This is a genomic window from Streptosporangium sp. NPDC020072 (assembly GCF_040631445.1).
In the GTDB taxonomy this organism is placed as follows: Bacteria; Actinomycetota; Actinomycetes; order Streptosporangiales; family Streptosporangiaceae; genus Streptosporangium.
Map to the genome: position 1 here is coordinate 109976 of NZ_JBEYAB010000008.1, position 56845 is coordinate 166820.

The window sequence follows — 56845 nt, forward strand, 5'->3', positions numbered from 1 at the left end:
TCGGCGAGGAACCCCTCCCAGGGCTCGGTGAGTTCGCACTCATCGATCTTGGTGATCATGCTTGGCAACCTATCGCAGGCAGGACGACCCAATGGGGCGAGGTTTCGCCGTTTTGGTTGCTTTGATATTTGCCGTACTGACCCGGCCAAGGGTGATGCTGTTTGTGCAGTTTTGGGCATTATCGGACAGGCCTGCTCGGGGCGAGGACCGCCGCCGTGCCGGACCGGTGCCCGGCGGTCCGGCACGGCCCGCCGGCCACCCCGGCCACCGGCCCGTCCGGCGGGCCGCGGAAAGCGCGAACGACGCCGGCGCGCCTCCCATGTCCGGCGAATATGGCAGACGGTGCCCGTCGCGCCACCCGGGATTCTTTGCCACGGATACAGGTGTGAATGCGCGTGCCGCCCACCGGATTCGGTAGGCGAAAAACGAAGATCCGCATCCTTTAATGGCCCGCCTTCTATTTGTTGCTCTCCGTGGCCGTCCCGCCCTGATGTCCGGCTACATCTGGTTCATTTTTGTGAACCGTCTGTAATGAGGAGAAAGAGAAGGCGCAAGACATGCTGGTCAGCCGGGGAACATATCGTCACCAGCGACATACGGGCCGTATGGCACCCTTGACACGATCTGCTACGCGAAGGAAGTATGTCGATGTATGACTGATCTGAATTCATACAGTTAATCAGTTCGTCAAGGTGTCGGATCTCGTTGTCCGGCATTTAGTTCGCTGGGTCTGCCGAGTCGGCCCGCGCGGGATCCGCACGCACAGCTAATGCATTTTCGATGTCTATGGCCTGTGTCGGAAGGATGAATTTTGCTCGATCACGGGGTGGAAGAATGGCCGCTGCTCTCCGCGCAGCTGCGTACATGGATGGCTCAGTCATCCGACCTGACGGACCCGACCAACTGCATCACCGACTGCCTGGAAATCCACGGGCCGGTGGACCCGGCCGTCATGCGGGCGGCGAACGAGCGGGTCGAGCACGAGGCCGAGGCGCTTCGCCTGCGCCTGGTGAGCACCGAGGACGGATACCGGCAGTACGTCGATCCCGCGGGTAACGCGCCACTCGTCTACCTCGACCTCAGCGCTGAGGCCGACCCCGTCGCGGAGGCGGACGCCTGGATGCAGGCCGACATGAGGCGGCCGATCGACCCACTCAGACTCTGCGGCGCGGCCCTGCTGAGGACCGCTGCGGACCGTTTCGTCCTCTACCGCCGGGTCCACCACGCCGTGGTGGACGGCTGGAGCCTCGCGCTCATCCACAACCGCCTCGCCGCGGTCTACACCGCCCTGGCCGAGGGACGCGCGAGCGAGGACGGAGCCTTCCCCGCCTTCCAGGAGCTTCTCAGCAGCGAGAAGCAGTACGAGGAGTCCAGGCGCTTCGAGACAGACCACGCCTACTGGCTCTCCAGGTTCGCCGACCGCCCCGATCCGGTACGGCTGGCAGGCCGGTCCTCCTCCGCCGTACGGATCGCCCACCGGCGCCGGGCCGACCTCGGCCCGGCCAGGATCGCAGGCCTGCGGGCGGCGGCCGACCGCTTCGGGGTGAGCTGGTCGGACCTGGCCACCGGGATCACAGCCGCCTACGTGGGCAGGATGACGAACGCGGACGAGGTCGTCCTCGGCATACCGGCGATGGCGCGGATGACCCCGCAGGTGCGGCGGGTACCCGGCATGACGACCAACGGCCTGCCGGTGCGCGTGCCGATGGTCCCCGGGACGAGCGTGGCCGACTTCGCCCGGCAGGTGTCGCTCGAACTGCGGCAGACGCTGAAGCACTCCCGTTACCCCTCGGCGGAGCTCGCCAGGGAGACGGGGCTGCTGGGAACGGGACGAAGGCTGTGGGGACAGGTCGTCAACGTCATGGACTTCGACTACGCGCTCGACTTCGCGGGCGCCACCGCGACCGTGCGCACCATCTCGCTCTCCGCCGCGGACGACCTGTCGGTGACCTTCTACCGGACGTCGGCGGACGACACGTTCGAGCTCATCGTCGACGCGCACCCCGAGATCCACAGCGTGGAGGAGACAGAGGCCCACCTGCGGCGTTTCCTCTTCTTCCTCGACTCTCTGGTTCTGGAGGAGCCGGGCACGCCCGTTCACGAGGTTCCGCTGGTCGACCCCGCGGAGCGGGCGCGGCTGCGCGAGTGGGGGACCGGGCCGGTCCACGAGATCCCGCCCACCGCGGTGCACGAGCTGGTCGAGGCATGGGCGGCGCGGACCGCGCGGGCCCCGGCGATCGAGTTCGAGGACACCGTGCTGAGCTTCGCCGAGGTGAACGAGCGGGCCAACCGGCTGGCACGGCATCTGCTGAGCCTGGGGGCGGGGCCCGGCCAGATCGTGGCCTTCGCGCTGCCGCGCTCGGCCGATCTCCACATCACCGCCCTGAGCGTGCTGAAGACCGGCGCCGCCTTCCTGCCGCTGGACCCGGCCTACCCCGCCGCCCGGCTCTCCTTCATGGTGGGCGACGCGAAACCGGCGCTGGTGGTGCTGAACTCCGTCACCGCGGGGCTCGCCGCGGAACTGGACGCACGATGCCTGCTCCTGGACCACGCCGAGGTCGCCGAGGCCGTACGGACTCTGCCCGGACGGAACCTCACCGACGAGGAGCGCGGTGCCGTCTTCTCCCCGGACCAGCCCGCCTACGTCATCTACACCTCCGGTTCCACGGGTGTGCCGAAGGGCGTGGTGGTCAGGCACTCGGGAGTGGTCAACCTGGTGGCGGCCATGGTGGACCGCCTGGGTTCGGGACCGGGAACCCGTACCCTGCAGTTCGCGTCGTCCAGCTTCGACGCCTTCGTCGGCGAGATGACCCAGTCCCTGCTGAACGGCGGGACCCTGGTCTCGGCCGCCGCGGAGCGCCTGACGCCGGGCCCGGACCTCACCCGGCTGGTCACCGAGAAGCGGATCAACGACCTGGTGCTGCCGCCGTCGGCCCTGGAGGTCATGTCGCCGCAGGAATGGCCGGGCGGCACGACGGTTTCGATCGTGGGCGAGGCCGGGTCGCCGGCCGTGATCGAACGGTGGAGCCCGGTCTGCACGCTGATCAACGGATACGGGCCGACCGAGGCGACGGTGTCGACGGCGATGAGCACCCGGCTGTCGCCGTCGCAGGCGGACGCCCCGCCGATCGGCAGGCCGTTGCGCAACGTGCGGGTCTACGTGCTCGACGACCGCATGGAACTCGTCCCGGCGGGCGCGGTCGGAGAACTGTACGTCGGTGGCGCCGGGGTGACCCTCGGCTATCTCGGCCGGGACGTCCTGACCGCCGAACGCTTCGGAGACGACCCGTTCGCCGGTCCCGGCGCCCGGCTGTACCGCACCGGTGACCTCGTGCGCTGGACGGCGGACGGCGAGCTGACGTTCGTCGGCCGCAACGACGACCAGGTCAAGGTGCGGGGTTTCCGGATCGAGCTCGGCGAGATCGAGGCGGCCCTGGCCCGTTCCCCGGGGGTCGCCGGCGCGGCCGCCACGGTGTGGGGGGACCAGCCGGGAGACCGCAGGCTGGTGGCATACGTCGTGGCGGATCCCGGCGCGGAGCCGGACCCCGAACGCCTGCGCGCCAGGCTGGCCGCCGGGCTGCCCGCCCACCTGGTCCCGAGCGTGATCACGCGGATCGCCGGCCTGCCCCGTACGGCCAGCGGGAAACTCGACCGGAGGGCGCTGCCACCCCCGCAGCAGGTGACGGCGGTCGCGAGCCGTCCTCCGGTCTCCGCGCACGAGAGGCTCATGGTCGAGCTGTTCGCCGCGATCCTCGGAGCCGAACCGCCCGGGATCGACGACAGTTTCTTCGACCTCGGCGGGCACTCCCTGTCCGCCGTCCGCCTGCTCGCCCGAATCCGCAAGACGGTCGGCGTGGAGCTGACCGTGCGAGAGCTCTTCGACGCGCCCACGCCCGCCGGCCTGGCAGGACTCGTCGACGACGCGTTGCGGAAACAGACCGAAACCTCCTGACGGCCGAGGGAGATGGGGGAGAGATGGAATCCCAGGCGGATGAGACGGTTGCACCGGAAAGCGCCGCGGAACTCCGGGCCTCGCTGAAGCACCTGCGAACCGAGACCCGGGGAGCGATCTTCACACTCAAGCTCCTGCTGTGCGGCGCCCTCACCACCGCCGGTCTGGTGCTCGCCCTGCAGCCCACACCGTGGGCCAGGATCGCGGGTGTCGTCCTGATCGGCTGCATGTTCGCGCACGCCGCCGAACTTCAGCACGAGACCCTGCACAACCTGGCCTTCCGCAACAAGCGGGCCAACACGATCGCGGGAACCCTGCTCGGCCTGCCGATGCTCATCTCGTTCACCGCCTACCGGGTCGCCCACCTGCGGCACCATCGGTATCTGGGCACCGCGATGAACCGTGAGTTCTTCGACTACGGAGACCAGTACGGCGACGCGGACGGCGGGTCCGGGTTCCGGCGCGCGATGGACTGGACGGCGCGGTTCACCATGTTCCACCACTACCGGTTGTTCCTGGTGAACCTGGGGCGTTCCCTGCTCGGCAGGGACTTCGACGGTGAGACCCGCACCGTCTCACGGCGTATCCGCTACGACCACCTCCTGATCCTGGCCGTGCTCGTCACGCTGACCGTCGTCTCGGTGGTGACCGGCTCGCCGTTCATGCTCTGGGCCTGGCTGGTGCCGCTGCTGACCGTCGCTGCTCCGGTGCACGCCCTGATCGAGCTGCCCGAGCACCACGGCTGCGAGACGCTCAACGTGGACGTGTTCGCCAACACGCGGAGTGTCAGGTCCAACCGGCTGATGACGTGGTTCACCAATGGCAACAACTTCCACGTCGAGCATCACGTGATGCCGAACCTGCCGATCTCGCGGCTGCCGAACCTGCACGTCGAGATCCGTGACCGGCTCCACCACTTCCACACGGGCTATTTCGACTACTTCAAGAAGTTGATCATCGGACAGTCTCGCTGACCGGACGAACCGGTTGAATGGAGCAGAAATGAGCTCTGTCACCTTCCGTGTGGCACAGTCACAGGCCGACCGGGACGCCGTGCTCCGGCTGCGTGACGCCGTGTACGTCCAGGACCAGGGACGCCTCTCCGACGCCGCCGACACCGCCGACACCTTCGACCGGTTCGACGCCCACGCGGACTACATCGTCGCCTACCAGGGGGCGGAGGCGGTCGGGACGGTCAAGATCGTGCCGGATTCGGTGGCCGGCCTGCCGTGTGAGGACGTCGTGGACGTCACGGGCCTGCGAGCCGCAGGCCGGTTGGTCGAGTTCGGCCACCTGATGACCCTGCCCCAGGTCCGCCATCGCGAGATCGGGATGTCGCTGATGCGCCGGGGGCTGGTGCACAGCGTCACGAAACACGGCGCGACCCACGTCCTCGGCGACTTCTTCGCCGAGGCCGGAGGCGGGTTGCGAAGTTTCTACACCGAGATCGGCTTCGTCGCGCTGCACGAGCCGTACCGGGATGTCAGGTTCAGGGAGGCCCCGCTCAGCCTTGTCGCCGTACTCGACCTGGCGGGCGCCGCCGCGCGGGCCAGGACCGAGGCGGGGCGCGGCAACAGGCTCCTGCAGTACTTCTTCCACGACTACGACGACTACGCCAAGGGGAGCCGTGTTGCGGACACACCGTCAGGTGCTCGCTGAGTCCAAGGCGGCGCACAACCATCCCACCTACTCGAAGATGGCGTTCGTGATGGGCTGCGGAGTCCAGGGACGGGGCTCCGGCAGCAGCGTGCTGGACGAGAACGGGCGCTCCTTTCTCGCGCTGTTCGACCAGTACGGCAACCAGTCGTTCGGCTACTCCAACGAGCGGCTCATCGCGGCGCTGCGGGACCAGCTCGACCTGGGCGTCCTGAACAGCACCAAGATCATGTTCGAGGAGGTGCAGATCCGCCTGACCGAACGCCTCTCCGAACTCACCGGCGGCCGGCTGCCGTTCGCCTACCTGGCCAACGGCGGCGGCGAGACGATCGACAACGCCCTCAAGCTCGCCCGCGCCACGACCGGGCGTCCCAAGTTCGTCAGCGCCCGCGGCTGCTTCCACGGCAAGACCTTCGCCACCCTGAGCGCCTCGGCGCGACCCGAGCACGAGTCCCTGTTCGGGCCGTTCCTTGAGCGGTTCGAACTGGTCGACTTCGGCGACGTCGGGCAACTGGCGGCGGCCGTCGACGGCGAAACCGCCGCCGTCCTGCTGGAACCGGTCCAGGCGGAGGCCGGGGTGATCGTGCCGCCTCCCGGCTACCTGCGGGAGGCGCGCCGCCTGTGCGACGAGAACGGCGCCCTGTTGATCCTCGACGAGATGCAGACCGCCTTCGGCAGATGCGGTGCCTTCTTCGCCCATCAGCGGTTCGGCGTGGTCCCGGACATCGTCTGCATCGGCAAGGCGTTCGGCGGGGGCATGCTCCCGATCTCCGCCGTGCTGGGGACCGAGGCGGTGTGGGAGACGCTTCGGGCACTTCCCTCGACCTTCGGCTCCAGCCTGGGCGGCAACCCGTTGTCCTGCCGGATCGGCCTGGAGTCGATCGCCATCGCGACGGAGGAGGAGTTCCTCACCGGTGTCGGGGAGAAGGCCCGGGTGATCGGGGACCGGCTCGCACGGATCGTGGAACGCTTCCCCGAACTGGTCGCGGCCCATCGTGGCCTGGGCATGATGCACGGCCTTGAGTTCCACGACGACTCGATCGCGGGGCTGGTGCTCGGCGGGCTGCTGGCGGCGGGCGTGACCTCCACCTACTCGCTGTACAACACCAGGGTGCTGCGGATCCAGCCACCGATGGTGATCTCGGAGGCCGACCTCGAACGCGGCCTGGAGACGCTGGAGGCCGTCCTGACCGAGGCCGCGGCCCACCGGGGACGGCGGGACCGGCCCCAGGCGGTGACGTCGCCGCTGACCCTGCGGGTCCGAAGCGCCCACCCCGCCCGGCAGGTTCTGGACCTGCTCCGCGGCAGGCCGTACCTGCTCGATCCGTTCGCGGCGGACCCGGAGGCCGAAGCGACGGCGGAGGTGGAGTTCCGGGGGACCCTGGGTGACGACCACGTCGTGTGGGCCGACCGGGCGCGGCGGCTGGAGGACGGTGTCGCGCTGCGGGCCGATCCCTGCTGGCTGTGGGCCTCGCTCGAACGGTCGGTGCGGGTCCGGCAGCCGGTCGAGGACGACGGATGCGAGCTGGAGATCCGGATCGAGTGGGACACCGGCAGCGGCGGTTACGAATCCATGATCGGCGGACGGATCGGTTTCTTCGTCACCCGGCGGCTCACCGACCTCGTCGCGAGCCTGGAACGGACGTTGGAGAAGGAGGGCAGGAATGAGGCTTCACGAACTCGCCGACCGCTACCGTGACAACGCCTCGGCGGTCGTCGTGGAGATCGACTCCACGGGCGGCCGGCGTGAGGTGACGCACCGGCGGCTCCACGACCTGGCGGTGCTGTACGCCGATCGGCTGACCGCCGCCGGGGTACGGCCGGGCCACGTGGTGGGCATCCGCGCGGGCAACGGCATCGACTGGGTGCTCTGGGACCTCGCCGCCATGATGACCGGCGCCGTGCTCAAGGCGTTCGCGGACGAGACCGTGATCGGTGACCCCGGCGAGTTCGTCACCCGTCACGGACTGGCGCTGCTCGTCACGGACGCCGAGGTGACGTCCGGCCACCCCGCCCTGGTGAGGCCGGACGGCGTGCCCGGGGTGGACGTCGTACCGGCCGACGCCCCCCGGGGCGAGCCGGGCGACCTGCACAGCCTCGTCTTCTCCTCGGGCACCTCGGGCCTGCTCAAGGGGCTCAACGTCAGCCGGAAGGGTACCGAGTACGTCATCAGCCGTTTCATCGAGTGTTTCGGCGTCGGCGCGGATGACCGGCATGTGATCTTCCTGCCGCTGTCCAACTACCAGCAGCGGTTGTCGGTCTACTGCTGCCTGTGGATCGGGGCCGACGTGGTTCTGGCGCCCTACCAGCGGATATTCGGTGTGGTCAGGGACGAACGGCCGACCTTCCTGATCGCCCCGCCCGTCTTCTACGACACCGCGCTCCAGCTCTTCCACAAGACCGGCGGGGGCTCACTCGGTGACTTCCTGGGCGGCGGAATCCGCTTCATGATCACTGGAATGGCGCCCATCCGGCGGGAGACCCTGGAGGCCTACTGGGCTCAGGGGGTGCGGCTGCTGGAGGCCTACGGCATGACCGAGTCCGGAATGATCGCCTGGAACACGCAGGAGGAGCACCGGCTGGGCAGCGTGGGCAAGCTGATCGACCCGGAGGCCGTGACCTTCCTGCCCGACGGCGAGTTGCTGGTCCACCGCCCCGCCCCGCTCAGCACCGGCTACTTCGACACGGCAGGCGCGGCCGACGAGACCTACCGTCCCGACGGGACGATCGTGACGGGCGACTACGGGACGCTGGACGACGACGGCTTCCTCACCCTGCTGGGCCGCAAGAAGGACGTGATCGTCCTCGACAGCGGCCGCAAGGTGCACCCGGCCGAGATCGAGTCCCTGTTCGCCGGCGTCGAGGGGGTCGTCGAACTGCTCGTGGTCCCGACTCCGAGAACCGGCAGGCTCGGGGCGATCGTCACCCCGGCGGACCCGAAGGACGACGCGTTGGTCTTGTCGATCCGTGAGCGGATCGACAAGACCAACCAGTCGCTTGAGTCCCATCAACGGATCACATCGCTGGTCTTCTCCGACCGGCCCCTGCGGAACGACCCCCGCTACATGACCGCCAACCTGAAGCTGAGCCGGCCCCTCGCGGCGGCGTACTTCGCCGAAGCCGCGCAGGCCAGGCGGCAGGAGCGGGCCGCGGAACACGGCCGGTGACGGTTCCGCACGGGAAACAGTCCTGCACGAAGGAACAGAGGAAGGGAACCGCGCATGGGCTTTGACATGACCGCCCTGGAGAACGACCTCGTCGGCTGGGTGGCCAGGTGGAACGAGGAGACAGACCTCGTCGTCGAGGCGGACACCAACCTTCAGGGGGCCGGGCTGCTCGACTCCATGGCCCTGGTCGCGCTCGTGGCCTACCTGGAGGACCAGACCGACACCTCCTTCGACTTCGGATCGTTCAACTCCAGCGGAGGTGTCACCATCCGCGACCTCATCAAGCACTGCGTCGGATGACGGTCCACGACGCTCGCCGTCATCCCGTGCCCCACCGCCCCGCTCCACACCGGTGCGGAGCGGGGCGCGCACGGGGTGACGGTGCCCACCCGCGTACGGCGCGACCGTCCGGATCCTCGGGGAGCGGGACGGGGACGTTCTCAGGTGGTGGCGAGCGGGTCCGCGTCACTCACGGTGATCAGGAACGTCGACAGGAACTCCTCCATGTGCGCGAAGGAGTCGGCGCAGAAGAGCACCGGCTGGTACTGCTCGACCAGATAGCCCTGACCGGCCATGGACGCCACGTCCAGCGGCCTGATGTCGGCCTCCTGGAAGCGCTCCAGCTCGGCGCAGGACGAGAGCAGACTGGCTCCGCACGCCTTGATCTCCCCGTCCTCCCTGACCAGGCCGTACTCCATGGCGAACCAGAAGACGCTGGAGACCATGCCGACGGCCTCCTTGGAGCGCAGCCGGCGAACCGCCTTCCCGAACAGCTCATAGAGGTCGGCCAGCCGTTGGGCCGACAGATGACTGCCGTGACCGACCACCTCGTGGATCATGTCGGGTTCCGGGGAGAAACGCGGCATGGAGAAGTGCCGGATGTACTGGGTCGCCTGGAAGCGGCGGTCGGCCAGCGAACCATAGAAGTCACGGACCTCCACCAGGCCGGCGGCCGGGCTGAAGCGGAATCCGGTCGCCTCGTTGATCGCGGCGGAGGCCTCGCCGAGCTGCGGCAACCGGTCGTCCGGGAGCGCCAGGCGTTCCTTGCCCGCGAGGAACTCCCGGCAGGCGTGCCGCCGGTGTTTCTCGGCGAGTTCGGCGTTCACCAGGCGCCAGGTCGCGTGCTCCTCCTCGGTGTAGACGACGTCCGGCACGGGCTGCCCGGGAACGTACCGCAGGGCGGCCTCGGCGATCCCCGCCCGGTGCCTCTGGTACTCCGGGTCGTCATATCCAGGGTGGTCCTTGGCGAACACTACGGAGACAATTCCCCGCTCATCCTTGATGACGGGGGAGTAGAGGGTCGCTTCCTTGGACATCGGAGGTTCCTCTCGTCGGTGCTCGAATTTCCGCTACGGCGTTCGGGTCACTCTCGTGGAATTATCGCGATTTCCGGTGAGCATATGCAGAAATAATAACAACTCGATCCCGAAATGGAAGACCGGTTCGCAGAAAAATCGCGACCCCCGCACCCGGGAACGCACACCCGGACGCGGAATGAATCATTGCCTTTCTTCTGGGTGGAAATGTGGATCGTGAAGAGAGAACGACGGGGTTCCCCCACCGGTGGTCACTGGGCGAATGTCGCCATCACCTGCGGATATTTAGCCGTTCACCCGTGAGTCCATGTCGTTCGGCAATGACCTGCCTTCGCTCCGTCGCGGCCCGTACAAGCGAATCAGGACCGGAACCCGGAATATCGCCGACAGAATCACCGGGCCCGCGCGCCATTTCATTGAGAATTGCCGGGACGGCATCGGCCCGGACATCGGTGTCTCCGGCACCACGCATTCGAGGCCGGAACGGCAATTCGCCGGACTTTCGCGATTCGACCGACTGACAGGGGGCGGACATGACGGAAACCAGGCCGGAGAGGCCCGGAGCGGAGGAACCCGCGGCCGTTCACCCTCGTCCGGCGGCCCTGCCTCTCTCCTACTCCCAGCGCCGCCTGTGGTTCCTGCACCGGATGGACGGGCCGAGCGCCACCTACAACCTGCCTCTGGTCGTGCGGCTACGAGGCGAACTGGACCGCGAGGCGTTCCTCGCGGCGGTACGCGACCTGGTGGCCCGGCACGAATCCCTGCGCACCCACTTCGCCGAGCAGGACGGCGAACCCGTCCAGCGGATCGTCCCGGCGGATCAGGCGCGGGTGAGGGTGGAGTTCACCGAGTGCGGGGCGGACGAGATCGACGCCGCGGTCGCCGAAGTCCTCGGCCACCGCTTCGACATCTCGGCCGAACTTCCCGTGCGATCGAAGGTGATTCGCACCGGCCCCGCGGAACAGATCCTGGTGATGGTGGTCCACCACATCGCGGGTGACGGCTGGTCGCTGGCACCGCTCAGCGCGGACCTGTCGCTGGCCTACGCCGCCCGGCGCTCGGGGCGGGAACCAGGGTGGGAACCGCTGCCGGTCCAGTACGCCGACTACGCGCTGTGGCAGCGGGAAAGGCTGGGGGACCCGCGGGATCCGGAGAGCCGGATCTCCGTCCGGCTGGCCTTCTGGCGTGACGCGCTGGCGGGGCTGCCGGAGGAGCTGTCGCTCCCGGCCGACCGCCCCCGCCCGGCCAAGGCGACCTACCGGGGCGGCGAGGTCCCGTTCCGGACGGACGCCTGGACGCACATGGACCTGCTGGAGCTGGCGCACCGCCATCGGGCGACCGTGTTCATGGTGCTACAGGCGGCGCTGGCCGTGCTGCTGACCCGTTCGGGCGGTGGAACGGACATCCCCATCGGCGTGGCGACGGCGGGCCGCGACGCGGAGGCCCTGGAGGACCTGGTCGGATTCTTCGTGAACACCCTCGTGCTGCGCACCGACACCTCGGGGCGGCCGACCTTCGACGAACTCCTGCGGCGGGTGCGCGACGCCGATCTGGCGGCGTACGAGCACCGGGACCTTCCCTTCGAGCAACTGGTCGAGCATCTGCAGCCTGCCCGGTCGCTGTCCCGGCACCCGCTGTTCCAGGTGTTCCTCTCGCCCGCCGTGGGTGAGGCGCCGAACCTCCACCTGGAGGGGCTCCAGAGCGTTCCCCATCCGACCGAGAGCGGCACGGCGAAGTTCGACCTGACCCTCTATCTGGGCGAACGGCACAGCGCGGACGGCTCCCCGCTGGGACTCACCGGGACGCTGGAGTACAGCGCCGACCTGTTCGACAGAGCGACCGCGCTCGCCCTGTCGGCGCGGCTGTCCCGCCTGCTGGAGTCGGTCGCGGCGGATCCCGGGCAGCCGATCGACCAGATCGAGCTGCTCACTCCGCCGGAGCGGCACAGGTTGCTCAGGCAGTGGAACGACACGGCCAGAGCGCTGCCGCGCGCCGACGTCGTCGAGCTGATCGAACGGCAGGTGGAACGCTCGCCCGGCCGCACCGCGGTCATCTGCGAAGGAGCCGCGACGAGCTACGCCGAGCTCAACGAACGGGCGAACAGGCTGGCCCGGTACCTGCTGGAGCGGGGCGCGGGCCCCGAGCGCTACGTGGCGCTGGCGCTGGCCCGTTCCGAGTGGACGCCGGTGGCCCTCCTCGCGGTGCTCAAGACCGGCGCCGCCTATCTGCCGATCGCCCCCGGCACCCCGGCGGACCGGGTGGCCTTCATGCTGGGCGAGACCCGGCCGCTCATCCTTCTCACCGACACCCACACCGCGCAGGAGGGGCCCGGAGCCGTCCGGCGCGTCGTCCTCGACGACCACGCCACCGTGGCCGGCATGGCCGGGCACTCGGCGGAGAACCTCACCCGTTCCGACCTGCCGGCACCGGTGACCTCCGACACCGTCGCCTACCTCGTCTACACCTCCGGCTCCACGGGGCGGCCCAAGGGCGTCGCGGCCACCAGGGGAGGACTGCTGAACTATCTCTCCGACCTGCGGGAAAGGTTTCCCCTCGGGGCCGGGGACACGGTGCTCGCGACCACCAACCTCGCCTTCGACGTCGCCGGGCAGGAGCTGTACCTTCCGTTGCTCAGCGGGGCGACGGTGGTGGTCGCCCCGGCGGAGGCCGTACGAGATCCTCACCAGGTGGGCGCGCTGATCCGCCGTCACTCGATCAGCCTCGCGTCGGGCACGCCCGGACTGTGGGAGATGGTGCGTACGGCGGACCCCGAAGCGCTCCGGGACCTGCTCATCGTGATCGGCGGAGACCGGTTGCCGCGGAAGCTGGCCGTGTGCGGGGCACGTGTCGTCAACGCCTACGGCCCCACGGAGACGACCGTCTATTCGGCCTTCGCGCCGGTCGACACGGGCCCGGACGGGCGTCCCGGGGACCCGCCGATCGGGCGGCCCATGGCCAACACCCAGATCTACGTGCTGGACGCGCGCCTGCGGCCCGTCCCCGCCGGAACCCCCGGCGAGCTGTACATCGCCGGGGCCGGAGTCGCCCGGGGCTATCTGAACCGTCCCGGCCTGACGGCCGAGCGGTTCGTCGCCGACCCCTTCGGACCGGCGGGCACCCGGATGTACCGCACGGGAGACCTGGCGCGATGGGCGTCCGACGGGCAGCTGGAGTTCCTCGGGCGGACCGACCACCAGGTGAAGATCCGTGGCTTCCGTATCGAACCGGGGGAGATCGAGGCCGCGCTGACGGACGACCCCCGGATCGACCAGGCCGTCGTGCTGGCCCGCGCGGGGGAGCGGGCGGAGGACGAGCGGAGGCTGGTCGGTTACGTCGTCCCCGTGGGCGGGAACGGCCTGGACCCCGCCGAGGTGCGGGCCCGGCTGGCCGGACGGGTGCCGGAGTACATGGTGCCGTCGGCCCTGGTGGTGCTCGACGCCCTGCCGCTGACCACGAACGGCAAGATCGACCGTACGGCGCTGCCCGCGCCCGGTCCCGCCAGCGACCTCGTCCCGTCCCGCCCGCACACCGCCCGGGAGGAGGTCCTGAGCGGGATCTTCGCGGAGGTTCTGGGGCTGCCCGCGGTCGGGGCGGACGACGGGTTCTTCGAACTGGGAGGCCACTCCATGCTGGCCGTCCGCCTGGTGAGCCGGATCGCGGAGGTGCTGGGGGTCGAACTCGGGGTGCGTGCGATCTTCGACCATCCGACCGTCGCGCTCCTGGAACGGCACCTCACCCGGGGTGGCCCGCCCGACGACCTCGGCGCCGTGCTGGCCTACCGTCCCCGGGGAGAGCGCGCGCCGATCTTCCTGGTTCCCGCGATCAACGGCCTGGGCTGGTGTTACTCGGCACTGATCAGCCATCTGCCGCCGGACCACCCGGTCTACGCCCTGCAGGACCCCCGCCTTCTCGGCGGGCGTTCGGCGCTGTCCGTCACGGACCTGGCGGAGGCGTTGCTGCGGCAGATGCGGGGGATCCACCCTGCCGGGCCCTGCGTCATCGTCGGCTGGTCGTTCGGCGGCGTGGTCGGGCAGCAGATCGCCGTGGAGCTCGAAGGCCGGGGCGAGGAGGTGGCCCTGCTCGTGCTCTTCGACTCCTTCCCCGGCGGCGCGGGAGTCGGCGTCGTACGGGACGGCGTGGCGGACGTGCTGCACCTCGCCTTCGGCGGGATCACCGCACCGGGCTGGAACGGGCCGTACCGTCCACCGGCGGCGGAGCTCGCCACGGTGCTGCGGGAGTCGGGGAGCTCCCTGGGGACGCTGGAGGAGAAGATGATCGAGGACCTTGTCTCGATCACCGAGGAGAACGTCCGGGCCATGGCCGAACACCGGTCGCGGAGCTTCCACGGCCCCGTCCTGTTCTTCGACGCCTCACCGGATCCGGGTCACGACGGCCTGGCCTCCGAGGAGTGGCGGGAGACGCTCAGGGGGCCGGTCGAGACACACCGGATCGAGGCCGGGCACATGGACGTGCTGAAGGCCGACGCGACGCGTGTCACGGGGCCGATCCTGGGGGCCAGGATCCGTGACGCCGGCCTGGCGGCTTCGTGACGGGCCGGTCGCCGCGCCCCCCTCCGGCGCGGTTCACCGCCGTATCACCTGTTCAGCCGGATACGCGAAAACAGAAGTGATAACAACGTTGACTTTGAGTCTGACCACCTTGTAATGTCAAATGCGGATTAATCGCAAATATTGCGGACGCGAACCATCAATTTCATTGATGTGGAATTGTCCGGATGCGGTGGTGCGGCATTCACCTTACCCTCCGCGTGAAACGGAATACGGTTCGCACAAGTCCCGAAACCCGCCATCCCGGCTCATGGCGTCACCGACTCTTTGCGGGAACGCCGGAGGAGACGAGTATGAGGTTCGAGGAACCGACGGACCGCCCGGCTGGGGCGCAGACCACATGACGGGGCAGCCTACGGACGAGCCCGTCGTCGACGCGCACGTCAACCTCGCCACGGACCTGGCGGTTCCGCGCCGGTTCCTCGAAGAACAGGCGGCCAACGTCCATCACCGGCTGGTCTCCCACGGGCAGCCGGTCAAGCTGGGACGCGTCACCGACCGGCTGCTCGCCCTGTACCAGGATCACGACGGGGATCGGCTCGTCGCGGAGATGGACGCCGCGGGCGTCGACCAGGCGTTCCTCGTCGCCCCCGACTTCTCCCACGTCGCGGACGGGATCCTGTCACCTCCGGAGCTCGCCGAACTGCACCACAAGGTGTCGCAGCGCCATCCAGGCCGGTTCAGGGTGTTCTGGGGGGTCGATCCGCGGTCGGGCCCCGACGGGATCGCGCTCTTCGAACGGTGCCTCGACGAGTACGGTTTCGCCGGGCTCAAGCTCTATCCCCCCGCCGGTTACTCCCCGAGCGACCGCCGCCTGTACCCGTACTACGAGGTGTGCGCGCACCGGGGCGTCCCCGTGCTCAGCCACACGGGTCCCGGCTGGGGCCCGCTGGACTTCACCCACGGCCAGCCGCTGATGATCGACGAGGCGGCGCGAGACTTCCCCGGGGTGAACTTCATCCTCGGGCACGGCGGCGTCACGCACGTCGAGGAGTCGACGTACCTGTGCCTGCACCGGCCGAACGTCTTCCTGGACATCAGCCAGTTCCCCGGCGTCCTCAGCTCCGACGGCTGGCAGGCGCACCTCAACCGGCTCTTCCACCTGGGCGTCAACCACAAGATCCTGTTCGGGACGTGCTGGCCCTCCTTCCGGATGAGCGTGTCCCTCGACTCGCTGACCAGGGAGTTCAGGGAGGGGACGACCGTCTTCGCCGGAGTCAGGCGATCGCATCGCAGGCTCATCATGGCCGGCACCATCCGGCGGCTGGCGGGCGACGACGGCGCGGTGGCCGCCACGGAGAGGTCCGCGTGAACGCCGGGGCGGGCGGAGCGCCGCCCGTGCCGGTCTACGACGGTCACTGTCACGTGGCGTCGACCGACTTCATCCCGATGAGGTTCATCGAGGACGTCGTGGCGAACGTGCACCGCCGTCTGGAGGCCGAGGGCGCCGCCCCACGGCGTGGCCGGCTCGTTGACGCCTACGTCGCCCAGCACCAGGACCATCACGCGGACCAGTTGGTGCGGGAGATGGACGACTCCGGGGTGGACCGCGCCGTACTCCTCGTGCCGGACTTCACCCTCAGGATGGCCTCGCCGCTCACGATCGAGGAGATGGCACGGCGTCACCACGAGATCCGTCTCCGCCACCCGGACCGTTTCTGGGTGTACATCGGGGCGGACCCGCGCCGGGGCCCCGAGGGGGTGGAGCTCTTCGAGAGACTGGTCGACACCTACGGGTTCGACGGGCTCAAGCTCTATCCGCCGTGCGGCTACTCGCCCTCGGACCCCGGGCTGTACCCCTACTACGAGGTGTGCGCGGCGCGGTCGCTTCCGGTCTTCGTGCACACGGGCCCGACCGCGGGGAGCCTCGACTTCGCGCCGGCGCATCCGCTGCGGGTGGACCAGGCGGTGCGGGACTTCCCCCGGGTGAACTTCGTCCTCGGGCACGGTGGCGTCACGCATGTGGACGTCGCGGCGTATCTCGCGGCCTTCCGGAGGAACGTCTATCTGGACATCGGGGGTTTCGCGGGCGCGGCGACGCCCGGCGGCTGGCCCGCCCATCTGCGTCACCTGTTCCGCCTCGGCCTCAACCACAAGATCATCTTTGGTACCGACTGGCCGCTCAACCGCATCTCCGGCGGGCTCGGACGCCTGGTCGAGGAGGTCGTCCGAGGGCCCCGGGTCCTCGCCGGGCTGCCCCGCAGGGAGCACGCGCTCATCCTCAACCGCAATCTTCTGCGCGTCCTTCCTCCGCGGAGCAGGCCCAATGACATGTCCTGAAAGGAAAAACGGAGTCCGGGTCCCGGCTTTCGACGGATCGTCTTTCCGTGCCGGAAGCGGCGCGAAATCGGACATTTGTCGGGGCCGTCCAGCGTTTCAGGTTCCGGCGTTTTCAGTGTCACAAGAATGGCGGCCAAAGAGGAATTCGGGGTAGGTTATGGGCTTATTCTCGTGTTTTGTGGGCGTTGGCCTGGCCGGCGGACCGATCGACGGGCACCGGGCGAAGCCCGGACGGGGAGAGCGCGGGCAATGAGCCGACGCAGCCCCACATGGACGGCGGGAGGAGCGGGGCTCGACATCGCGGACCCGCTCCTCTACGTCGGTGACCGGCACCTCGACGTGTGGCGGGAGGCCCGCCGTACCCATCCGATCGCCTGGTGCGAGTCCGAACGCGCGGGGGGCTTCTGGTCGGTCACCACGCACCGGCTCGGCGGCCAGGTGGTCAAACACCCGGGCAGGTTCGGCTCCGCGCTCGGCATGCGGCTCGGCGGGAACGAGGCGGCGGTGAAGGCCGCCTCCGGCCGGATGCTCGTGGTGTCCGACGGCGCGGAGCACCGGGCGCTCCGCGCCGCCCACTCCTCATGGTTCAACGGCCGGGCGGTCGCGGCACTGCAGCCGGGGCTCGAACGGATGATCGACGGTCTCGTGCGGACGCTCCTCGAACGCGGCGAGGCGTTCGACGCCGTCCGCGACCTCGCCGTCGCGATCCCGACATGGCTCCTGTTCGAGATGATGGGCGTCCCGCCGGGCGACCGTGACGAACTCGCCCGTTTCATCGCCGTCGCCTTCGACGACACCGACCCCGGCCCCGCCGCGGCCTCGGCGCGGACGGCGGCGCACGCCGGCGTCTTCGCCTACTTCGCCGATCGGCTCGAAGAGGGCAGGAACGCCCCGGGCGACGACATGGTGACCTCGCTGGCCCAGGCGACCGTGAACGGACGCCCCCTGTCCGACGAGGAGGTCATCCTCAACTGCGACGGCCTGATGAACGGCGGCCTCGAAACGACCCCGCACGCGATGTCGGGCGCGCTCCTGGCGTTCATCGAGCATCCTGGCGCGTGGCGGCGGCTGAAGGAGGATCCCGGCCTGATCGACAGCGCGGTCGAGGAGATCCTCCGGTGGACCTCCCCGGCCATGCACGCGATGCGCACCGCGATGACCGACTCGACACTGGGAGCCGCCCGTATCCGCGAGGGCGACCGCGTCGTGGTCTGGTTCCCCTCGTGCAACCGTGACGAGGAGGTGTTCCCCGAGGCCGGGCGGTTCCTGATCGACCGCAGGCCCAACCCGCACATGAGCTTCGGCGGCGGGCCGCACTACTGTGTCGGCGCCGCGCTGGCGCGGATCGAACTGCGCTGTCTTCTGCGCGTCCTGCTGCGGCGCGTCGCCGCCGTCGAGCCCGCGGGAGAGGCCGTGCGTCAGCGGTCGAACTTCCTCAACGGCCTGGAACGGTTTGAGGTCACCATGGTCCCGGAGCTGCACGGCGAGGAGATCTAGCGTGCGACAGATGAACGGCGCCCCTTCGGCGGAGACGGCGACCGAGCCGATCGCCGACATCCGCGCACTCTTCGACATCTACCAGAGCGGCGTCGCGTGGCACTGCGTGTGCGCGATCAGCAGGCTCGGCGTCCCCGATCTGCTCGCCGGCGGCGCCCGCCCGGTCGCGTGGCTTGCGGCCGAGGCCGGTGCCGACGAGGACGCGCTGCGCCGTGTGCTGCGCCTGCTGTCCGGCCACGGGATCGTCACGTTCGACCCGGTGCCGGATGAGGTGTCGCTCACCGGACGCGGACGGCTGCTGTGCGCCTCGCACCCGATGTCGTTGCAGGCGACGTTCGCGACGCTGGGGATCTCCGACGTCGCGCACGCGCTGACCGAGACCCTCACCACGGGCCACGCGGCGGCGCCCGGGGTCCTCGGCACAGGCTTCTGGGAGTATCTCGCCCCGCGGCCGCAGGAGCAGACGACCTTCGGCAGGGCGATGGTGGAGCAGGCACGGTTGCTGTCGCTGCCGTGCCTGCCGCTGCTCGACTGGCCGGAGAGCGGGGTGATCGTCGACGTCGCGGGCGGCGTCGGCGTCCTGACCGCCGGGGCGCTCCAGGAGGCGCCCGGGGCGACGGCGGTCCTCGTCGACCAGCCACAGGTCCTGACTCTGGCCGGGCCGTACCTGGAGAGTCAGGGGGTGTCCGGCCGATACGCGCTCCATCCCGGCGATCTGTTCGTCCCGCCGCCGCCGGGCGATCTGTATCTGCTCGCCCGGGTGCTGCACGACTGGGACGACGCCGCGGCGGTCCGGATCCTCCGCGCCGTCGCGAGCGGGGCGCCGAGGGAGGCCCGCCTCCTGCTGTTCGAGGACCTGCTTCCCGAACACGGCGTCCCCGCCTCCCAGCAGAGCTGGAGCGACGTCGCCATGATGGTCCTGTACGAGGGGGCCAGGGAACGCACGCTGACGGAGTATCGGCGGCTGCTGGAACACGGCGGATGGCGGTTCGAGAAAGTCGTCACCGGTCCGCCGGGAATGAGCGTGATCGAGGCCGTCAGAGGTACGGCCCCGGCCGAATCGGACATCGGAGAGGTGAAGCCTTGATCGATCCTGCCGACTACCCGCTGTGGAACAGCCCCACGATGGGCGCCTACCTTCGGACGCTCAGGCCGGAGAGCATGCTGGTCGAGGGACGGGGGGTGCGGGTACGCGACCGGGGCGGACGGTGGTTCCTCGACGCCCGCTCCGGGCTGTGGAACGTCACGCTGGGATACGGCCACCAGGCCGTCGGCGAGGCCGTCAAGAAGCAGATCGACACCCTTGCCTACGCCAACCTGATCGGCTACGGACGGCCCAGCGCGATCTCCGTCGAGGCGGCCAACGCCCTCGTGCCGCACCTTCCCCCCACGATGAACAAGATCCGATACTGCAGCAACGGCGCGCAGGCGGTCGAGACGGCGGTGCTGCTGGCCCGTTTCCTGCACCGCGCCGACGGTGCGCCCGCCCGCAGGGCGGTGTTCGGCCTGTGGAGCGGCTACCACGGCCTCGGGGCCGCCGGAGGCGCGCTCACCGGCATGCCGTACGTGCACGAACAGTCCGGCCCCCTGCTGCCCGACGTCGAACACGCTCCCGGCCCGTTCACCGCGGGGCGGCCCGGCGAGGCCGGAGACCTCGAACGGCTCATCACCTCCTATGGTCCGGAACGCGTGGCGGCGGTCGTCGTCGAACCGGTGGTGGGTGAGGGCGGCCACGTGCTCACCGACGAGTACCTGCACACGCTCGCGGCCTTCTGCCGGGAGCACGGGATCTATCTGATCGTCGACGAGGTGACGACCGGGATGGGCCGCACGGGCGAGTTCACCCGCACCGGACAGGTCGGTGTCCAGCCGGACATGCTCACCCTCGGCAAGGGCCTGAGCGCCGGATACGCGCCCCTGTCGGCCGTGGTCCTGTCGGACGCGGTCTACGAACGGATTCTGGGTCTCGACTACGACCAGAAGTTCCTCATCGGCTCGACGAACGACGGTCACCCCCTCGGGCTGGCCGCCTCCATCGCCGTGGTGGACACGCTGACCGGCGACGGAGTACTGGAGAACGTGAAGCACCGGGGCGCGGAGCTGTACGCCGGTCTCACCGCGGTGGCCGAAAGGCATCCGCATGTGAACGCGGTCCGGGGCACCGGCCTGATGTACGCCGTCGAGATGCGCGGGCCGGACGGTGAGCCCGCTCACGAGGCGGCCTCAAGCCATCTGCGGCTGGCGATGGAGGATCGGGGGGTTCTCGTCTCCGCACTCGCGATAAGCCCGGCTATCATGATCATTCCCCCGCTGGTGATCTCAGCGGACGACGTGACCCAGATCGTGACGGCGCTCGACGAGGCGCTGGAGGAACTCGGCCCGTGATCCGGTGCCGGGACGTGCGAGAAGGCGGGCAGCGAGTGGATGGGGGAGCGGCACGATGAAACTCGGTCTCAAACCGGACTCGGTGGTCCGTAACCGGTCGTTCGCGCTGCTGTGGTCGAGCCAGTCCCTGTCACTGGTCGGCACGCAGATCACCCTTGTCGCGCTGCCGCTGACCGCGGTCGTCGTCCTGAACGCGACCCCGATGCAGGCCGGTGTCCTCGGCTTCCTCGAACGCCTGCCGTACCTGCTGTTCGCACCGCTCATCGGCGTGCTCGTCGACCGGGGGAGACGCAGGCCGCTGTTGATAGGCTCCGACGCGGTCAGGGCCCTGCTGCTGGGCTCGATCCCCGTCTCGTACGGCCTCGGCTTCCTGTCGATCGGGCAACTGTTCGTGGTGGCGTTCGTCATCGGCATGATGACGGTCGTCTTCGACGTGTCCTACCAGGCCTTCCTTCCCGGCCTCGTGGGGCGTGGGCACCTCGTCGAGGCGAACGGCAGGCTGCAGATCTCCGAATCGCTGGCCCAAGTAGCGGGCCCCGGGCTCGCGGGCCTGCTGATCGGCGTGCTGAGGCCGCCGGTCGTCGTCGCCATCGACGCGATCAGCTATCTCGTGTCCGCGCTTTCGCTGCTGGGCGTCAAGAGGGACGAACGCCCGGCGCCGCCCCCGTCCGGGACGGCGCTCTCGATACGGGCCTCGCTGCGCGAGGGCCTGGACATGGTGCTACGCCATCCGGTGCTGCGCTGGGCGATGATCGCCGGCGCCGTGGGGAACTTCTTCTTCGACGCCCTGACGGCCGTGTTCTTCCTGTTCCTCATCCGTGACGTCGGCACCGGCGCCGGTGGGGTCAGCCTGATCATCTCGGTGGGGAGCGTGGGGGCGCTGTGCGGCGCGTTCTGCCTGGGACCCGTCACACGTTTCCTCGGCACGGGGCGGTCGTTGCTGGTGTCCACCGCGCTGCCCGGGGTGGGGGTGCTCGGCCTCGCGACCGTTCACGGGGGCGGCATCGGGCTGGTCACCGCGGCGGCGGCGAACTTCGTCGTACTGTTCGCGGTCCCGATCTACAACGTCACGATCATCAGTCTGCGGCAGGCCGTCACCCCCGACCACCTGCTCGGACGGGTCGTCGCGACCGTGCGCATGATCTCCTGGGGCGCGCTGGCGCTCGGCTCGCTGGCGGGCGGGGCGCTGGGCGGCCGGATCGGTCTCAGGGAGACGGTGCTCGTCGCCGGTGTCGGACTGTTCGTGCCCACCGTGATCCTGTGGTTCTCGCCGGTGCGTCACATGCGCTCCGTCCAGGAACTCTCCGACGATGATCCGACCGCCTCACCGCAGGCCGCCCGCTCCGAGTGACGAGAAGGGAACGATCTTGAGCCCCTACCACGGGTCCGGTCCCGGGGAGATCACCCCGGACGGCTGTGCCGTTGAGTTCTACGACCTCCTGCCGCCGATGGGGGAGGCCGAGATCGTGCACGCGGCTCTGCCCGCCGGGGCGTCGATCCTGGAGCTCGGCTGCGGGACCGGCCGGATCCTGCGGCCCCTGGCCGATCTCGGCCACCCGGTCATGGGGGTCGACGAGTCCCCGGCGATGCTGGAACGCCTGGGAGAGCTGCCCGCCGTACGGGACCGGATCGAGACGGTGCGTCTGGGGCGCGTCTTCGACGCCGTCCTGCTCGCCAGCACCATGATCAACACGGACCCGGCGCAACGCCGCGCCTTCCTGCGGACCTGCCGTGAACACCTCGCCCCGAACGGCACGGCCGTCTTCCAGCGGACCGCCCCGGACTGGTTCGACACGGCCCAGCCGACCGCGCACGAACACGACGGCATCCGCCGCGTGGTCAGAGAGGTCCACCGGGACGGGCCGTGCGTCGACGTCGTCATCGACTACCACGTCGGCGAACGAACCTGGACCCACGCCTTCAGCCGCCACCCCGTCGACGGAGCCGAACTCGCCGGCGACCTGGCCGAGGCGGACCTGACCCTGGGCCGGTGGCTCACCGACGACCGCACCTGGTTCACCGCGACTCCACGGACCCCACGGACTCACTGACTCGCGGGTACGCCTCAGGCCAGCAGGCCGCGCAGGCCCCTGGCGAGGAACAGCATGCCGAACACCAGGATCAGCAGCAGGGACAGGGCGCCGTTGTGCCGGATCAGCCAGCCGCGCATCCGCCGCAGTCGCTGCGGGCCGTCCTTGCTGAGCGCGGTGACGTAGGGGGCGAGCACGCCGAGGCTGCCGATGACGACGAACGCGGCCGCGAGGATCACCTGCCGCCCCACGGGCAGTGGCACCCGGCCCGCGGCGACGGCACCGCCGGCCAGGGAGGCGAGGTTGACCGGGTTGGCCACGATGAGCACGGCCGCCACTCCGGCGATCCTGGGTTTGGTCATCGTGTCCATCGCGGCGATCCAGCCGGGTACCTTCGGGTCCCTGCCCTCCTTGCGGCGTACGGCCCTGCGGACACCGAAGAAGGCCGTCAGGAGCAGGAGGACGCCGATGACCAGGCTGATCCAACCGGCCCAGGCGGGCGACTCGTGGCCGGTGGCACCGGTGGCGCCCAGCAGCGCGATGAGGGCCAGCAGCACGACCCAGCTCATGATCAGCCAGGTGATCTCGAACAGCAGGGCCTTGGCCCGCCCGTTGGCGCTGATCAGCAACGCGATGACGGCCACGACCGGGAACGGTGAGACGATCAGGCCCAGCGTGTAGGGCAGCATGTCGGCGAACGCCTCACCCATGGTCGCCCTCCCGGTAGGCGATGGCCGCGGTTTCGTTGGAGCGGCGTACGGCCCGGACCCCCAAGCTGCGATTGGCTTACCCCCTTTGACCTGGGATGATGCTTGGCGATCTCGTGAACCTGCCCCATCTCGCACCACGGATACTCGGCCGCGAAGCCGCTCTGCCGACCTTCGCGACGGGCGAACGGCCCCCAGCGGTGCTGGGGGCCGTTCGTCGCGTTCGAGGAGCGGGAGGTCAGACGCCGAACGCCGCCGGGTAGCGGATGACGCCGCTCGGGACCGGCTGTTCGGGGTTGAAGGCGAGCGCCATCATGTACTTGTCCTCGACGTCGAAGGGCGGGCGGATTCCGTACCCGGAGGCCGGGGTGAAGCCGAAGCGGGGGTAGTACTCGGCGTGGCCGAGCACGAGCACCAGGTTCTCGCCCTGCTCACGGGCGGCTCGCAGAGCGGCGCGGATGGCGGCGGACCCGGAGCCCTGCCGCTGATGGTCGGGCTTGACGGCGCACGGGCCCAAGGTGAGGGCGGGCGAGTCGCCGACGTGGCAGCGGGTGAGCAACGCGTATCCAGCGAGATCGCCGTCGGGGGCCTCGGCCAGCCAGGACAGGCCGGGCAGCCACGCCTGCGGGTCGGCTCGCAGCGCCTCGACAAGGTCGGCCTCGTGCGGGCTGGGGAAGGCGGCGAGGTTGATGTCGCGGATGGCGGCGACGTCGCCGGCGTTCTCGGGACGGGTGGTCCAGGAAGAGGTCATGGTCGGGTTCGTCTCCTTGTCCTTCTGCGGATGCAGGACATAGCCGGTGTACCGGTAGTCAGCGCCGTGCTCGCGGCGCATGGTGATCTCTTGCAGGGTGGCCGCGACCGCCTCGCGCATCCCGGGTACGGCCAGGTCGGCCGCGTGGACGCGCTGTGACAGCGGCGTGCGGTACTCCTCGAACCAGTCGAGGTACGGCTGACGCAGGTCGACCGCGGTGACCTCGGCTCCGGCCTGGGCCGGCACCAGCGAGGAGCGGCCCGGCCCGCAGCCGATGTCCAGCACGCGCGGGCGCGGCACCGGCGGCCCGGCCAGGGACAGCAGGTGGCGGGTGGTCGCGTCGGAGCCGGGGCCTTGACGTGCCAGGTCGTCGTGCAGGGCGAAGAACGCCGCCACTGTGGGGTCGCCGACCGGGTCGCGCGGACTTCCGGGCATGGTGGTGCGGCCTCCGGGTGACCGATGAGCGGTCGAGGAGGTCGGTGGGACGCGGCCGGTCATGGCTGCTGGTCCCGGAACCTGTAGGTGGCGCGCAGGTGACTGGTGATGGCCTTCTGCCGGTTGACGCGCTCGTCGCGCAACCGGGCATCGGTACGTGCGGCCGCCCAGGCGTTCTCCCGTTGCAGCTTGCGGTAGCTGTCCAGACGGCGTCCGGCCAGCTCGCCCGCGTCGATGGCGGCCTGAACCGCGCAACCCGGTTCGGTGTCGTGGGCGCAGTCGCCGAAGCGGCAGTCCCGAGCGAGGCGTTCGATCTCGGCGAAGACCTGCTCCAGGCCGTCGGCGGCGTCATGCAGGCTGATCCCGCGCAGGCCGGGCGTGTCGATGAGGACCCCGCCGCCGGGCAGGGGAACCAGTTCGCGGCGGACCGTGGTGTGGCGGCCCTTGCCGTCCTGCTCGCGTACCGTGCCGGTGGCCAGCCGCTCCTCACCGAGCAGCGTGTTGCCGAGGCTGGACTTGCCCGCGCCCGAGGGACCGAGCAGCACGGTGGTACCGCGCACCAGCGCGGCCAGCACGTCGATGTTGTGACCGGTGGCGACGCTGGTGACCAGGACGTCCACGCCGGGTGCCAGCGCTTCGGCCTCGGCGTGGACGGCCTCGGGATCGTCGGCCAGGTCCGCCTTGGTCAAGACGATCACCGGCTGCGCCCCGCTCTCCCAGGCCAGGGCGAGCAGCCGCTCCAGTTTGGCCGCGTCCAGGGGCGTGGCCAGGGACAGGGCGATGACGACCGTGTCGACGTTGGCGGCGAGCACCTGTCCGTGGGAGGACCTGGACGCCGACGAACGCACGATCGCGCTGTGCCGCGGCAGCAGCGCCGCCAGGTGCGGTTCGGCGCCCGGGCGCAGCGCGGCCCAGTCGCCGGTGCAGGGCGTCAGGAGCGGGTCGGGCGGGTACGGCGCGGCGAACGAGGCCCGCAGCGGGCCCGACGTGGTGATCGCCGTGCACAGGCCGCGATCGACCCGGGAGATCCGGGCCGGCACGAGGCCCGCTTCGTAGTGCTCGGTGAAGGTTCGGTCGAGTGCGCCGGTCCACCCGTACCTGAACAGGCCGGATGGATCGGTGTACGTGTATGGCAACGTGAGAGACCCTTGCGGAGAAGGGGCCCCGACGAGACGCGGACATCACCCCGCCTGGCGAACCCGATGGCTCAAGGCTGGGGGAAGAAGTGGGTCAGACCGGGGCCCGGGACGTGAGGTTGGTCCGGGCGCTGCCCATGGCAGCGGTCTTCACCGCGGTCATCAAACCTCACCTCCCTCCCACACCGATCCAATACCGAACGAACGGCAGCCTAGCACCCCGACCAGGGTCAGTTGTACCGCTGCCGGTGAGGTCCACCGTGACCTTTCCTCACCGACGCCGTGGAACGACCGCTCGGACGCGGACCACGGACGTTCGCACACTGGTGCACGCGACGCCGACGCGTTCCGGCCCTGACGGCGGTGGCCTCATCACCCGGGCGCGCCCCGCCGCGTACGATCAGGCCTTGCCACTCCGTGATCCAGGCAACCGCTCAATGACTCACCGCACAGGAGACGCCAGCACATGAACACGTCATCGTCGTCATCTGGAGCGGAACGGGCCGCCGAGTCATCCATCCGGATCGGCGCTCTTGCCCCGCTGACCCGGCCTGGCTGGGTCGAGGCGGGCCGGCACCTGGTCGCCGGACTTGAGCTGGCCGTTCACGAGGTCAACGACGCCGGGGGCATCGCCGGAAGGCCGCTCGAACTGGTGGTCAGGGACACCGCGGCCGATCCGCAGAAGGCCTCGGCGGCCGTGGACGAACTGGCCGGTCTGGGGGTGACCGCCCTCGTGGGGGAGTATCACAGCGTCGTCGCCCGAGCCGCCGCGGCCAGGGCCGACGCCCTCGGCCTGCCGTTCCTCTGCTCGTCGGCGGTTCTCGACGAGCTCACCGAGCGGCCGACGGAGTGGGTCGCGCGCCTGGCCCCCGCGCAGTCCCACGGCTGGCGGATCTACGCGGACTTCCTTCTCCGCGCGGGCCACAGCCGGATCGCCGTGGCGATCCAGCCGAGTGTCTACTGGGCGTCCGGGACCCGCGTCCTGCGGGACCACCTCGCCCCCCGTGGCGGCACCGTCACCGAACTCGACATGCTCGCACTCACCCCCGCGGCCGTGTGCGACGCACTCGTCCGTGACCGCGCGACAGCCCTTCTCCTTCTGGTCGGTCACCCGGAACCGGCGGCGTCGATCGTCACGTCCGTCCGCCGTGACCCGCGCCTCGGCGAGATCATGATCGGCGCTCCGGCCGGGCAACCTGAGTCCGCCGAGTGGGCGACGCTGCTGGGCGACGACGGCGTCGCGATCCCCTTCCTGCGCTACCTGCCCGAAGTCCTCAGCCCGCTCGGCGCACGCGTCGAGACGGCCCTTCGCGAACGGCTGGCCGAAGCACCCTCCTTCGTGGCCTTCGAGGGCTACGACACGATCGCCGTCCTCGCCGACGCGCTGCGGTCCCACGGCACGGACCGGGCACGTGTCGCCGAAGCATGGCCGCACGTCGCGGTCGAGGGCACCCGTGGGTGGATCCGGTTCTCCCGCACCCCGGGCATCAGCGTCCGGCAGTGGGTCTGGGCACCGGTCCAGATCGTCGACCGGGACCCGGCGGAACCCGGTCGCCTCCGGGTCCTGCACTCCGGCTGAGCCGGTCCTCCCTCGTAGGATCGGCGGCATGGCGACGAGGCTTGTACAGATTGCGATGGACGCCCGGGATGACTCCGTGGTCGGCGGCTTCTGGGCGGAGGCCCTCGGCTGGGGCGTCTCCAGCGAGGGACCCGGCGTGACCAACGTCGAACCCGTGGGCTTCGCCTATCCTGACCCCGCCGCGCTGTACATCGACGTGGTCGCCGTACCGGAACCCAAGACGGTGAAGAACCGCCTGCACGTCGATCTCGCGACTGCCTCCGCCGCCCACCGGGCGGACCTGGTCGCGCGCCTTCGGGCCCTTGGCGCGACGTCCGCCGACGTGGGCCAGGGCGACGTTCCCTGGACGGTCCTCGCCGACCCGGAGGGCAACGAGTTCTGCGTCCTCGCCCCGCGCTGAGAGCTTGGTCCGCGGATCGTCAAGGGCAGATCTGCTGATACGACTCCCCGGGAACATACTGCTGCCATTCCTGCCGGGTGAGGGAGCGCCCCACGGCGGCGCAGACCGCCGCGGGCGGATCCGGGGGCAGCTCCGTCTTCCACAGCCGGATGGTCCTGTCCTCCCCACCGGTGGCCAGCAGGCGACCGTCGGGGCTGAAGGCGACCGTGCGGACGGCACGGCTGTGACCGGACAGGGGAGTGCCGATCGGCCTGCGGGTGGCCATGTCCCACAGCCGGATGGTCCTGTCCTCCCCACCGGTGGCCAGTAGGCGACCGTCGGGGCTGAAGGCGACCGAGTTCACCGGACCGTTGTGCCCCTCCAGAGGAGCACCGACCGGGAGGCGGGTGACCATGTCCCACAGCCGGATGGTCCTGTCCTGCCCGCCCGTGGCCAGTAGGCGACCGTCGGGGCTGAAGGCGACCGAGTTCACCGGACCGTTGTGCCCCTCCAGAGGAGCACCGACCGGAAGCTGGGAGGCCACGTCCCACAACTGGATGACGCCGCGCCAGTTCCCCGCCGCCAGCAGACGACCGTCAGGGCTGAAGGCGACCGAGTTCACCGGCCTGCTTCCCCTCACGAGGGGAGCGCCCACCGGGAGATGGGAGGCCACGTCCCACAGCCGGATGACGCCGCGCCAGTTCCCCGCCGCCAGCAGACGACCGTCAGGGCTGAAGGCGACCGAGTTCACCACACTTTCGGAGTTGCCAAGGGCGAGAGCACCGACCGGTTGGCGGGTGACGGCGTCCCAGAGGTGAACGTTCGCGTCGCTGCCGGAGGTCGCCAGCAGACGACCGTCAGGGCTGAACGCCAGTGTGGCGATACCGCTGGCGGAGCCGGTCACGGGGGAGCCGCTCAGGTGGCGCGTCGTGACGTCCCACAGGCGGAAGGTTTTGTCGGTTCCACCGCTGACCAGCAGACGGCTGTCCGGGCTGAAGGCCACGGCGGTGACATCGAGGGTGTGACCGGATGGAAGGCCGCTGATCTCGTGGAATGTCGCGGTGTTCCACAACCGGATGGTGCCGTCATCACTGACGCTGGCCAGGATGCCGCCGCTCGGGCTGAACGCGATGTTCGCGATCGGGCCGGTGTGTCCGCTCAACGGAACGCCGACGGGCCTCTGGGTACGGGCGTCCCACAGCCGGATGCGTCTGCCGCCTTCGTCGACGACGGCCAGCATGGCGCCGTCCGAGCTGAGTGCCAGGTCGCCGGTGTAGCCCGTCGGCAGGGGACGGCCGACCGGGCTGCCGGTGGCGGCGTCCCATAACCGCACACTCGGACTCGCCATCCCGAAGGTGGCGGCGACGGCGCCGTCGGCGCTGAACCTCACCCGAGGGGACATTCCGACGTCGCCGTCGAACATCGGGCCCTTCATGCGGCGAGTGGCCAGATCCCAGCGCTGTACGCGTGCCCCATCAAGGTAACTGGCGGAAACGGTGGTGCCGTCGGGGCTGAAGGCCACCATGACGGCGCCGCGAGCAGAGGTGATGGGCAAAGTGGCGACCGGACGGCGAGCGACGACGTCCCACACCTGGACGCCTCCCTCGTCGTCGGCGGTGTTCAGCCGGACACCGTCCCGGCTGAACTGCATGGTGGTGACGACGGTGGTGTGACTGGTGGGCAGGGTCCCGACCAGGCGACGGGTGGCGACCTCCCACAGCCGCACGTCCTCACCGACGCCGGCGGTGGCCAGCAGGCGGCCGTCCGGGCTGAAGGCCATCGTGAGGACAGCGCCGTAGCGGGCGGGGCCGACGAACAAGGTGGAGACGAGCTGATGGGAGGCGAACTGCCACAGCTGAACGCTCCCGTCGGCGCCGGCGGTGGCCAGCAGGCGGCCGTCGGGACTGAAGACCACGGTGGTGACGGCGCCGGTGGGGTTTCTCAGAACTCCGTCCAGGGAACCGGTCAGCATGGTCAGCATGTCGTAGCGGGCCTCGGCGGTGGAGGCGAAACGCCAGGAGGCGGCGGCCAGCAGCCCGGACAGGGCCGGGTCCGTCGCGGCCAGTTCGTCACTTCTTTTGGCGACGAGCTGGGCCAGGATCTCGCGGCCACGGGCGTCGACCTGACGGGCCGCGGCGACCGCGGACACGGCGGCGCCCGAGGCCACGATGGCCAGGACGGCCAGCGCGGCCACCGCCAGCCGCGCCAGCCGCCTGCGCCGGGCGGTGGCGCGGTCGGCCGACTCCGCCGCCTGCACGGAGGCGCGCAGGAAGGCCTGCTCGGCGACGGTGAGGTCGTCGGGGTGGCTCAGCAACGGCTTGGCGGCGGTCAGGCGCGTTCCCCGGTACAGGACACCGGCGTCCCGGCCGTGCTCGTTCCAGAGAGCGGCGGCCTCACCCAGACGCCGCCGCAGGCGCAGCAGCTCACGCTCCTGATCGATCCAGGCGCGCAGCCGCGGCCAGGAGGTGATCAGCGCCTCGTGGGTCAGTTCGACGTGGTCGTCGTGCAGCGTCACCAGCCGGACCCGGGCGAGCCGTTCCAGCACCCCTTCGGGGTGTGCGACATGGTCGAAGTCCTCGTAGGAGACCGGGCAGCGGGTGTCGGCCGCCTGCTCACCCGGGCTGACCAGCCGCAGCAGCACCCGCTTGGCCTGGTCGGCCTGCTCGGGAGACAGGTGCGTGTAAACCTGCTCGGCGGTGGCGGCGATCGCCCCGTGCACTCCGCCGGCCCGTTCGTAGCCTTCCAGGGTCAGCAGAGTGCCACGGCGGCGTCGCCAGGTCTCCAGCAGCGCGTGTGACATCAGCGGCAGCCCACCGGCCTCTCCCGCCACGTCCTCGATGATCCGGTCGGTCAGGGCGCGTTCCACGATCAGCCCGGCGGCGGCGGCCGGTTTGACGATCGCCTCCCGCAACTCCTGCCGGTTCATCGGCCCGACCAGCACCGTCGAGCCCTGCAGGGCCTCGGCGAGAGTGGAATGCTCGGCGCAACGGCCGAAGAAGTCGGCCCGCACCGCGAGGACCACCCGCCCACCGCCCGGTCCGGCCGTCGCCAGCAGCAGGTCGATGAACGCGACCCGCTCGGCCACGTCCGAACACAGGGTGAACAGTTCCTCGAACTGGTCGACCACCACCAGCTCACCCCCGGTGAAGGCGGTGAAGGTGCCGGCGTGCTCACGCATCGGGTGGGCACCGGGAGTGAGCGTCACGACGGCCGGCACAGGTTCGCCCAGGGCACCGTACCGGGCGGCGGGGATCAGGCCGGCGCGTAGCAGCGAGGACTTGCCGCTGCCCGACGGGCCGAACACCGCGGCCAGACGCCGCCGCTCCAGCATTCCTGTCACCTGGTCCAGCAACCGTTGCCTGCCGAAGAAGCGGTCACGGTCGCCGACGTCGTAGTGCGTCAGCCCCTGGTACGGTGCGGCCCGCTCCTCCTCACCGGCGGCGGGGGAGGCGTGTTCTTCGGCCGCCTGCCGCCAGCGCGTCCGCCAGTCGGCCACGTCTCCGCCACAGGCGCGTACGTAGGCCTCCACCACAGGCCAGGACGCCAGCCGCTGCCCGGACGCCGCCCGCGACAGCACGCTGACCGAATATCCCGCCCGGTCGGCCATTTCCCGGTAGGTGGGACCACCCGCCTCCTGCCGCAGTTTACGGAGCTCGTAGGCGAAACGTTGGACCACCCCCGCGGTGGGATCCAGGGGAGTCTCACTCCGGCCCATCCAGTGCTCCCTCCGCCTCGGCGCCGAGAGGTCGACCGAGCCGTCAAATTAACTCAGGCCGAGAAATAGCGGCAACCGTGGCGTGCCTTCACCGGATCGGCTGCGTGGTTTCGGGTGCGCCCGTCAGAGAATTGCGGCCTGCGCCGATCGGATTCTTTTTGTTGCGCACCGGGGCCTGACCTGCGCAACAACCTCTCCGGCGGCTACCTATGGTCGAGAAAGGAAAAGACACGTCTTCCGAAGAACGAGCTGGAGGCTTTCTTGCGCCTCGACGAGTGCGGCGGGCAGCTAACGACTTCCACGGTGAATTCCGAGCCTGTTTTCCGTGACCACGAACCATCCGCCGGCCGTTTCGTCCGGCACCGGGAAACGGTCGGCGGACGGCCTCCCGCGGTCGTCCTCGGCGACCACGAAGAGGCGTCCCACGCCGTCGTGCGCCGGATCGGTCTCGGGGCGTTGCACCTGTCATGGCTTTCGTTCCCGCCGTCGCAGGTCTGGCGCGCCGACACGCTGATCCGCCGCTCGGCCCCCGGGACGTACTGCCTCTCGCTGCCCCTGCGCGGCGCCGAGCAGCTGGATCTGGGGAGTCGGCAGGTGATCGCGGGCCCGGGGGACCTGCTGTTCCACGACACCACCCAGCCCTTCCACATCCACCTGCTGGCCGACGTGACCGGTGGTGCCGAGATCGTGATCCTGTGCATCCCCAAGGTGCTGATGCCCTTGCCCGCCGACTCTCTGGTACGGCTCGCCGGTCGAAACCTGCCCTGCTCGGCCGGGGTCGGCGCCCTGTTGCGCCGGCACATCCTTGAGCTGGCCCGGCACACCTCCAGTTGCAGCGCGGCCGACGCCACCCGGCTGTCCATGATCACCCTGGACCTGGTCGCCGCGACCTGCGCTCACATCCTCGAAGCAGGCTCCTTCCCGAAGACCGAGTCGCCCCGTCAGATGTTGCGGGCACGCATCCACGCGTTCATCCAGCGGTATCTGAGTGACCCGGAGCTGTGCCCCGCGGGCATCGCCGCGGCACACCAGATCTCCGTTCGTTACCTGCACCGGCTTTTTCAGGATCAGGGGCTGAGTGTGGCCGCCTGGATCCGCTCATGCCGCCTGGAACGCTGCCGCCATGACCTGGCCGACCCCGCTCTGCGGCTCCGGCCCGTCCACGCCATCGCCGCTCGCTGGGGATTCGCCAACAACGCGCACTTCAGTCGTCTTTTTCGCGCCGCCTACGAGATCTCTCCGATCGATTACCGTCACCGCATCCACCTCATCGGACAACAGGAACCGGAAACGCCCTCCCGGTCGTCATGCGACATGCTCAAGCCGTGGGGAGGCCAACCCGGCGTCGATGTCCCGGCGACCTCGAAACCGCCGAGGAGCCGCGGAACCCGCGCCACCTGACCTTTTGAAAGGACTCGGCGTCAGAGCGGGTTGTCCGTCGCTTCCGGTCGGTCGGGCTGGAAGATCTCCTCGATGGTCAGGCCGAAGACATCGGCGATGGTGAAGGCCAGGGGCAGGCTGGGGTCGTACCGCTCGGTCTCGATGGCGTTGATGGCCTGCCGGGAGACCTCGCACCGGTCGGCCAGGTCGGCCTGGCTCCATCGGCGGGCCGCACGCAGTTCGCGCAGTCGGTTCTTCATGGTGGGCCGTCACCGGTTCAGGCGGGTGCGCAGGTCCGCGATCAGCAGCCATGTCGCCACACCGCCGAGAAGGATCACCTGCGCGAGCTGCTGGAGCCGTACGACACCCGCGGCGTCGAGCAGGGTGGCCACCTGCAGTGCCACGAGGACCGCGGCGAACGCGACGGCCATGCTCTCCAGCTGGATCCTGCGCAGGTATTCGTCCGCGCGCCGGAACGCACGCAGCAGCACCCAGGCGATCGCGAGGGTGAACACGATGGTGGTCGCGATCCACCAGGCCTTCTGGGCGGTGCTCTGGTCGGGGTTGCTGCCGAAGGCCAGGGCGATCACCCCCAAAGTGGACACGGGTATGCCGTCGATGAACACGGCGCGCCGGGCCGCACGTGTCAGCTGGTCCTGCTGTATCTGGTTTGCCATGGAACGAATGTAAAGCACACCTTCCATGAAGTAAAGTGTCCATGACCTTATGGAAGGTGTGCTTTACATTTCGACGTCCCCAGACCCTCCGGGAGACGGTCTTGGCCATCCGTTCCGACGGCCACCGCGGTGTTCTCCGGCCCGCGCTCCGAACCGCCGGGGGTGCTTCCGAGGAAAACGAGGACGGGTGGGCGCTCCGCGCGGAGGAGGACTCAGAGGGCGGCCAGGCCAAGGGCGGCCGTGACCGCGCTGAGCACCAGCAGGACCAGGGAGGGCAGGCTGCCCTTGGCGGCGTCACGGGCCTTGACGTGGGTGGCGACGGCGCCGGCCATGAGGAGCGCCAGGCCGATCGCCGCCGCCACGCCGAGGACTCCGACCCACAGCCCGGCGATCAGGCCGACGGCTCCGATGATCTCCAGCGCGCCGATGACGCGCATGAACCCGGCGGACACGCCGAGTCTGCCGAGCTGGGCGGCCATCTCCTCCTTGCCGGAGGCCTTCGGGAAGCCGGCTCCGGCGAAGGCGAGGGCCAGCAGGACGGACAGGACGGCGGTGGCGATGAACATGGCCGCGATCTCCTCACGGAAATTACTTCAATGATTGAACTGTTTTCTATCAGAAGTTGTTTCTCGCATGGCGGCGGGGGGCCCACCAGGGCCAAAGGGTCTCGCCACGTCAAGGACGAACGGCTTCCAGGCAGCGATGACACCGCCCGGCGGTGCCGGGCCAACCGTGGAGGCGGGCCCCTCCGGGGCTCAGTTCCGGGTGCCGGGTCCGGTCGCCGACTGGGCCGTGCGCAGCAGCGAGAGCAACTCGGTCCGCTGGCCGGCGTCGAGCACCGAGATGATCGGCGCGTTTTCGAACAGGCGGGCCAGGAGGCGGTCCCTGAGCTGGTGTCCACGGCTTGTGAGGAGAAGCCGCTTGGCCCTGCGGTCCTCGGGGTCCGGTTCCCGGCGTAGGAAGCCGCTCCGTTCGAGGGAGTCGGCGATCGCGGTCACGTGGGACGGCTCGCAGCGCAGATGGGCGGCCACCCCTCCCATGCGCTGGGGCTCCTGGAGGTGGATCAGTGTTTGGGCCTGCGGAACGGTGAGCCCGACATGGGCGGCGGTCTCCTCGAAGTTCGCGCGCAGGGCCGCCGCCACGGCGAACAGACGCTCCACGATCTCCTGGCCCTCCGGGTCCGGCCACTCGATTCGGATATCCGCCACGCCCTGAACTATTTCACGCCCGGCGTGGTTCCCGGGCGGCGAGGTGGTTCGGGGGCACGTTCAGTCGTGTGGGGGAAGGTGCCCGAGTTGGTGGTCGGCGGCGTTGAGCGCCTCGTCCACCAGACGCCGCAGGTGTCCGTGACGCAGAGCGTAGATCACGCGGCGGCCCTCCTTTCGGGTGGTGACCAGGTCGGCCAGGCGAAGGCGGGCCAGGTGCTGGCTGACCGCCGGGCGGGCGAGGTCGCAGGCGGCGGTGAGCGTCGTCACGTCCGCCTCGCCTTCTGACAGCCGCCGCAGCAGGGCCAGGCGGGTGCGGTCGGCCAGCAGGGACAGGATGTCGGCGGCGACGGCCAGACGTTCGCCCTGGTCACGCTCTTGCGAGTCATGCGCACCTGATAGGTGCATGCGTGCGCTCATCTGCACATAATGAGGGATGGGCGGTCCGCCGTCCAACCGGCTCACCCCGATTCGCACAGACTGGAGCTGTCGTGAGCGATCACACCACCCCCCACGAGCCGCACCACCATCCCCACGGTCACGGCCACGGCCACGGCCACGGGCATGGCGGGAGTCGTGGACTGCTTGCCCGCGCCAGGCACGCCTTCATCCCGCACAGTCACGACAGCGCCGACAAAACCGACGTGGCGCTGGAGTCCAGTACCCGTGGCATGCGTGTGCTGGCGATCTCCTTCGCCGTGCTCATGGTGACCGCGCTGGTCCAGGCGGTGATCGTGGCGGCCTCGGGGTCGGTGGCGCTGCTGGGCGACACCCTGCACAACGTCGCCGACGCGCTGACCGCCGTCCCGCTGGCGATCGCCTTCTCGCTGGGACGGCGGGCGGCCACGCGCCGGTTCACCTACGGGTACGGCCGGGCGGAGGACCTGGCCGGGATCGTCATCGTGATCCTGATCGCCGCCTCGGCGGGCATGGCCGCCTATGAGGCGATCAGGCGCCTGATCGTCCCCGAGAACGTCCAGGCGCTCGGCTGGGTGGCCGTCGCGGGCGTGGTCGGTTTCCTCGGCAACGAGTGGGTGGCCCGTTACCGGATCAGGGTCGGCCGTGAGATCGGCTCGGCCGCCCTGGTGGCCGACGGCCTGCACGCCCGTACCGACGGCTTCACCTCCCTGGCCGTCCTCCTCGGCGCGGGCGGCGCCGCGCTCGGCTGGCCGCTCGCCGACCCGGTCGTCGGCCTGCTGATCACGGTGGGGATCTGCTTCGTGCTGAGGGACGCGGCCCGGGAGGTCTACCACCGGCTGATGGACGCGGTCGATCCCTCCCTGGTCGAACAGGCCGAGCAGATCGTCGCCCGGGTCGCGGGTGTGAAGCGTGTCGGCTCGATACGGCTGCGCTGGATCGGGCACGCGTTGCGCGCGGAGGTCGACATCGTGGTCGGTCACGAACTGTCGCTGGTGCGGGCGCACGCGGTGGCGGTCGAGGCCGAACACCACCTCATCCACGAGCTGCCCCGGTTGCGGGCGGCCACCGTGCACACCGATCCCGACGGGCCGGAGGGCACCGACCACCACGCGGTCCTCGCGGCGCACACCTGACCGCGGGGACACCGATGGCCGGTGCCGTTCCCTCACACCTCAGGGCTCGACGAGGCCGACCACGAACGCGTAGTCGTCCAGGGTGAACTGGGTGATACCGGTGATGCGCAGGGCCTGCACCCGGACGGTGTAGGTCCCGGGGCCCAGCGAGGGGGAGAAGCGCTCAAGGGCGTGCGCCTCCTCGGCGCCGCCGGGGGTGTCGAACCTGTAGTCCGTACTCGTGACCGGCTGCAGCTCGATGGTCGTTCCCGCGGAGTTGACCGCGACGACGCGCACGGAGCACCACGCGCTGGGGTCGCCGACGCAGAGAGACTCGGCGGTGAAGCGGGCGTCGACGAACCGGGTCGTCCCCGCGGGCACGGTGACGTTGACGGACGCCGTCGGGATGTTCCCCCAGGCCCCGATCGTCTGGGCGGTCCAGGGAGCGCTCTCCCCGGCGAAGAACTGCGCGCTGGTCTGCGTGCCGTTCTGGGAGCTGGGCACGGCGTTGGCGGCGGTGACCGTCAGCGCGAGGGCGCAGGACAGCGCCGTGGCGGCGACCACGGTCCTGATGGCTCTGGACAACGGGGGTTCCTCTCTGCTCGTACGGAGTTGTGCGCTCCGTGACGGGGCGTTGCCGGAACCACGCTGACGAGGCGCCGCGACCGGTGAAAGCCCGGCCGAATTATCCGTACAAGTCCGTACAGGAACCGGTGGTGCGAACAGCGGGGTCCTGTTGCCCGTGGGACCTCCGTCTGGGAGAAAGGGGCATGCCCAGACTGCCGCTCCGGCGATCGATCGTCGCCGCCGTGGTCACCGGGGTCTGCGCCGCCGGCCTCGCCGGGTGCTCCTCCGTGATCACGACGCCCTCCAGGACACATGCGCCAGAGGACGGTCCGCGGGCGAGCACCGGAGGCCGGGCCGCTGTCCGATCCGCCGTCCGGACAGTGGCCTTCGGCAGGTCGCGGGGCAGGGACGTGGCCGTCACCGCCGGGGCCGACGGGCTGGTCAGGGTCCGGTGGCTGCCCACCCTGGAACCCGCCGCGGGGCCGCTGCCCGGCGACCGCGCCGCCGTCGCCGAGCTGGACGGCCGGTCGGTGGTCTTCACCGCCGGCGGGTACGGCGGGCGCCTGTGGGATCTGGACACCCGCAGGGAGCTGCTCCACGTTCCCGCACCTGTCTCCGCGTTCGCCTTCGGCGCCCTTCGGGGGGCTCCCGCACTGTTCACCGGCGACCGCCGGGGCCGGGTCCGGATCTGGGACCTGACCTCGGGCACGTCCGCCGGGAGCCTGGACACCGGCGCGGGCACGGCGATCACGGCGCTGGCGTCGGCGCGGGTGCGCTCCCGGCCGATCCTCGTCGTCGCCGTCGACAACCACGGGGACGACCCCGGCCACGCGCAGCTGTGGGATCTCACCACACGTCACAGGACCGGTGCTGTCCTGCCCGCCAGGCAGGAGGCCGAGAGCTTCGACCGGTTCCAGGTGCTCACCCTCGACGGGCGGCCCACCCTCGTCACGGGCTCCGACTACGGCCTGAGACGGTGGGATCTCGAAAGGCGGCAGGAGCTCGGCCCGTCCGTCGAGAACCGGCAGGAGGACGCCCGGCTCTTCTCCTTCCCCTCGTTCACCGTGGCCCTGGACGGCCGGCGACCCGTCCTTGTCACGGGCCGGGTCGCCGGGGCTCCGATCCAGCTACGGGATCCCTCCGACGGTGCGGTCCTGGCGGAGATGGCCGTTCGACCCGGGACGGCGGTGACCGCGCTCGCGGCGGGCACGATGAACGGCGACCAGGTACTGCTCAGCGGTGACGAGGACGGCACGGTCCGGCTGTGGGACCTGCAGACCCGCGGGCGGACCGATGGTCCGGCGCCCACCGGGGGCTCATGACCATTGTCAACACCACCCCGCCATGGCCGATAGTGTGCCATTTCGTGCCTTTTACCCTTATTCATCCTGTTGTCGCGATCCCGTTGCGCCGGTTCCTGCCGCCGGCGGCGCTGGCCGCAGGAGCGATGGTCCCCGACCTTCCCTACTTCGTCCCCTACGGGCTCACCGATGCGCTCGTTCCGGTCTCCGCGCCATGGTCCCCGCTGCGGGACGCCGGGCAGACCCACCGGATGGAGACGGGGTCGATGGTCTTCGACCTGGTCATGGCGCTGATCCTGGCCGGGTTGATCACGGTGTGCGCCACCCCGGTCCGCGCCCTGCTGCCCCAGGCGCTGGCCCGCAGGATGGGGCGCCGCGGCCGGGGACAGGCGGCGCACTGGGCATGGTGGCCGGTGGCCGCCGCCGTCGGAATCGCCACCCACCTGCTGTGGGACCGCCTGGTGGACGAGTGGCTGCTCGCCGCCGGGGACGTGGTGCTGATGGAGTCCGAGGGGGTGCACCTGGTCGGTTCGCTGATCACCCTGACGGCGCTGGGCTCGGCCTGCTGGTGGCTGTGGCGCAGGCCGTTGAGCGAACCGGTGTCCCAGCCGGGCCTGGGAGTACGGCTGGCGCTGCCGGCGGCGATGGGAGTGCTGGCGGCCGGGCTGATCGTGACGGTGGGCGCCGGGCTGGTGGTGCGGTCGCTGGTGACGTTGACGATCGACGCGGTCGTGCTGGTGCTGCTGGCCTACGCCGCCTTCCTTCGCCTGGCCCCGTCCCGGACGAGGAGCTGATCCACGGCCGCTCCCGGATCCGGCCGGACCGGCCTGGCCGGATCGGCGGTCTCAGTTGGAGAAACCTCCCTTGGGCCGGATGATCTCCAGATTGGTGCCGTCAGGATCGTTGAAGTAGGCGACCTGGGTGCCGAGTGCCGCGTCAGGAGTGACCTCGCCCGCGATGAACGTGTAGTCCTCGCCGAGGAAGTCGTACCCGGCCTCTTTCATACGCCTGTACACCGCGTCGAAGTCGTCGACCTTGAAGCACAGATGCATCGAGCCCGGACGGTTCGCCGCCCCGTTCGTCCGCTCCCCGACCGGGTCCTGGAACTGGATGAGGTCGATGCCGACGTTGTCGAGATTGAACGTGGCGTACCGCAGCTTCGCGACGGGCAGCCCCTGTGCCTCGCCGAAGGGCACACTGTGCATGGTCTCGTCCGCGACGACGGGCTCCCGTCCGGTGAGGGCCCTGTAGAACGCGATCGACGCGTCCAGGTCCGAGACCGAGATCCCAACGTGGGCGGCTCGGGTGAGGTTCATCGGAGCGCTGGAAACGGTCATGATCCCTACCCCCGTTCGCACTCTGCCTTCTCAGCGGTGGTGCTGATCAGCGCAGGTCGGGTCCCGAAAGAACCCGCCATGAAACGATTCCCCCGCAGGGGAGGACGCCCACTCCAAGGGGGTAAAGAGTGTTCCCGCCGTCGTCTTCCCGGCCGTTGACGAGGTCCTGGCAGAAACCTGTATATGGCACTAAATCCGTTGAACGGGCGATACATGGACGATCATCATGCCCTCCATGGACCTCCTCTCCTCGCTGCCCGCCTTCGTCCTCGCCGTCATGCTGATCTCCGCCTCACCGGGGCCCGCGATGGCGTTGATCCTGCGGCGCGCGGCCCTGCACGGCTTCTCCGGCGCGGTGCCCACGGTGCTGGGCCTGGAGGCGGGCCTGTACGCGTGGGCACTGCTCGCCGCCACCGGGCTCACCGCCCTCGTCGCTGCCTCCGAGGTGGCCTACCTGATCCTGCGCGTGGTGGGCGGCGGCTTCCTGCTGTACCTCGGCTTCAGGGCCTGGCGTACGGCGTGGCGCGGTGCGCGGGCCGGGGAGACGGTGGCGGAGGAGCCTGGGCCCGGATCGTCGCCGTCCTGGTGGAAGGCGTTCGGTGAGGGGGCGGTCGTGATGCTGGCCAACCCGAAGATCGCCGCCTTCATGATCGCTTTCTATCCCCAGTTCGTACCCGCCGACCGGCCGCTGTTCGCCACGACCTCGTTGCTGGCCGCGGTCCAGGTGGCCATCGAGATCGTCCTGTACCTGGCACTGGCGGCCGTGGTCGGACGGGCCGGGGCGTGGTTTCGCCGCCCGGCGATCCGGCGCAGGCTGGAAGCGGTCAGCGGCACGGTCCTCATCGCCCTGGGCCTGCGGATGGCCGTCGAGAGCCGCTGACACTCCGGCCTGAGCGGTTCGCCGACGCCGCTCTCGTCCGCCGGACAACCCGCGAGTGCCGTACGGGGCCGTGACCTTCTACGACTGGGAGCGGGCCACGGCCTGGGCGAGGGAGGCGACATGCTCGGTGAGCGCCGTGACCAGGGCGGGCGGGTTCCTGACGGTGAAGGACCAGGGCAGACCGGTCAGGACGCGCGCCATGGCCTTCAGGTCCTCGGCCCCGCTGACCAGGAGAACCCCGCCTTCCGGGCAGGGGTACAGGTCGCCGAAGGGGGCGGGCAGCCGGTCGCGTGCGGTTTCAAGGTCGGTGTCCATCCACACCTCGGTGCGGTGGGTCCAGGCCCCGAGCGTCATCGTCCGCATGACGTGGTCGGTGGGGTCGAACCCCTCGGGAGGGGTGAACCGGGCGGGCAGTTCCGCGGCGGCGCCGATCCTGTCCAGGCGGTACATGCGGACGGCGTCGCGCAGGTGGTCGTGCCCGACCAGATACCAGCGGCGCCCGTGCACGACGAGCCCGTAGGGGTCCACCTCACGCGCGCCGCGGGTGTGCTCGATCCGTACGGTGTGACGCGCGTGGACGGCCGCGGCCAGCGTCAGGACCAGGTGCGGGTCCGGGGTCAGCGGGCCCGTCGTCGCGGAGGTCGAGGAGACCAGCGCGGTGACACGCCGGCGTAACGCGGCGGGCAGGACGCGGTTGAGCTTGACCAGCACCCGGTCGGCCGGGCCCGGCTCGCCCACCGATTCGTGCCTGCCGGTGACCAGCGCGGCGGCGACGGCCACCGCCTCGTCGTCGGAGAGCATCAGGGGCGGCAGGCGCACGCCGTGCGCGAGCCGGTAGCCGCCGTAACGGCCACGGACCGACTCGACGGGGATGTCCATGTCGCGCAGGGCCGTGACGTACCGGCGGACGGCACGTGCGTCGACGGCCAGGCGCCGGGCCAGTTCGTCGGCGGGCACCAGGCCGCGGTCCTGGAGGATCTCCAACAGCGCCAGGACACGGGTTGCCGGACGGGACATGAACCCGATCCTAATGAGGGCAGAAATCGTCCACAATCCGCCCTAGCGTTGTGCCACAGGAGATCGATCGAAAGGAGTCGACCAGGTGTCGACCATCGTTCTTGTCGGCGGTTCGTTCCTCGGCGCGTGGGCCTGGGAGCGGGTCACGCCGCTGCTGACCGCACACGGCCACCAGGTGCACCCGCTGACGCTCACCGGCTTCGGCGACCGCGCCCACCTGGGCTCGCCTGCCACGACGCTCACCACCCACGCCCGTGACATCACGGCCGCGATCGAGTACGCCGACCTGAGGGAGGTGGTGCTCGTGGCGCATTCCTACAGCGGAGCCCCGGCCACGATCGCCGCCAACGCGATCCCCGACCGGATCGCCCGGGTGGTCTACGTCGCCGCCTCCCTGCCCGAGCCGGGCAGAAGCCTGTTCGACATCATCCCCGCCTCCACCGTCGAGGCCATCATGGAGACCGTCCAGGACGGGCGGATCTCCGTGATGAGCGACGAGATCATCGACGCCAACTTCGGCGACCACGGACTCACCGCCGAGGACTTCGCGTGGCTGCGTGCCCGCGGTGTCGGCCAGCCGGTCGGCACCCTCCAGGACCCGGCGCCGGACGACCTCGGCGCGGTGCGGAAACTGCCGCGTACCTACATCGTCTGCGCGGGTGACCCGGGCGACCCGCCGGACCTTCCGGACCATGACATGGTCGTCCTGGACTCCGGGCACTGGCCGATGATCACCAGGCCGGTCGAGCTGGCCCGGGTGCTGGACGAGACGGCCCGGTCATGACGCGCCCCTTCCGTGTGGAGATTCCCCAGGCGAGCCTGGACGAGCTGACCGACCGCCTGGTCAGGACACGTTTCACCCGTTCCCTGCCCGGTGCCGGGCTCGGCGTGCCCGTCGAACGTGTGCGACGGCTGGTCGAGTACTGGCGTGACGGCTACGACTGGCGCCTCTGGGAGCGGCGGATCAACGCCCATCCGCAGTTCACGACCGAGATCGACGGTCTCGACGTGCACTTCCTGCACATCCGCTCGTCCCGGCCGGACGCCCTTCCGCTCATCCTCACCCACGGCTGGCCCATGTCGGTCGTGGAGTATCTGCCGCTGATCGAAAGGCTGAGCGACGCCTTCCACCTGGTCGTCCCCTCGGTGCCCGGCTTCGGGTTCTCCGGCGCGCCGGGGGAGCCCGGCTGGGACCGCCGCCGGGTCGCCGCGGCGTGGGCGGAACTGATGCGGAGGCTCGGATACGAGCGCTACGGCGCGCACGGCAACGACGTCGGCTCCCTGGTCTCCATCGAGCTGGGACGCCTGGACCAGCCCCGCGTCGCCGGAGTGCACGTCACCCAGGTCTTCTCGCTGCCCTCCGGCGATCCGGCCGAGCGGGCCGCGCTGGGGCCGGACGACCAGGGGAGACTCGCCGCCCTGGAGCGCTTCATGGCCGGGGGAAGCGCCTATCTGACCCTTCAGGCCACCCGGCCGCAGACCCTCGCGCACGCGCTCGCCGACTCTCCGGCCGGGCAGCTGGCCTGGAACCTGCAGCTCTTCGGCGAAGGGGTGAGCGACGACTACATCCTCACCAACGCCACGATCCACTGGCTGACCGACAGCGCGGGCAGTTCGGCCCTGGTCGGCTATCACGGGCGCAGACCGCCCGCCGAGCGGTCGTCCTTCCCGCTGGGAGTGGCCTGCTTCGCCGAGGACTTCTTCCCCTCGATCCGCCCGCTCGCCGAACGCGACCACGGCGCCGTCGTGCGCTGGAACGAGTACGCCAAGGGCGGCCACCACGCCGCGCAGGAGGAACCGCAGGTGCTCGCCGACGACATCCGCGCGTTCTTCGCCACCCACCGGTGACGGCGTCGCCGCGTTCGCGTGACGGTCCGATATGTGGTTGCCTCACGTCGCCGCGTCGCCTTACCGTGCCGAAGTGGATCTCTTCTCTCATACCTGGAGCGCGTTACGTACGGCGGTCGCCGACCTCCCCGACGAGGACTTCGCGCGGCCGTCCGGTTGTGCGGGCTGGCTCGTACGGGACCTGGTGTGCCACCTGGTCATCGACGCCCAGGACGTCCTGATCACCCTCGTGACCCCCGTGGAATCGGAGCCGACCCGCGACGCGGTGACCTACTGGAACGTCGCCGCGGAACCCCCGACCGGTGACGACCCGCTCGACGCGCTGATCGTGCGGCTGGCCGCCGCCTACCAGGAGCCCGAGCTGCTCAAATTCCATCTCGACGACGTCGGCTCAGCCGCCGGCCGCGCCGCCGAGCTCGCCGACCCGGACCGGCGGGTCGGTACCCAGGGCCAGGTCCTCACCGCGGGCGACTACCTCTCCGCGTACGTGCTGGAGTGGACGCTGCACCACCTCGACCTGGTGGCGCACCTGCCGCACGTGGCGGGACCTCCCGCCGAGGGGCTCGCCCGGACCCGTGAGATGTTGGAGGAGATCGCCGGAGCCGCGTTCCCCGCCTCGTTCTCCGACGAGGACGCGCTGCTGGTCGGCACCGGGCGGCGCGCCCCGACCGACGGGGAGAAGGATGATCTGGGGGAACTGGCGGCGCGGCTCCCGTTCGTCCTGGGGTGACCGTAGGCCCGCGTCAGCCGGCGGTGGGGGAGCGGTGACGTCGTAGGGCCAGGACGATCAGCATCACCACGCAGGCCACGGCGACCACGGCGGCGAAGCACTGCACGGCGAAGAGGAGCCCGGAGACCGTGGCGAGGAAGCCGACCCCGATGACCGGCACCCCGACGCCGAGGTAGATGATCACGTAGAAGGTGGACAGCACGTCGGCGCGGTGTTCGGCGGGAGCCGCCTGGTTGACCGCGGTGATGCCGCCGAGGAACGTGAGCCCCTGGCCGGTCCCGCCGGTCGCCGCCGCCAGGAGCAACAGCGGCAGCGAGGACAGGCCACCGGCGAGGGCGAGCAGCACCAGTCCGGTGGCCAGGAGGGGCAGGCCGGCCAGTTCCAGGTCGCGGGCCTGCCTGCCGTACCCGAGAAGCTGGGCGAGCGCGGAGCACAGCAGCATCAGCGCCACCGCCGCACCGGCCAGGAACAGGTTCCCGCTGCCGGAGAGGATCGCGACATAGGTGGGGACGAGGGCGAGGGAGAGCCCCATCACACTGAACGCGAGGAAGCTCGCCGTACCGCTGGTCACGAAGATGGAGCGCACCGCGGCGGGGATCTCGGGGAGGTGGGGCCCGCGCCGGATGCCCGAGGCCATGACCGGCAGCGCGGCCATCGTCACCGCCGCGGGAACCAGCAGCGCGATCTCCACCGCGAACGGCAGGACGTGCGGCGCGGGGGCGTACTGGGCGAGCAGCCCGGCCAGCACGGGGCCGAGGCCGAGCCCTCCGACGGTGGCCACGGTGGACACCAGCGCGGCCCTGCGGCGGTCGCCGTTCGGTTCGAGTTCCGTCAGCGTCGCGGTCAGCGGGCCCGAGGCCACGCCGAGCGCCACGCCCTGCAGGGCACGGGCGGCGAACAGCCATCCGGTGCTCGTGGCCAGGGCGAAGAGCAACGCTCCCAGCGCGGCGAGCGCCACCGCCGACAGCAGCACGGTGCGGCGGCCGAGCAGGTCGGACAGCGGACCGGCCAGCAGCAGGGAGGGAATCAACACGGCCACGTACGTGGCGAAGATCAATGTGACGACCAACGGGGAGAAGCTGAAGCCCGCCTGGTAGCCCCGATACAGGGGGGTCGGCAGGTTCGTTCCGGTCAGCAGGATGAGCAACGTGTACGCCGTACCCCAGAATCTCCATCGTCCTGCGGGGCCCGCGTCCTGCGGGGCGCGCCTTTCCCGGCGGGGGTCACGGCGCGGCGGACGGCCATGGCTCGCGGCGGTGAGTTGATCAAGAGACATCCGTTCCTCCACACCATCATGTTCGGATTTGCCGAACATAACACATGTTCGAGAATGCCGAACATGTCGCTATCCTGGAGGCATGGCAAGCCGTACCGCGACCGAACTCGTCCACCCCGACTCCGACCAGCTCCGGTTCACCGCGGTGCTGGCGGCCCTGAGCGACCCTCTGCGCCTGGCCATCGTCGCCCAGCTCGCCGACGTCGAGCCCGACGGCGAGCTGATGTGCACGACGCTCGCGGTACCGGTCAGCAGGTCCACCCGGAGCGGCCACTTCAAGGTCCTGCGGGAGGCGGGTGTGATCCGGCAGAGGGACGAGGGGACACGGCGGCTGAACCGGCTGCGCCGTGACGACCTGGACGCCCGCTTCCCCGGCCTGCTCGACCTCGCGATCCTGCAGGGTCGCGAGGTGCTCAACGGCTGGTGAGACCGGACCCGGTGGGCTCGCGCGCCTCCCACCGGGCGGGGCCTACCGCGTGCGGTAGTCGCCCAGGCCGTGTTCGAGCAGGTGGAAGGCCTGTTCGGCGTTGACGACCGCGTCGGGGTAGACGGCGTCGGCCGTCTCGCCCTCCAGTAGCCGCCGGATGTTCTCCGACATCAGGGCGTTGCGGGTGCCGAGCATCTGTGCGGCGGCGACGTGGGCGATCGGATCCGCCCGCCCGTCCTGGGTGGCGAGCTCCTCGGCCAGCAGTTCCTGACCACGCGCCAGGAAGTGGTGCAGGTGCTGCAGAAGGGCGGGCGTGGAATGGGTGAGCCTCTGCACGGCGAGCACCTGGGGGTCGTCGCTCAGACCGGTGGCCGCGTCGCGAGCGGCCAGGGCCGCCAGGAAATGGCGTCGCAGGGCCCGAACCGCCGACTCTCCGGCCGCACGGCCACGGACGACACGGGCGGGCTCGTCGACATGCTCTTCCAGCGGCGCCAGGACCAGGGCCTCCTTGGTGGGGAAGTACGGGAGGCTCCTCGGCCCGTTCGTCCAGGAGTTCGGCCCGACCGGCGGCATGGGTCACGTGGCCTGGCCGGCGTCGCGGCACCGGTGGCCACGGTCGGGAACGGCGTGGTGATCTCGTTCGTTTCCCCGATCAACGCCGTGTTCGTGATCGCCGCGGCCATCATGGCGCCCCCCTTCGCCGCATGGCTGCGCGAACCCGCCGCCCCCTCCCTCCCCGCTGAACAGGTGGACGCATGAGCAAGCCCTGGCTGACCTGGACGACCTTCGCCGTGACCGCCGTGACCACCACCGCGGGCCTGCTCCTTCCCGGCCTGTCCGCGCTGCTGGCCAGGAGCCCCGGCCTGCTGGACGGTCAGTGGTGGCGGCTGCTCAGCCCCATCCTGGTCAACCCGGAAGGCTGGTACCAGATCCTCTTCAACGGGGCCGCGCTGCTCCTCCTCGGCACGTACGCCGAGCGGGCGTACGGCCGGGCCCGCTGGTTGCTGCTCTACCTGGGAGGCGCCCTGGCCGGGGAGGTCTACAGCTACGCCGTCGGCGACTACAGCGCCGGCTCGTCCGTCGCCATCGCCGGCCTGCTCGGCGGACTGGCCGTCTGGGTGGTGCGCGGCCACTCCGGGCTGCCCCGTAGGCCCAGGATCGCCGCCGCCGCGCTCCTGGCCGGCGCGGTCGTGCTCGCCCTCATCGGAGACGAGCACGGTGCCCCCATCCTCACCGGCGCCCTGATCGCCCTGGTCCTCCCCGCCCGCGCGGTAGGGGAGAACACCGCCCACGCCCGATGAGGCGTCCGGCTCGCCACGACCGCTGCGGAGGTCGCGGTGTGCCTCGACCGGGGTGGGCTGGGGACCGTCGTGAACGCGGCCCGGAGCCGACGTGCTCGATCAGCCGATCGGCGGCGCGAGGTACTCCAGCGCGTAACCGTCTCCGGAGGCGGTCACGCGGGCGATGCCGGGAGAGTCGAGATGGGCGCCGGCCACGAAGTGGTTCGGCTGGGTCAGCCGTTCGAGAAGGGCCGCTCGCGCGGAGCGGGCCTGGGACTGGTCACCGTCGAACTCCCAGGTCACGTTCGGCTGCTCGAACTGGAGCGTGGGAACGTGAACGGTGTCGCCCCAGACGAGAAGGTGGCCGGTGCCGCTCCTGACGTCATAGACGGTGTGACCGGGCGTGTGGCCCGGCGTCGGGATCGCGGTGACCCAGCCGTTGATCGCGACCTTCTCCGACACGGGTACCACCCGGTCGCGGATCGGCTCAAGCCGCCCGGTGAACACCGAGGTGTCACCCGCGCCGATCCACACCCGCTCAAGTTTGGCGAACGCCTCCGAACCGTCCGGCGCGATCAGGCCGCTCACGTGGTCCTCGTGATTGTGGGTGATGGCCACGTCGGTGACGTGCGCGCGGTCGATTCCCGCCTCGTCGAGCGCGTCGTGGATAAACCCCATGCCCGGGACGTGCCAGACGTTGGACGCACCGGTGTCGACGAGAACCGACCGCGTGCCGTCGGTGACGAAGAAGGCGTTGACCGACAGCCGCAGGTTGTCGTCGATCAGCGGGACGGCGGCAGGCAGCTCGTCGAGAGCGCACCCGTCCTCGTCGCGGAGCCGTGTCGGCGGCATGTCGATGTACCCGTCTCGCAACGAGGTCACCTGCAGGTCGCCGAATTCAAACGTGGCATAACGCAGGCCACTTGAGATCAAACGCATGGAATCTCCATCGTGCTGAGCGCGCATCGCGCATCTTCAATAGAAGAGAATATCTCCTTTAGAAGAAACCATACACTGTGGGCGTCGAGATACCCCCATCGATCGAGGAGCACGGTGGTCGAGCAAGACGGAAACGGTGACGACCTGGCCGGAGCGTTCGGCGGCAACGTGCGGCGGCGCCGTGAGGAGGCGGGCCTGACGCTTGAGCAGCTGTCCGCGCAGTCGTCGGTCAGCCGGGCGATGCTGTCCAAGGTCGAACGCGGCGAGAAGAGCCCGACGATCGGCGTCGCGTCCAGGATCGCCCACGCGCTCGACGCGTCGCTCTCGGACCTGATCGGCGCGCCGGTCGCCGCCGCGCCCGGTGTGGCCATTGTCATGCGCAAGAACGATCGTCCCGTCTTCCGTGACCCGGAGACCGGCTTCGAGCGGCACATGGTGTCAGCGGCCCCGGGTGCGGGAGGAGCCGAGATGGTCGTCCACTATCTCCCCGCGCAGGTCTCCACCGGGCTGCTGCCCGCGTATCCGCCGGGTACGGAGAAACAACTCGTGGTGCTCAAAGGCACCCTCACCGTCGCGATCGGCGGGATCAGCGAGACCCTGAACACCGGCGACTCCCTGTTCCTCCAGGCCGACGCGGACCACGGCTTCGCCAACCGAACGAACGCTCCCTGCGAGTACATCATGGTCATCTCGCGCAGAACCTGACCGGCCGCAGCGTACGGGCCTGGACAGACGGCGCCACACGCCACCTGCCGTAGCTGTACGAGAACCGCGCGTGTTCGGGTCAACGGCGGATGAGGCCGAGGTCGGTGGCCACGGCGACAGCGGCGGTACGGGAGTCGACGCCGAGTTTGGCGTAGATACGGGCCAGGTGGGATTTGACGGTGCCTTCGGTCAGGTGGAGGCGTGTGCCGACGGCCTGGTTGGACAGGCCGTCGGCGACCAGGGCGAGGACTTCGGTTTCGCGCCGGGTCAGGGTGGTGCCGGGGGCACGCAGGCGGTTCATCAACCGGTCGGCGACGGTGGGCGCGAGTGTGGTGCGTCCGGCGGCTGCGGTGTGCACGGCGGCGGCCAGATCTTCGGGCGGGGCGTCTTTGAGGAGGTAGCCGGTGGCGCCGGCTTCGATGGCGGGCAGGGTGTCGGCGTCGGAGTCGTAGGTGGTGACGATCAGTACGCGGGGGGCTCCCGGGCGGGCGGTGATCTGGGCGGTGGCTTCGGCGCCGCCCATGCCCTTGCCGAACTGCAGGTCCATCAGGACGACGTCGATGTCGCCTTCGGCGGCGCGGGTGACGGCGTCCTCGGCGGTGGCGGCTTCGGCGACGATGACGAGGCCGGGCTCGGTTTCCAGCACGGCGCGCAGCCCGGCCCGTACAACAGGGTGGTCGTCGGCCACGAGCAGGCGGATGGGAGTGTCGTCGGTCACGGGCGGGCCTCGGGCTCGGTGTCGGCTGGTGTGGTGAGAGGCAGTTGGGCGGCCAGGGCGGTGCCGTGGCCGGGGGCGGATTCGACGGTGAGAGTGCCGCCGAGGGCCTGGACGCGGGCGCGCATGGCGGCCAGTCCGAAGCCGCCGGTCTCGGGATCGGAGGCGGGCAGGCGGGCGGGGTCGAAGCCGCGTCCGTCGTCGGCGACGTCGAGGGCGACGTGGTCACCCAGATAGCCGAGGGTGACCTCGGCGGTGGTGGCCTCGGCGTGCTGCACGACGTTGGCCAGGGCGGACTGGGCGATTCGCAGCAGCGCGACCTCGTGCGCGGTGGTGAGCGGGGCGGGATCGCCGGTGAGGCGGAACCGCGCGGTGAGCCGATGCCGGGCGGACGCGGTGGCGCACAGGCGTTCCAGGGCACCGGCCAGGGTGGTGCCCTCCAGCGTGGGCGGAGTGAGGGCGGCCACGAAACGGCGGGCCTCGGCGAGGTTGTCGACGGCGGCCTGCCTGGCCTGACCGACGTGGCGGGCCGCGTTCTGCGGTGCCTGGGGCAGCGCGCGCTCGGCGGCCCGTAGCAACAGCTGGATGCTGGACAGGCCCTGGGCGAGGGTGTCGTGGATCTCGCGGGCCAGACGTTCGCGTTCGGCGAGCACACCGGCGGTGTGCTGGACCCGGGCCAGGTCGGCGCGGGTGGCGGTGAGTTCCTCGATCAGCCTGCGGCGGCGCTCGCTCTCCCGGTACAGGGCCTGATAACCCCGTACTCCCGCGACGGTGACGGCGGCGCCGAGCGCGGGGCCGATGGCCATGGCAGGACTGAAGGAGTGCTGGTGGGCGGAGAATCCGGTGATGGCCGCCACCGCGGTGGCGGCCACCGTGACCGGTCCGGCGCGGCGAGGCAGGAGATGAAGCTGGAGGAAGTACAGCGGGAAGGCCACCCACACGGCGTCGGGAGACAAGGCCAGCAGCGCCAGCCATACGGTGCCCACGACCGCGAGCCACCAGGCGGCACCCCGCCACGTGCGCCGGACGCGCGGCGCAAGCGCACCGGCGGCGTACACCAGGCCGCACGCCCCCGCCGTCGCGGCGATCCATCCGGCATGGGGATGGTCACCGGCCAGTGCCCGGCCGGAGGTCAGGACGAGCAGGCCGGTGATCAGCAGGTGCAGACACCAGACCAGAGTCCGGGTGGTGAGGGTCAGGGCGGAGGCGGTGGCGTTCACAGTGTCCTCCAGCCTATGGAGGCAGGCCCGTGGGGGCCTCCATCGAAAGTTAGAACCCGCGTGCCGTCCTTCGGCCCGTGAAGTTCCCCCCTGCGCCAGACGCGTGTGTGAGACGCCGGCGGCGACGGTTGAGGCGTACCCCGCTTCCACCACCGGAAAGGACAGACCAAGGCCGTGTTCGTCGCCTGGAGAGACCTGAAGTTCGCCAAGGGGCGCTTCGCCCTGATGGGAACCGTCATCGTGTTGATCACCCTGCTGGTCGGGCTGTTGTCCGGGTTGACGGCCGGTCTGGGTCAGCAGAACATCTCCGCGATCACGGAACTGCCCGCAGACAAGATCGCGTTCCAGGCTCCCGGCGGCGGCCAGAACCTGTCGTACTCCAACTCCACCGTCACCGAGCAGCAGTGGCTGCAGTGGTCCACAGCACCCGGCGTCGAAAACGCCGAACCGCTGGGGATCACCACGACCAAGGCCGCCGCCGGAGACAAGAGCACAGCCGTCTCCGCCTTCGGCGTCAAGCCCGGTTCCCGCCTCGCCCCGGTCGGCGGCAAGATCAGCGACAGTGCGGTGGTACTGTCCGTCGCGGCCGCCAACGACCTCGGCGTGCAGACCGGCGGCTCCCTCACCCTGGCAGGTCAGCGGCTGACAGTGGCCGCCGTCGAGGGCGATGCCTCCTTCAGTCACACCCCGGTCGTCTGGACCAGCCTGGATGTCTGGCGCAAGACCGTGCCACCCACCGGTGGCGGGCAGGGCCCGACCGCCACCGTCATCGCCCTGACCACCGCCTCCGAAGCCGACACGGCGACCACCGACCAGCGGATCGGTACCCGGACGGTCTCCATCCAGGACTCCCTGTCCGCGATCGGCTCCTACACCTCGGAGAACGGCTCCCTGCAGCTGATGCGCGGCTTCCTGTTCGTCATCTCCGCCCTCGTCATCGGCGCTTTCTTCACCGTGTGGACCATCCAGCGCAACGGCGACGTCGCCGTCCTCAAGGCACTGGGCGCCTCCACCGCCAACCTGCTCAAGGACGCTCTCGGCCAGGCCGTCGTCCTGCTCACCGGAGGCACCCTGCTCGGCACCGGCATCGCCGTCGCACTCGGCGCCCTCGTGTCCGGCTCCGCTGTGCCGTTCCTCCTCACCCCCGCCACCGTCCTGATCCCGGCCGCCGTGATCATCCTCCTCGGCGCGCTCGGCGCCGCCCTGTCCATCCGCCGTATCACCTCCGTGGACCCGCTGACCGCCCTGGGGAGCGCCCGATGAGCCTGAACCTGACCGACATCACCCTCACCTACCCCGACGGCGAGACCCGCCTGACCGCTCTCGACCAGGTCAGCCTGGAGGTTCCCCAGGGCAGCCTGACCGCCGTGGTGGGCCCTTCCGGCTCCGGCAAGTCCAGCCTTCTCGCGGTCGCCGCCACCCTGATCACCCCCGACACCGGCACCGTCACCGTCGACGGCCAGAACACCACCGGCCTCACCCGCGGCGAGTTGACCGAACTGCGCCGCCACAAGATCGGCATCGTCTTCCAGCAGCCCAACCTGCTGCCCTCCCTGACCGCCGCCGAACAACTCCAGGTCATGGCCCAGATCGACGGCCGCAAACCCCGCACCGCACGCGACCGCGCGATGGAACTCCTCGACGCCGTCGGCCTCTCCGACCAGGCGGGCCGCCGCCCCCACCAGCTCTCCGGCGGCCAGCGCCAGCGCGTCAACATCGCCCGCGCCCTGATGAACGACCCCACCGTCCTCCTGGTCGACGAACCCACCAGCGCCCTCGACCACGAACGCGGCGCCGCGGTCCTCGACCTGATCGCCCGCCTCACCCGCCGGCAGGCCACCGCCACCGTCCTGGTCACCCACGACCGCACCCACCTCACCGACGCCGACCAGATCGCCGAAGTCCACGACGGACGTCTGCGCCTTCCGGCACCGACGCTCTGAAACCGGCAGCGGCGCGCCGGGCGAGCGGACGGGATGAGGAGGCGATCACGGTGTGGAAGGCGCAGGTGCGGCCGGCCGTGGGACCACCGCGGCGAACCTGGATCATCTGGTGCGTGCGATCAAGCGCGGGTTGAAGAAGATCCAGTACCGGCCGCATCTGATCGGCGGCTGCCTGGCCGGGACCGGTCCGGTTCTCAAGCCCTCGTAACTCCACGAACTAAAGAGCAACGGCCGGGCGCCTTCACTGGTCGGCCTCGACGTGGGTGAGGAAGAAGTCCCGGATGTCCTGCGCCAGGAGCTCCGGCACCTCCATCGCGGCGAAGTGGCCGCCGCGCTCGAACTCCGACCAGTGCCTGATGTCGTACAACCTCTCGGCCAGCGGCCGTACCGACTGCGTGATGTCGTGGGCGAACACCGCCACACCGACCGGCACCGGGCACGGCTCGGTCCGCCGTGGAGTCTCGCGGTGCAGCCGCGCCGAGGAGGCCGCGGTGGCGGTCAGCCAGTACAGGGAGATGTCGGTGAGCATCCGCTCGTCACTGATCGTCGAGCGGGGGTCGGTCCACTGCGCGAAGCGTTCGGCGATCCAGGCCAGCTGGCCGACGGGCGAGTCGGTCAGCGCGTAACCGATGGTCTGCGGAGTGGCGGCCTGCAGTGCCTGGTACGGCGGGCGGTTGGCCATCAGCTGCCGGACCTTGTCCAGCCGGGCCTCGTCCGTCTTCGACAGTTCGACGTCGGCGTCCGGGTCCGGCCGGGTGGGCAGATAGTTGACGTGCACCCCGGCGACCCGATCGGGTGCCGCCGCGCCGAGTGCCAGGGAGATGCCCGAACCGAAGTCGCCACCCTGCGCGCCGTAGCGCTCGTAGCCGAGACGGCGCATCAGTTCGGCCCAGGCCTGTGCGACGTGGACGATGTCCCAGCCGCGCCGGTGGGTCGGCCCGGAGAAGCCGTAGCCCGGGATGGACGGGATCACCAGGTGGAAGTCGCGCGACAGCGGCTCGATCACGTCGAGGAACTCCAGGAACGAGCCGGGCCAGCCATGGGTGAGGATCAGCGCGAGCGCGTCCGGATTCGCCGAGCGCACATGGACGAAGTGGATGTTCTGGCCGTCGATCTCGGTGGTGAAGTGCGGAAGCTCGTTGAGCCTGGCCTCATGCGCACGCCAGTCGTACCCGGTGCGCCAGTACTCGGCGAGTTCCTTCAGCCGAGTCAGCGGGAAGCCGTAGTCCCACCCGGCGTCGGCGACCTCGTTGGGCCAGCGGGTTCGGGAGAGACGGTCGGTCAGGTCGTCGAGGTCGGCCTGGGGGATGTCGATGCGGAACGGCTTGATCACGGCCCTCACTCCGGAGAGGTTAAAACGTTAGTGACACTAACGAAGGTAGACTGTTAGTGTCACTAACGCAAGAAGCGGAGGAATCCCGTGGGCACGATCCCCGAACCGACCCCGGCCCGGCTGCGCGCCATCCCCAGCCGCCTGCTCGCCGGAACCGCGATCGTCGCCGACCGGCTCGTCGGTGAACGCCTGTCCGCGGAAGGCGCTCACAAATGGCACTTCGCCGTACTGGTCACGCTCGCCGAGGCCGGCTCCGCCAGCCAGGCCGAGCTCAGCCGCCGCACCGGCATCTACCGCAGTGACATGGTCGCCGTCCTCAACGAGCTGGCGGACGCCGAATACGTCCGCCGCGAACCCGACCCCGTCGACCGCCGCCGCAACGTCATCACCCTCACCCCCGTCGGCCGCCGCCGCCTGGAGCACCTCGACGCGCTCATCGCCGACGCCCAGCGCGAACTCCTCGCCCCCCTCACCCCCGGCCAGCGGGAGGAGCTCACTCGACTGCTCACCGTCCTCGTCGAACACCACCGCCCCCCGCACCCCCGCCCGCACGACGCGCGATAGCCCGTCGCCCGCCTCCGGAGCCTCCGCGAGGTGACCCGATCGGGGTCCGTCCTGGAGTTCCCCGACCACGGCGGGCCGATCCATCGTCCTGGGGTGGCGTTGTCAACGGGAGTCATGTGTCTCGACAAGGTCAGTCAGATGACACGGATTCGAGGGGTGATCCGTCAACCGGATCTCTGTTATCAACGAACTATCAGATAGTTGGACAACGGTAGTAAAGGGGAACTATCCATGTCACAGCGCACGAAGTCCATCAAGCTGAGGCTTCTCGGCGCCGTCGGTGCCGCAGTCATGCTGGCGCCTGTGCTGGCGACCGGTTCGGCCCAGGCCTCCACCGATACCGCTCGCCAGGCGTTACTGGTCACCGGCATCCACGTCTACTCCTCCACGGGCTTCTCGGGCCCGGACGCCTGGCTCAACGGAGACCCCGGTCAGTGCTACTACGTCGGCGCCGGCTGGAACGACAACATCCGTTCCGCCCGTACCGAGAGCAGCCGCCTGGTGGAGCTGTGGGACAACTACGACTGCACCGGTGGAGCGATCGTCGTCGACAGCAGCGGCTACAACTCGATCGGCAGCTGGGTCAGCGCCTACCGCATCCGCTAGTTCGGTGACGCTGGACGCAAGCGGTGAAGGCGGCCTTGTTCCGGCCGCGGGCGCGCGGAAGGAGCGGTACGGAAACCAGCGGTAGAGCCTGCCGCCTGTGAGAACACGGAGGCCGCACCCGACAGGACATCCGTCTTGCCGGGTGCGGCCATGCCGTGGCGCGGTCACGGGCCGGAGAGACTTCTCCGCCCGTCCTCACACCGTCCCGCTCGAACGCGGCCCCGCGGCTCAGTCCTCCAGCTCGTCCAGCAAAGATGCCAGCAGGTTCTCCTCCGGTCGCACGATCCGCTCCGCGATCTCGCGCAGGGTCAGCTTCTCCAGAAAGAGCGTGACAGGGACGTCGAGGTCGAAGTCGTCGCGCATGCGGCCGACGAGGAAGACGGCGGTGAGCGAGTCGCCGCCGGCGGCAAGATAGGTCCTGTCCAGGTCCTCGGCCCTGGTCAGCCCGAGCGTGGCCGACAGCAGTCCGATCACCGCGTCCTGCAGGTGACCGGTGTTCGACAGGGCGGGCACCGAGACGGGCACCGAGGCTAGCGCGGACAGGGAGAATGCTCCGTAGGAGACCCCGGAGAAGGCGTGGGTGCGAATGGCCGGCCGGCTCCCGGCCCACTCCTCGACCGCCACGTGCACGTTGGTTCCGCCGATGCCGACGGAGGTGATCCCGGCCCTCCGGGTCCCCCGCGAGGACGTCCAGGGAGAGGCGGCGGTGACCAGGTCGAAGGGGGAGGCCTGGAGGCGGAGGTCGGGGTGCGGGCGGGTGACGTTGGCCGAGGGCACCAGGGTCCGGTTCTCCAGCATGAGCACTGTCTTGATCAGGCCCGCGACTCCGGCGGCGGTGTCCAGGTGGCCGAGGTTGGACTTGACCGAGCCGATCAGACAATGGTCGGCCTCGGCGAAGGCGGTGGAGGCGGCGGCGATCTCGATGCGGTCACCCAGTTCGGTGGCGGTGCCATGGGTCTCCAGGTAGTGCGCCTGCGCGGGGTCGAGTCCCGCGGCCGCCCACGCCTCGACGATGGCGGCGGCCTGCCGGTCGACGCTGGGCGCGGTGAAGCCGACCTTGGCCGAGCCGTCGTTGGTGATCGCGGAGCCACGGATGACCGCGCGGATCGGGTCGCCGTCGGCCGCGGCGTCCTCCAGCCGCCTGAGCACCACCAGGCCGACGCCGTTGCCGGGGACCGTGCCGGCCGCCTTCTCGTCGAACGGGCGGCACCGGCCGTCGGGGGAGAAGACGCCACCGGGCCGGTAGAGGTAGCCGCGCCTGCGGACGGAGTCGATCGAGACGCCCCCGGCGAGCGCGGTGTCGCATTCACCCAGCAACAGTGCCTGCGCGGCCAGGTGGACCGCGGTCAGCGAGGTGGAGCAGGCCGTCTGCACGGTGAGGCTGGGGCCGTCCAGTCCCAGGCGGTAGGAGATCCATCCGGCCAGGAACTCGCGGTCGGTCAGGACACGCAGGTGCATGGCGCCGTACCGCGCGGCCAGACCGGGGTCGGCGTGGGCGGCGATCATGTGCTCACTCAGTCCGCCGCCCACATAGACGCCGGTACGCCGGGGTGGTCTACGCGGGTCGTGGCCGGCGTCCTCCAGCGCGTTCCACGCCGTCTGCAGCAGCTGGCGGTGCTGGGGGTCGAGAGCGACCGCCTCGGCGGGATTGAAGCCGAACAGTTCCGCTTCGAACCGGTCGGCGCCGACGAGGTAACCCTTCGACGGCACGTAGGCCGGGTCGCGCAGTTCCTCCTCGCCGACTCCGGCGTCGCGAAGCTCCTTCTCGCTGAAGTCGGTGATCGAACAGACCCCGTCGCGTAGGTTGGCC

Annotated in this window: 52 protein-coding genes and 1 pseudogene (2 of these 53 cut by a window edge); 32 read left to right on the forward strand and 21 right to left on the reverse strand. The window is 70.2% G+C overall.

Annotation, left to right across the window (positions count from 1 at the left end; translation table 11 throughout):
• Positions 1-59 carry the beginning of an acyl-CoA thioester hydrolase/BAAT C-terminal domain-containing protein gene (locus ABZ470_RS20615; RefSeq protein WP_362912968.1) on the reverse strand. Its footprint begins 805 nt before the window's first position, so 59 of the gene's 864 nt are visible here — the first part of the coding sequence; its start codon is at positions 57-59; its stop codon lies off the left edge, out of view.
• Between the two features lie 767 nt (positions 60-826).
• Between ABZ470_RS20615 and ABZ470_RS20620 the strand changes: the two genes are divergently transcribed.
• Genes ABZ470_RS20620 through ABZ470_RS20645 form a run of 6 tightly spaced genes read left to right on the forward strand, consistent with a single transcriptional unit; the run spans position 827 to position 9075 of the window.
• A complete protein-coding gene (locus ABZ470_RS20620; RefSeq protein WP_362913390.1) occupies positions 827-3952 on the forward strand; it encodes an amino acid adenylation domain-containing protein in 3126 nt (1041 codons plus the stop codon).
• Between the two features lie 23 nt (positions 3953-3975).
• Complete coding sequence (locus ABZ470_RS20625; protein ID WP_362912970.1) at positions 3976-4926, forward strand: fatty acid desaturase; 951 nt, start codon at positions 3976-3978, stop codon at positions 4924-4926.
• Positions 4927-4954: 28 nt separating this feature from the next.
• Positions 4955-5611 (forward strand): GNAT family N-acyltransferase, encoded by a 657-nt coding sequence (locus tag ABZ470_RS20630; RefSeq protein ID WP_352012221.1) that lies wholly within the window; start codon positions 4955-4957, stop codon positions 5609-5611.
• Positions 5583-7307, forward strand: a complete 1725-nt coding sequence (locus tag ABZ470_RS20635; protein ID WP_362912973.1) for an aminotransferase class III-fold pyridoxal phosphate-dependent enzyme — start codon at positions 5583-5585, stop codon at positions 7305-7307. Before ABZ470_RS20630 ends, ABZ470_RS20635 begins: the two co-directional genes overlap by 29 nt.
• Entirely contained in the window at positions 7273-8775 is a 1503-nt protein-coding gene (locus ABZ470_RS20640) for an AMP-binding protein (RefSeq protein WP_362912975.1), read from the forward strand. Before ABZ470_RS20635 ends, ABZ470_RS20640 begins: the two co-directional genes overlap by 35 nt.
• 54 nt (positions 8776-8829) lie before the next feature.
• A complete protein-coding gene (locus tag ABZ470_RS20645) occupies positions 8830-9075 on the forward strand; it encodes an acyl carrier protein (protein WP_352012224.1) in 246 nt (81 codons plus the stop codon).
• A gap of 140 nt (positions 9076-9215) precedes the next feature.
• Here the strand turns inward: ABZ470_RS20645 and ABZ470_RS20650 are convergent, their stop codons facing one another.
• Entirely contained in the window at positions 9216-10091 is an 876-nt protein-coding gene (locus ABZ470_RS20650; protein ID WP_352012225.1) for a phenylalanine 4-monooxygenase, read from the reverse strand.
• A gap of 533 nt (positions 10092-10624) precedes the next feature.
• On the opposite strand from ABZ470_RS20650, the gene ABZ470_RS20655 reads away from it, so the two are divergent.
• The 8 genes from ABZ470_RS20655 (at position 10625) to ABZ470_RS20690 (ending at position 22872) form a co-directional block, all read left to right on the forward strand.
• Positions 10625-14641, forward strand: a complete 4017-nt coding sequence (locus tag ABZ470_RS20655) for an amino acid adenylation domain-containing protein (RefSeq protein ID WP_362912977.1) — start codon at positions 10625-10627, stop codon at positions 14639-14641.
• Between the two features lie 358 nt (positions 14642-14999).
• Positions 15000-15971: an amidohydrolase family protein gene (locus tag ABZ470_RS20660; RefSeq protein WP_362912979.1), complete on the forward strand. Its 972-nt coding sequence runs from the start codon at positions 15000-15002 to the stop codon at positions 15969-15971.
• Positions 15968-16939, forward strand: coding sequence for an amidohydrolase family protein (locus tag ABZ470_RS20665; protein ID WP_362784245.1), 972 nt, complete (start codon positions 15968-15970; stop codon positions 16937-16939). The genes ABZ470_RS20660 and ABZ470_RS20665 overlap by 4 nt, the downstream gene beginning before the upstream one ends.
• Before the next feature lie 249 nt (positions 16940-17188).
• Positions 17189-18436: a cytochrome P450 gene (locus tag ABZ470_RS20670; protein WP_362912981.1), complete on the forward strand. Its 1248-nt coding sequence runs from the start codon at positions 17189-17191 to the stop codon at positions 18434-18436.
• A 10-nt stretch (positions 18437-18446) separates the two neighbouring features.
• A complete protein-coding gene (locus ABZ470_RS20675) occupies positions 18447-19523 on the forward strand; it encodes a methyltransferase (protein ID WP_362913392.1) in 1077 nt (358 codons plus the stop codon).
• A complete protein-coding gene (locus tag ABZ470_RS20680; RefSeq protein WP_352012230.1) occupies positions 19520-20821 on the forward strand; it encodes an aminotransferase class III-fold pyridoxal phosphate-dependent enzyme in 1302 nt (433 codons plus the stop codon). The genes ABZ470_RS20675 and ABZ470_RS20680 overlap by 4 nt, the downstream gene beginning before the upstream one ends.
• A 55-nt stretch (positions 20822-20876) precedes the next feature.
• Positions 20877-22172, forward strand: coding sequence for an MFS transporter (locus tag ABZ470_RS20685; RefSeq protein WP_352012231.1), 1296 nt, complete (start codon positions 20877-20879; stop codon positions 22170-22172).
• Positions 22173-22188: 16 nt separating this feature from the next.
• Positions 22189-22872, forward strand: coding sequence for a methyltransferase domain-containing protein (locus ABZ470_RS20690; RefSeq protein ID WP_362912984.1), 684 nt, complete (start codon positions 22189-22191; stop codon positions 22870-22872).
• Positions 22873-22886: 14 nt separating this feature from the next.
• Here the strand turns inward: ABZ470_RS20690 and ABZ470_RS20695 are convergent, their stop codons facing one another.
• The 3 genes from ABZ470_RS20695 to rsgA all read right to left on the reverse strand — a co-directional run bounded on the left by ABZ470_RS20695 (position 22887) and on the right by rsgA (position 25880).
• Positions 22887-23561 carry a GAP family protein gene (locus tag ABZ470_RS20695; protein ID WP_362912986.1) on the reverse strand — a complete coding sequence of 225 codons (675 nt, stop codon included), beginning with the start codon at positions 23559-23561 and terminating at the stop codon, positions 22887-22889.
• A 235-nt stretch (positions 23562-23796) separates the two neighbouring features.
• Complete coding sequence (locus ABZ470_RS20700) at positions 23797-24744, reverse strand: GNAT family N-acetyltransferase (protein ID WP_362912988.1); 948 nt, start codon at positions 24742-24744, stop codon at positions 23797-23799.
• A gap of 59 nt (positions 24745-24803) precedes the next feature.
• Positions 24804-25880 (reverse strand): ribosome small subunit-dependent GTPase A, encoded by a 1077-nt coding sequence (rsgA, locus tag ABZ470_RS20705; protein WP_352012235.1) that lies wholly within the window; start codon positions 25878-25880, stop codon positions 24804-24806.
• A gap of 466 nt (positions 25881-26346) precedes the next feature.
• Between rsgA and ABZ470_RS20710 the strand changes: the two genes are divergently transcribed.
• Positions 26347-27459, forward strand: a complete 1113-nt coding sequence (locus ABZ470_RS20710; protein ID WP_362912991.1) for an ABC transporter substrate-binding protein — start codon at positions 26347-26349, stop codon at positions 27457-27459.
• 55 nt (positions 27460-27514) lie between these two features.
• Positions 27515-27856 (forward strand): annotated as a pseudogene (locus ABZ470_RS20715) (VOC family protein); the annotation flags it as partial.
• 22 nt (positions 27857-27878) lie between these two features.
• On the opposite strand, the gene ABZ470_RS20720 reads toward ABZ470_RS20715, so the two are convergent.
• Entirely contained in the window at positions 27879-31553 is a 3675-nt protein-coding gene (locus ABZ470_RS20720; protein WP_362912993.1) for a hypothetical protein, read from the reverse strand.
• Between the two features lie 303 nt (positions 31554-31856).
• On the opposite strand from ABZ470_RS20720, the gene ABZ470_RS20725 reads away from it, so the two are divergent.
• Complete coding sequence (locus ABZ470_RS20725; RefSeq protein ID WP_362912995.1) at positions 31857-32954, forward strand: helix-turn-helix domain-containing protein; 1098 nt, start codon at positions 31857-31859, stop codon at positions 32952-32954.
• 20 nt (positions 32955-32974) lie between these two features.
• Here ABZ470_RS20725 and ABZ470_RS20730 read toward each other — a convergent pair whose 3' ends face one another.
• The 5 genes from ABZ470_RS20730 to ABZ470_RS20750 all read right to left on the reverse strand — a co-directional run bounded on the left by ABZ470_RS20730 (position 32975) and on the right by ABZ470_RS20750 (position 35235).
• Positions 32975-33193, reverse strand: a complete 219-nt coding sequence (locus ABZ470_RS20730) for a helix-turn-helix transcriptional regulator (RefSeq protein WP_352012240.1) — start codon at positions 33191-33193, stop codon at positions 32975-32977.
• A gap of 9 nt (positions 33194-33202) precedes the next feature.
• A complete protein-coding gene (locus ABZ470_RS20735) occupies positions 33203-33610 on the reverse strand; it encodes a hypothetical protein (protein WP_362912997.1) in 408 nt (135 codons plus the stop codon).
• A gap of 212 nt (positions 33611-33822) precedes the next feature.
• Positions 33823-34176 carry a DoxX family protein gene (locus ABZ470_RS20740; RefSeq protein ID WP_362912999.1) on the reverse strand — a complete coding sequence of 118 codons (354 nt, stop codon included), beginning with the start codon at positions 34174-34176 and terminating at the stop codon, positions 33823-33825.
• A gap of 189 nt (positions 34177-34365) precedes the next feature.
• Positions 34366-34818, reverse strand: a complete 453-nt coding sequence (locus tag ABZ470_RS20745) for a MarR family transcriptional regulator (protein ID WP_362913001.1) — start codon at positions 34816-34818, stop codon at positions 34366-34368.
• Positions 34819-34878: 60 nt separating this feature from the next.
• A complete protein-coding gene (locus tag ABZ470_RS20750) occupies positions 34879-35235 on the reverse strand; it encodes a metalloregulator ArsR/SmtB family transcription factor (protein ID WP_362913003.1) in 357 nt (118 codons plus the stop codon).
• A gap of 71 nt (positions 35236-35306) precedes the next feature.
• On the opposite strand from ABZ470_RS20750, the gene ABZ470_RS20755 reads away from it, so the two are divergent.
• Entirely contained in the window at positions 35307-36368 is a 1062-nt protein-coding gene (locus ABZ470_RS20755; protein ID WP_362913005.1) for a cation diffusion facilitator family transporter, read from the forward strand.
• A 39-nt stretch (positions 36369-36407) separates the two neighbouring features.
• Here ABZ470_RS20755 and ABZ470_RS20760 read toward each other — a convergent pair whose 3' ends face one another.
• Positions 36408-36932, reverse strand: coding sequence for a hypothetical protein (locus ABZ470_RS20760; RefSeq protein ID WP_362913007.1), 525 nt, complete (start codon positions 36930-36932; stop codon positions 36408-36410).
• A gap of 185 nt (positions 36933-37117) precedes the next feature.
• Between ABZ470_RS20760 and ABZ470_RS20765 the strand changes: the two genes are divergently transcribed.
• Both ABZ470_RS20765 and ABZ470_RS20770 read left to right on the forward strand, forming a co-directional pair.
• Entirely contained in the window at positions 37118-38236 is a 1119-nt protein-coding gene (locus ABZ470_RS20765; protein WP_362913009.1) for a hypothetical protein, read from the forward strand.
• A 44-nt stretch (positions 38237-38280) separates the two neighbouring features.
• On the forward strand, positions 38281-39009 hold the full coding sequence (locus tag ABZ470_RS20770; RefSeq protein WP_362913011.1) for a DUF4184 family protein: 729 nt from the start codon (positions 38281-38283) through the stop codon (positions 39007-39009).
• Between the two features lie 51 nt (positions 39010-39060).
• On the opposite strand, the gene ABZ470_RS20775 is transcribed toward ABZ470_RS20770, so the two are convergent.
• Complete coding sequence (locus ABZ470_RS20775) at positions 39061-39552, reverse strand: VOC family protein (protein WP_362913013.1); 492 nt, start codon at positions 39550-39552, stop codon at positions 39061-39063.
• 235 nt (positions 39553-39787) lie between these two features.
• On the opposite strand from ABZ470_RS20775, the gene ABZ470_RS20780 reads away from it, so the two are divergent.
• Positions 39788-40432, forward strand: coding sequence for a LysE family translocator (locus tag ABZ470_RS20780; protein ID WP_352012250.1), 645 nt, complete (start codon positions 39788-39790; stop codon positions 40430-40432).
• A gap of 78 nt (positions 40433-40510) precedes the next feature.
• Here ABZ470_RS20780 and ABZ470_RS20785 read toward each other — a convergent pair whose 3' ends face one another.
• On the reverse strand, positions 40511-41449 hold the full coding sequence (locus ABZ470_RS20785; protein WP_362913015.1) for a YafY family protein: 939 nt from the start codon (positions 41447-41449) through the stop codon (positions 40511-40513).
• A gap of 85 nt (positions 41450-41534) precedes the next feature.
• Between ABZ470_RS20785 and ABZ470_RS20790 the strand changes: the two genes are divergently transcribed.
• The 3 genes from ABZ470_RS20790 to ABZ470_RS20800 all read left to right on the forward strand — a co-directional run bounded on the left by ABZ470_RS20790 (position 41535) and on the right by ABZ470_RS20800 (position 44027).
• Positions 41535-42233 (forward strand): alpha/beta fold hydrolase, encoded by a 699-nt coding sequence (locus ABZ470_RS20790; protein ID WP_352012252.1) that lies wholly within the window; start codon positions 41535-41537, stop codon positions 42231-42233.
• Positions 42230-43297, forward strand: a complete 1068-nt coding sequence (locus ABZ470_RS20795) for an epoxide hydrolase family protein (protein ID WP_362913017.1) — start codon at positions 42230-42232, stop codon at positions 43295-43297. The genes ABZ470_RS20790 and ABZ470_RS20795 overlap by 4 nt, the downstream gene beginning before the upstream one ends.
• Before the next feature lie 73 nt (positions 43298-43370).
• The gene (locus ABZ470_RS20800; protein ID WP_362913019.1) at positions 43371-44027 is read left to right on the forward strand and encodes a maleylpyruvate isomerase N-terminal domain-containing protein; all 657 of its coding nucleotides are present in this window, start codon (positions 43371-43373) and stop codon (positions 44025-44027) included.
• Between the two features lie 13 nt (positions 44028-44040).
• Here ABZ470_RS20800 and ABZ470_RS20805 read toward each other — a convergent pair whose 3' ends face one another.
• Entirely contained in the window at positions 44041-45303 is a 1263-nt protein-coding gene (locus ABZ470_RS20805) for an MFS transporter (protein ID WP_362913021.1), read from the reverse strand.
• Between the two features lie 82 nt (positions 45304-45385).
• On the opposite strand from ABZ470_RS20805, the gene ABZ470_RS20810 reads away from it, so the two are divergent.
• Positions 45386-45730, forward strand: a complete 345-nt coding sequence (locus ABZ470_RS20810) for a helix-turn-helix domain-containing protein (protein WP_352012256.1) — start codon at positions 45386-45388, stop codon at positions 45728-45730.
• 42 nt (positions 45731-45772) lie between these two features.
• Here the strand turns inward: ABZ470_RS20810 and ABZ470_RS20815 are convergent, their stop codons facing one another.
• Positions 45773-46303, reverse strand: a complete 531-nt coding sequence (locus ABZ470_RS20815; protein WP_362913023.1) for a TetR family transcriptional regulator — start codon at positions 46301-46303, stop codon at positions 45773-45775.
• Positions 46304-46360: 57 nt separating this feature from the next.
• On the opposite strand from ABZ470_RS20815, the gene ABZ470_RS20820 reads away from it, so the two are divergent.
• A complete protein-coding gene (locus ABZ470_RS20820) occupies positions 46361-46489 on the forward strand; it encodes a hypothetical protein (RefSeq protein ID WP_362784311.1) in 129 nt (42 codons plus the stop codon).
• Positions 46486-47031 (forward strand): rhomboid family intramembrane serine protease, encoded by a 546-nt coding sequence (locus tag ABZ470_RS20825; RefSeq protein WP_362913025.1) that lies wholly within the window; start codon positions 46486-46488, stop codon positions 47029-47031. Before ABZ470_RS20820 ends, ABZ470_RS20825 begins: the two co-directional genes overlap by 4 nt.
• 99 nt (positions 47032-47130) lie before the next feature.
• On the opposite strand, the gene ABZ470_RS20830 is transcribed toward ABZ470_RS20825, so the two are convergent.
• Positions 47131-47949: an MBL fold metallo-hydrolase gene (locus ABZ470_RS20830; protein WP_352012259.1), complete on the reverse strand. Its 819-nt coding sequence runs from the start codon at positions 47947-47949 to the stop codon at positions 47131-47133.
• A gap of 114 nt (positions 47950-48063) precedes the next feature.
• Between ABZ470_RS20830 and ABZ470_RS20835 the strand changes: the two genes are divergently transcribed.
• Entirely contained in the window at positions 48064-48654 is a 591-nt protein-coding gene (locus tag ABZ470_RS20835) for an XRE family transcriptional regulator (protein WP_362913027.1), read from the forward strand.
• A 79-nt stretch (positions 48655-48733) separates the two neighbouring features.
• Here ABZ470_RS20835 and ABZ470_RS20840 read toward each other — a convergent pair whose 3' ends face one another.
• Together ABZ470_RS20840 and ABZ470_RS20845 are read right to left on the reverse strand one after the other, a co-directional pair.
• A complete protein-coding gene (locus tag ABZ470_RS20840; RefSeq protein WP_362913029.1) occupies positions 48734-49372 on the reverse strand; it encodes a response regulator transcription factor in 639 nt (212 codons plus the stop codon).
• Complete coding sequence (locus tag ABZ470_RS20845; protein WP_362913031.1) at positions 49369-50589, reverse strand: sensor histidine kinase; 1221 nt, start codon at positions 50587-50589, stop codon at positions 49369-49371. Before ABZ470_RS20845 ends, ABZ470_RS20840 begins: the two co-directional genes overlap by 4 nt.
• 174 nt (positions 50590-50763) lie before the next feature.
• Here ABZ470_RS20845 and ABZ470_RS20850 point away from each other — a divergent pair, with 174 nt between their 5' ends.
• Together ABZ470_RS20850 and ABZ470_RS20855 are read left to right on the forward strand one after the other, a co-directional pair.
• Positions 50764-51852: an ABC transporter permease gene (locus ABZ470_RS20850; RefSeq protein ID WP_362913033.1), complete on the forward strand. Its 1089-nt coding sequence runs from the start codon at positions 50764-50766 to the stop codon at positions 51850-51852.
• Complete coding sequence (locus ABZ470_RS20855) at positions 51849-52532, forward strand: ABC transporter ATP-binding protein (protein ID WP_362913035.1); 684 nt, start codon at positions 51849-51851, stop codon at positions 52530-52532. The genes ABZ470_RS20850 and ABZ470_RS20855 overlap by 4 nt, the downstream gene beginning before the upstream one ends.
• 241 nt (positions 52533-52773) lie before the next feature.
• On the opposite strand, the gene ABZ470_RS20860 is transcribed toward ABZ470_RS20855, so the two are convergent.
• Complete coding sequence (locus ABZ470_RS20860; RefSeq protein WP_362913394.1) at positions 52774-53865, reverse strand: epoxide hydrolase family protein; 1092 nt, start codon at positions 53863-53865, stop codon at positions 52774-52776.
• A gap of 87 nt (positions 53866-53952) precedes the next feature.
• Between ABZ470_RS20860 and ABZ470_RS20865 the strand changes: the two genes are divergently transcribed.
• Positions 53953-54429: a MarR family transcriptional regulator gene (locus ABZ470_RS20865; protein ID WP_362913037.1), complete on the forward strand. Its 477-nt coding sequence runs from the start codon at positions 53953-53955 to the stop codon at positions 54427-54429.
• Between the two features lie 231 nt (positions 54430-54660).
• Positions 54661-55035: a peptidase inhibitor family I36 protein gene (locus tag ABZ470_RS20870; protein ID WP_352012267.1), complete on the forward strand. Its 375-nt coding sequence runs from the start codon at positions 54661-54663 to the stop codon at positions 55033-55035.
• A 228-nt stretch (positions 55036-55263) separates the two neighbouring features.
• Here ABZ470_RS20870 and ABZ470_RS20875 read toward each other — a convergent pair whose 3' ends face one another.
• A protein-coding gene (locus ABZ470_RS20875; RefSeq protein WP_362913039.1) for a beta-ketoacyl synthase N-terminal-like domain-containing protein crosses the window boundary here: on the reverse strand, positions 55264-56845 show its 3' portion. The gene runs 74 nt beyond the window's last position; the window shows 1582 of its 1656 coding nt (coding positions 75-1656); its start codon lies beyond the right edge, outside the window; its stop codon occupies positions 55264-55266.

Excerpts from the sequence above, each read along its gene's own strand:
- ABZ470_RS20625 (WP_362912970.1), top strand. The coding sequence starts at position 3,976 with ATGGAATCCCAGGCGGATGAGACGGTTGCACCGGAAAGCGCCGCGGAA.
- ABZ470_RS20630 (WP_352012221.1), top strand. The coding sequence starts at position 4,955 with ATGAGCTCTGTCACCTTCCGTGTGGCACAGTCACAGGCCGACCGGGAC.
- ABZ470_RS20640 (WP_362912975.1), top strand. The coding sequence starts at position 7,273 with ATGAGGCTTCACGAACTCGCCGACCGCTACCGTGACAACGCCTCGGCG.
- ABZ470_RS20645 (WP_352012224.1), top strand. The coding sequence starts at position 8,830 with ATGGGCTTTGACATGACCGCCCTGGAGAACGACCTCGTCGGCTGGGTG.
- ABZ470_RS20650 (WP_352012225.1), bottom strand. The coding sequence starts at position 10,091 with ATGTCCAAGGAAGCGACCCTCTACTCCCCCGTCATCAAGGATGAGCGG.
- ABZ470_RS20655 (WP_362912977.1), top strand. The coding sequence starts at position 10,625 with ATGACGGAAACCAGGCCGGAGAGGCCCGGAGCGGAGGAACCCGCGGCC.
- ABZ470_RS20660 (WP_362912979.1), top strand. The coding sequence starts at position 15,000 with ATGACGGGGCAGCCTACGGACGAGCCCGTCGTCGACGCGCACGTCAAC.
- ABZ470_RS20670 (WP_362912981.1), top strand. The coding sequence starts at position 17,189 with ATGAGCCGACGCAGCCCCACATGGACGGCGGGAGGAGCGGGGCTCGAC.
- ABZ470_RS20675 (WP_362913392.1), top strand. The coding sequence starts at position 18,447 with ATGAACGGCGCCCCTTCGGCGGAGACGGCGACCGAGCCGATCGCCGAC.
- ABZ470_RS20685 (WP_352012231.1), top strand. The coding sequence starts at position 20,877 with ATGAAACTCGGTCTCAAACCGGACTCGGTGGTCCGTAACCGGTCGTTC.
- ABZ470_RS20695 (WP_362912986.1), bottom strand. The coding sequence starts at position 23,561 with ATGGGTGAGGCGTTCGCCGACATGCTGCCCTACACGCTGGGCCTGATC.
- ABZ470_RS20700 (WP_362912988.1), bottom strand. The coding sequence starts at position 24,744 with ATGCCCGGAAGTCCGCGCGACCCGGTCGGCGACCCCACAGTGGCGGCG.
- ABZ470_RS20710 (WP_362912991.1), top strand. The coding sequence starts at position 26,347 with ATGAACACGTCATCGTCGTCATCTGGAGCGGAACGGGCCGCCGAGTCA.
- ABZ470_RS20720 (WP_362912993.1), bottom strand. The coding sequence starts at position 31,553 with ATGGGCCGGAGTGAGACTCCCCTGGATCCCACCGCGGGGGTGGTCCAA.
- ABZ470_RS20730 (WP_352012240.1), bottom strand. The coding sequence starts at position 33,193 with ATGAAGAACCGACTGCGCGAACTGCGTGCGGCCCGCCGATGGAGCCAG.
- ABZ470_RS20735 (WP_362912997.1), bottom strand. The coding sequence starts at position 33,610 with ATGGCAAACCAGATACAGCAGGACCAGCTGACACGTGCGGCCCGGCGC.
- ABZ470_RS20740 (WP_362912999.1), bottom strand. The coding sequence starts at position 34,176 with ATGTTCATCGCCACCGCCGTCCTGTCCGTCCTGCTGGCCCTCGCCTTC.
- ABZ470_RS20750 (WP_362913003.1), bottom strand. The coding sequence starts at position 35,235 with ATGAGCGCACGCATGCACCTATCAGGTGCGCATGACTCGCAAGAGCGT.
- ABZ470_RS20765 (WP_362913009.1), top strand. The coding sequence starts at position 37,118 with ATGCCCAGACTGCCGCTCCGGCGATCGATCGTCGCCGCCGTGGTCACC.
- ABZ470_RS20775 (WP_362913013.1), bottom strand. The coding sequence starts at position 39,552 with ATGACCGTTTCCAGCGCTCCGATGAACCTCACCCGAGCCGCCCACGTT.
- ABZ470_RS20780 (WP_352012250.1), top strand. The coding sequence starts at position 39,788 with ATGGACCTCCTCTCCTCGCTGCCCGCCTTCGTCCTCGCCGTCATGCTG.
- ABZ470_RS20785 (WP_362913015.1), bottom strand. The coding sequence starts at position 41,449 with ATGTCCCGTCCGGCAACCCGTGTCCTGGCGCTGTTGGAGATCCTCCAG.
- ABZ470_RS20795 (WP_362913017.1), top strand. The coding sequence starts at position 42,230 with ATGACGCGCCCCTTCCGTGTGGAGATTCCCCAGGCGAGCCTGGACGAG.
- ABZ470_RS20805 (WP_362913021.1), bottom strand. The coding sequence starts at position 45,303 with ATGTCTCTTGATCAACTCACCGCCGCGAGCCATGGCCGTCCGCCGCGC.
- ABZ470_RS20810 (WP_352012256.1), top strand. The coding sequence starts at position 45,386 with ATGGCAAGCCGTACCGCGACCGAACTCGTCCACCCCGACTCCGACCAG.
- ABZ470_RS20815 (WP_362913023.1), bottom strand. The coding sequence starts at position 46,303 with ATGCCGCCGGTCGGGCCGAACTCCTGGACGAACGGGCCGAGGAGCCTC.
- ABZ470_RS20825 (WP_362913025.1), top strand. The coding sequence starts at position 46,486 with ATGAGCAAGCCCTGGCTGACCTGGACGACCTTCGCCGTGACCGCCGTG.
- ABZ470_RS20830 (WP_352012259.1), bottom strand. The coding sequence starts at position 47,949 with ATGCGTTTGATCTCAAGTGGCCTGCGTTATGCCACGTTTGAATTCGGC.
- ABZ470_RS20855 (WP_362913035.1), top strand. The coding sequence starts at position 51,849 with ATGAGCCTGAACCTGACCGACATCACCCTCACCTACCCCGACGGCGAG.
- ABZ470_RS20870 (WP_352012267.1), top strand. The coding sequence starts at position 54,661 with ATGTCACAGCGCACGAAGTCCATCAAGCTGAGGCTTCTCGGCGCCGTC.